This is a genomic window from Streptomyces sp. NPDC001568, assembly GCF_042893755.1.
Lineage (GTDB): Bacteria > Actinomycetota > Actinomycetes > Streptomycetales > Streptomycetaceae > Streptomyces.
Genome location: NZ_JBIAVF010000010.1, coordinates 227,067 through 284,737 on the forward strand (window position 1 = coordinate 227,067; position 57,671 = coordinate 284,737).

General features: G+C 72.9%; 44 protein-coding genes, 1 tRNA gene, 1 pseudogene and 1 riboswitch (2 of these 47 cut by a window edge). Of the genes and pseudogenes, 30 read left to right on the top strand and 16 right to left on the bottom strand.

Features of this window, described 5'->3' with window-relative positions; all coding sequences use genetic code 11:
- Both ACFY0I_RS20210 and ACFY0I_RS20215 read left to right on the top strand, forming a co-directional pair.
- Positions 1-1,646: the 3' portion of an SUKH-4 family immunity protein gene (locus tag ACFY0I_RS20210; RefSeq protein WP_388897397.1), read on the top strand. 808 nt of this gene lie to the left of the window's left edge; only the last 1,646 of its 2,454 coding nucleotides appear in the window; its start codon lies beyond the left edge, outside the window; it ends in the stop codon at positions 1,644-1,646.
- Between the two features lie 169 nt (positions 1,647-1,815).
- Positions 1,816-2,667: a cellulose-binding protein gene (locus tag ACFY0I_RS20215; protein ID WP_388897400.1), complete on the top strand. Its 852-nt coding sequence runs from the start codon at positions 1,816-1,818 to the stop codon at positions 2,665-2,667.
- Positions 2,668-2,940: 273 nt separating this feature from the next.
- Here the strand turns inward: ACFY0I_RS20215 and ACFY0I_RS20220 are convergent, their stop codons facing one another.
- Positions 2,941-3,798, bottom strand: coding sequence for an alpha/beta fold hydrolase (locus ACFY0I_RS20220; RefSeq protein WP_388897403.1), 858 nt, complete (start codon positions 3,796-3,798; stop codon positions 2,941-2,943).
- Between the two features lie 81 nt (positions 3,799-3,879).
- Here ACFY0I_RS20220 and ACFY0I_RS20225 point away from each other — a divergent pair, with 81 nt between their 5' ends.
- The gene (locus tag ACFY0I_RS20225) at positions 3,880-4,434 is read left to right on the top strand and encodes a CGNR zinc finger domain-containing protein (RefSeq protein WP_388897406.1); all 555 of its coding nucleotides are present in this window, start codon (positions 3,880-3,882) and stop codon (positions 4,432-4,434) included.
- Between the two features lie 18 nt (positions 4,435-4,452).
- Here ACFY0I_RS20225 and ACFY0I_RS20230 read toward each other — a convergent pair whose 3' ends face one another.
- Positions 4,453-6,273: an MFS transporter gene (locus tag ACFY0I_RS20230; RefSeq protein ID WP_388897409.1), complete on the bottom strand. Its 1,821-nt coding sequence runs from the start codon at positions 6,271-6,273 to the stop codon at positions 4,453-4,455.
- Positions 6,274-6,446: 173 nt separating this feature from the next.
- On the opposite strand from ACFY0I_RS20230, the gene ACFY0I_RS20235 reads away from it, so the two are divergent.
- Complete coding sequence (locus ACFY0I_RS20235) at positions 6,447-7,223, top strand: ABC transporter ATP-binding protein (protein WP_388897412.1); 777 nt, start codon at positions 6,447-6,449, stop codon at positions 7,221-7,223.
- A complete protein-coding gene (locus ACFY0I_RS20240; protein WP_388897414.1) occupies positions 7,220-9,796 on the top strand; it encodes an ABC transporter permease in 2,577 nt (858 codons plus the stop codon). The genes ACFY0I_RS20235 and ACFY0I_RS20240 overlap by 4 nt, the downstream gene beginning before the upstream one ends.
- Positions 9,797-9,959: 163 nt before the next feature.
- Here the strand turns inward: ACFY0I_RS20240 and ACFY0I_RS20245 are convergent, their stop codons facing one another.
- A complete protein-coding gene (locus tag ACFY0I_RS20245) occupies positions 9,960-11,426 on the bottom strand; it encodes a DUF2079 domain-containing protein (RefSeq protein WP_388897417.1) in 1,467 nt (488 codons plus the stop codon).
- A 310-nt stretch (positions 11,427-11,736) separates the two neighbouring features.
- Here ACFY0I_RS20245 and mfd point away from each other — a divergent pair, with 310 nt between their 5' ends.
- Positions 11,737-15,270, top strand: a complete 3,534-nt coding sequence (gene mfd / locus ACFY0I_RS20250; protein ID WP_388897420.1) for a transcription-repair coupling factor — start codon at positions 11,737-11,739, stop codon at positions 15,268-15,270.
- 106 nt (positions 15,271-15,376) lie between these two features.
- Here mfd and ACFY0I_RS20255 read toward each other — a convergent pair whose 3' ends face one another.
- Together ACFY0I_RS20255 and ACFY0I_RS20260 are read right to left on the bottom strand one after the other, a co-directional pair.
- Positions 15,377-15,550 carry an Rv0909 family putative TA system antitoxin gene (locus tag ACFY0I_RS20255; RefSeq protein WP_388897422.1) on the bottom strand — a complete coding sequence of 58 codons (174 nt, stop codon included), beginning with the start codon at positions 15,548-15,550 and terminating at the stop codon, positions 15,377-15,379.
- Between the two features lie 78 nt (positions 15,551-15,628).
- Positions 15,629-16,387 carry a hypothetical protein gene (locus tag ACFY0I_RS20260; protein ID WP_388897425.1) on the bottom strand — a complete coding sequence of 253 codons (759 nt, stop codon included), beginning with the start codon at positions 16,385-16,387 and terminating at the stop codon, positions 15,629-15,631.
- Between the two features lie 329 nt (positions 16,388-16,716).
- Between ACFY0I_RS20260 and ACFY0I_RS20265 the strand changes: the two genes are divergently transcribed.
- On the top strand, positions 16,717-17,376 hold the full coding sequence (locus ACFY0I_RS20265) for a hypothetical protein (RefSeq protein WP_388897428.1): 660 nt from the start codon (positions 16,717-16,719) through the stop codon (positions 17,374-17,376).
- Positions 17,373-18,887, top strand: coding sequence for a protein kinase (locus tag ACFY0I_RS20270; RefSeq protein WP_388897431.1), 1,515 nt, complete (start codon positions 17,373-17,375; stop codon positions 18,885-18,887). Before ACFY0I_RS20265 ends, ACFY0I_RS20270 begins: the two co-directional genes overlap by 4 nt.
- Here the strand turns inward: ACFY0I_RS20270 and ACFY0I_RS20275 are convergent.
- On the bottom strand, positions 18,830-21,331 hold the full coding sequence (locus tag ACFY0I_RS20275; RefSeq protein ID WP_388897434.1) for a YfhO family protein: 2,502 nt from the start codon (positions 21,329-21,331) through the stop codon (positions 18,830-18,832). The genes ACFY0I_RS20270 and ACFY0I_RS20275 overlap by 58 nt on opposite strands.
- Before the next feature lie 177 nt (positions 21,332-21,508).
- Here ACFY0I_RS20275 and ACFY0I_RS20280 point away from each other — a divergent pair, with 177 nt between their 5' ends.
- A complete protein-coding gene (locus tag ACFY0I_RS20280; protein WP_388897438.1) occupies positions 21,509-22,135 on the top strand; it encodes a SurA N-terminal domain-containing protein in 627 nt (208 codons plus the stop codon).
- Positions 22,136-22,163: 28 nt separating this feature from the next.
- Positions 22,164-23,240, top strand: a complete 1,077-nt coding sequence (locus ACFY0I_RS20285) for a MazG family protein (RefSeq protein ID WP_388897441.1) — start codon at positions 22,164-22,166, stop codon at positions 23,238-23,240.
- Between the two features lie 35 nt (positions 23,241-23,275).
- Here ACFY0I_RS20285 and ACFY0I_RS20290 read toward each other — a convergent pair whose 3' ends face one another.
- A complete protein-coding gene (locus tag ACFY0I_RS20290; RefSeq protein WP_388897444.1) occupies positions 23,276-24,478 on the bottom strand; it encodes a globin domain-containing protein in 1,203 nt (400 codons plus the stop codon).
- 121 nt (positions 24,479-24,599) lie between these two features.
- Here ACFY0I_RS20290 and ACFY0I_RS20295 point away from each other — a divergent pair, with 121 nt between their 5' ends.
- The 7 genes from ACFY0I_RS20295 (at position 24,600) to ACFY0I_RS20325 (ending at position 32,037) form a co-directional block, all read left to right on the top strand.
- Positions 24,600-25,874: a cytochrome P450 gene (locus ACFY0I_RS20295; RefSeq protein WP_388897447.1), complete on the top strand. Its 1,275-nt coding sequence runs from the start codon at positions 24,600-24,602 to the stop codon at positions 25,872-25,874.
- Between the two features lie 114 nt (positions 25,875-25,988).
- Positions 25,989-27,053 carry a transglycosylase family protein gene (locus ACFY0I_RS20300; RefSeq protein WP_388897450.1) on the top strand — a complete coding sequence of 355 codons (1,065 nt, stop codon included), beginning with the start codon at positions 25,989-25,991 and terminating at the stop codon, positions 27,051-27,053.
- Positions 27,054-27,327: 274 nt separating this feature from the next.
- Positions 27,328-27,498, top strand: a riboswitch (cyclic di-AMP (ydaO/yuaA leader).
- A 2-nt stretch (positions 27,499-27,500) separates the two neighbouring features.
- The gene (locus tag ACFY0I_RS20305; protein WP_388897453.1) at positions 27,501-28,253 is read left to right on the top strand and encodes a transglycosylase family protein; all 753 of its coding nucleotides are present in this window, start codon (positions 27,501-27,503) and stop codon (positions 28,251-28,253) included.
- A gap of 332 nt (positions 28,254-28,585) precedes the next feature.
- Positions 28,586-29,872, top strand: a complete 1,287-nt coding sequence (gene eno, locus ACFY0I_RS20310) for a phosphopyruvate hydratase (protein ID WP_326590032.1) — start codon at positions 28,586-28,588, stop codon at positions 29,870-29,872.
- Between the two features lie 106 nt (positions 29,873-29,978).
- Complete coding sequence (locus tag ACFY0I_RS20315; protein WP_388897456.1) at positions 29,979-30,467, top strand: septum formation initiator family protein; 489 nt, start codon at positions 29,979-29,981, stop codon at positions 30,465-30,467.
- 59 nt (positions 30,468-30,526) lie between these two features.
- Entirely contained in the window at positions 30,527-31,069 is a 543-nt protein-coding gene (locus ACFY0I_RS20320) for a DUF501 domain-containing protein (protein WP_388897459.1), read from the top strand.
- Positions 31,066-32,037 (top strand): exopolyphosphatase, encoded by a 972-nt coding sequence (locus ACFY0I_RS20325; protein WP_388897462.1) that lies wholly within the window; start codon positions 31,066-31,068, stop codon positions 32,035-32,037. Before ACFY0I_RS20320 ends, ACFY0I_RS20325 begins: the two co-directional genes overlap by 4 nt.
- A 68-nt stretch (positions 32,038-32,105) precedes the next feature.
- Here the strand turns inward: ACFY0I_RS20325 and ACFY0I_RS20330 are convergent.
- Positions 32,106-32,213: pseudogene (locus tag ACFY0I_RS20330) on the bottom strand (type II toxin-antitoxin system RelE/ParE family toxin); the annotation flags it as partial.
- Between the two features lie 559 nt (positions 32,214-32,772).
- Here ACFY0I_RS20330 and ACFY0I_RS20335 point away from each other — a divergent pair.
- Positions 32,773-34,158 (top strand): NAD(P)/FAD-dependent oxidoreductase, encoded by a 1,386-nt coding sequence (locus ACFY0I_RS20335; RefSeq protein ID WP_362877636.1) that lies wholly within the window; start codon positions 32,773-32,775, stop codon positions 34,156-34,158.
- A gap of 166 nt (positions 34,159-34,324) precedes the next feature.
- Positions 34,325-35,698: a class I SAM-dependent methyltransferase gene (locus ACFY0I_RS20340; protein WP_388897465.1), complete on the top strand. Its 1,374-nt coding sequence runs from the start codon at positions 34,325-34,327 to the stop codon at positions 35,696-35,698.
- Positions 35,699-35,780: 82 nt separating this feature from the next.
- On the opposite strand, the gene ACFY0I_RS20345 is transcribed toward ACFY0I_RS20340, so the two are convergent.
- Positions 35,781-38,327, bottom strand: a complete 2,547-nt coding sequence (locus tag ACFY0I_RS20345) for an ABC transporter permease (RefSeq protein ID WP_388897468.1) — start codon at positions 38,325-38,327, stop codon at positions 35,781-35,783.
- Between the two features lie 96 nt (positions 38,328-38,423).
- Complete coding sequence (locus tag ACFY0I_RS20350) at positions 38,424-39,197, bottom strand: ABC transporter ATP-binding protein (RefSeq protein WP_388897471.1); 774 nt, start codon at positions 39,195-39,197, stop codon at positions 38,424-38,426.
- Between the two features lie 421 nt (positions 39,198-39,618).
- Here ACFY0I_RS20350 and ACFY0I_RS20355 point away from each other — a divergent pair.
- Positions 39,619-39,700, top strand: a tRNA-Leu gene (locus tag ACFY0I_RS20355).
- A gap of 137 nt (positions 39,701-39,837) precedes the next feature.
- On the top strand, positions 39,838-40,692 hold the full coding sequence (locus ACFY0I_RS20360; RefSeq protein ID WP_388897474.1) for a Bax inhibitor-1/YccA family protein: 855 nt from the start codon (positions 39,838-39,840) through the stop codon (positions 40,690-40,692).
- Positions 40,693-40,852: 160 nt separating this feature from the next.
- On the opposite strand, the gene ACFY0I_RS20365 is transcribed toward ACFY0I_RS20360, so the two are convergent.
- Positions 40,853-41,083, bottom strand: a complete 231-nt coding sequence (locus ACFY0I_RS20365; protein WP_388897477.1) for a DUF4287 domain-containing protein — start codon at positions 41,081-41,083, stop codon at positions 40,853-40,855.
- 101 nt (positions 41,084-41,184) lie between these two features.
- On the opposite strand from ACFY0I_RS20365, the gene ACFY0I_RS20370 reads away from it, so the two are divergent.
- A complete protein-coding gene (locus ACFY0I_RS20370; protein WP_388897479.1) occupies positions 41,185-41,547 on the top strand; it encodes a hypothetical protein in 363 nt (120 codons plus the stop codon).
- Here ACFY0I_RS20370 and ACFY0I_RS20375 read toward each other — a convergent pair.
- From ACFY0I_RS20375 to ACFY0I_RS20385, 3 genes are all read right to left on the bottom strand, one after another.
- Positions 41,531-42,334: a hypothetical protein gene (locus tag ACFY0I_RS20375; RefSeq protein WP_388897640.1), complete on the bottom strand. Its 804-nt coding sequence runs from the start codon at positions 42,332-42,334 to the stop codon at positions 41,531-41,533. The two genes, ACFY0I_RS20370 and ACFY0I_RS20375, sit on opposite strands and share 17 nt — an antisense overlap.
- Positions 42,335-42,776: 442 nt before the next feature.
- Positions 42,777-43,997, bottom strand: a complete 1,221-nt coding sequence (locus tag ACFY0I_RS20380) for an acetyl-CoA C-acetyltransferase (protein ID WP_388897482.1) — start codon at positions 43,995-43,997, stop codon at positions 42,777-42,779.
- 166 nt (positions 43,998-44,163) lie between these two features.
- Positions 44,164-45,201 (bottom strand): SGNH/GDSL hydrolase family protein, encoded by a 1,038-nt coding sequence (locus tag ACFY0I_RS20385; RefSeq protein WP_388897484.1) that lies wholly within the window; start codon positions 45,199-45,201, stop codon positions 44,164-44,166.
- 134 nt (positions 45,202-45,335) lie between these two features.
- Here ACFY0I_RS20385 and ACFY0I_RS20390 point away from each other — a divergent pair, with 134 nt between their 5' ends.
- Positions 45,336-46,718 (top strand): cystathionine beta-synthase, encoded by a 1,383-nt coding sequence (locus ACFY0I_RS20390; RefSeq protein WP_388897643.1) that lies wholly within the window; start codon positions 45,336-45,338, stop codon positions 46,716-46,718.
- A gap of 457 nt (positions 46,719-47,175) precedes the next feature.
- Here ACFY0I_RS20390 and ACFY0I_RS20395 read toward each other — a convergent pair whose 3' ends face one another.
- Positions 47,176-47,571 (bottom strand): hypothetical protein, encoded by a 396-nt coding sequence (locus ACFY0I_RS20395; protein WP_388897486.1) that lies wholly within the window; start codon positions 47,569-47,571, stop codon positions 47,176-47,178.
- Between the two features lie 160 nt (positions 47,572-47,731).
- Here ACFY0I_RS20395 and ACFY0I_RS20400 point away from each other — a divergent pair, with 160 nt between their 5' ends.
- On the top strand, positions 47,732-48,574 hold the full coding sequence (locus tag ACFY0I_RS20400; RefSeq protein ID WP_388897487.1) for a MurR/RpiR family transcriptional regulator: 843 nt from the start codon (positions 47,732-47,734) through the stop codon (positions 48,572-48,574).
- A gap of 249 nt (positions 48,575-48,823) precedes the next feature.
- Here the strand turns inward: ACFY0I_RS20400 and ACFY0I_RS20405 are convergent, their stop codons facing one another.
- On the bottom strand, positions 48,824-50,197 hold the full coding sequence (locus tag ACFY0I_RS20405; RefSeq protein ID WP_388897646.1) for a diaminopimelate decarboxylase: 1,374 nt from the start codon (positions 50,195-50,197) through the stop codon (positions 48,824-48,826).
- Positions 50,198-50,302: 105 nt separating this feature from the next.
- Between ACFY0I_RS20405 and hutU the strand changes: the two genes are divergently transcribed.
- From hutU to ACFY0I_RS20435, 6 genes are all read left to right on the top strand, one after another.
- Positions 50,303-52,003: a urocanate hydratase gene (gene hutU, locus ACFY0I_RS20410; RefSeq protein ID WP_388897489.1), complete on the top strand. Its 1,701-nt coding sequence runs from the start codon at positions 50,303-50,305 to the stop codon at positions 52,001-52,003.
- Positions 52,004-52,068: 65 nt separating this feature from the next.
- Positions 52,069-53,259, top strand: a complete 1,191-nt coding sequence (locus ACFY0I_RS20415) for an allantoate amidohydrolase (RefSeq protein WP_388897649.1) — start codon at positions 52,069-52,071, stop codon at positions 53,257-53,259.
- Positions 53,256-54,599: a formimidoylglutamate deiminase gene (locus tag ACFY0I_RS20420; protein WP_388897491.1), complete on the top strand. Its 1,344-nt coding sequence runs from the start codon at positions 53,256-53,258 to the stop codon at positions 54,597-54,599. Before ACFY0I_RS20415 ends, ACFY0I_RS20420 begins: the two co-directional genes overlap by 4 nt.
- 119 nt (positions 54,600-54,718) lie before the next feature.
- Positions 54,719-55,897, top strand: coding sequence for an imidazolonepropionase (gene hutI, locus ACFY0I_RS20425; protein ID WP_388897493.1), 1,179 nt, complete (start codon positions 54,719-54,721; stop codon positions 55,895-55,897).
- Between the two features lie 280 nt (positions 55,898-56,177).
- Complete coding sequence (locus ACFY0I_RS20430; RefSeq protein ID WP_388897495.1) at positions 56,178-56,879, top strand: LPXTG cell wall anchor domain-containing protein; 702 nt, start codon at positions 56,178-56,180, stop codon at positions 56,877-56,879.
- Positions 56,880-56,896: 17 nt separating this feature from the next.
- Positions 56,897-57,671 carry the 5' portion of a hypothetical protein gene (locus tag ACFY0I_RS20435; protein WP_388897497.1) on the top strand. 311 nt of this gene lie beyond the right edge of the window, so the window shows 775 of its 1,086 coding nt (coding positions 1-775); it begins with the start codon at positions 56,897-56,899; its stop codon lies beyond the right edge, outside the window.

Sequence of the window (57,671 nt, forward strand, 5' to 3'; positions counted from 1 at the left end):
TGCGCCCGGAGGCGGCGGACATCGCCGACGCGCCGACCAGCAAGGCGCAGGTGTCCCGGCCGGGTGGCTCCGCGGGTGGCTCCGCCGGTGGTGCGGGTGCGGCCGGTGGGCCTCCGGAGCCGCCCGGCGCTCCGGGTGCTCCCGGGGGTGGGCAGCAGCCCGTGCCTCCCGGTCCGCCCGGTGTGCCCGGTGGGTCGGTCGGGCGGGGCGTCGACCATGCCGCGACGATGTTGGCGGGTCCGGCGGTGGGTCAGCCGCCGACGCCGCCCGGTCCGCCCGGTGCTCCCGGGGGTGGGCAGCAGCCCGTGCCTCCCGGTCCGCCCGGTGTGCCCGGTGGGTCGGTCGGGCAGGGGATCGACCATGCCGCGACGATGTTGGCGGGACCGGCCGTGGGCCGGACCCCGCAGCCGCCCGGTCCGCCCGGCGCCCCGGGCGGCGGGCAGCAGCCGACGCCTCCCGGTCCGCCCGGGGCTCCCGCCGGCGGCGCCCACCACGCGGCGACGATGCTCGCCGGTCCCGGTGTCCCGCAGCCTCCCGGTCCGCCCGGCGCGCCCGGTGGCGGGCTCGACCACGCGGCGACGATGTTGGCCGGTCCCGGTGTGCCGCAGCCTCCCGGTCCGCCCGGTCCGCCGCCCGGTGTCGCGGGTCGGCCGCCGGCCCCGACCGGTGCGCCCACCGTCGGTCCCGGGTACCAGGCCGTACTGCGCTACCGCGCGCCCGACGGCTCCGAGCAGCAGCTCATCCGTCGCTCGGCGCCCGGCACCCCGCACCCCGAGTGGCAGATCCTGTACGAACTCCGCGCGATGAACGTGCCGCCGCAGCAGGTGCTGGAGCTCCACACGGAGCTGGCCTCCTGCGAACTGCCGGGCGGCTACTGCGCCCGGATGATCCGGGAGACCTGGCCGCAGGTGCGGATCACCAGCGTGGCCCCGTACGGAACGGACCACGCGGGCCGTCAGCAGGGCGTGCAGCACCTGCTCACCCATCAGGGTGAGCTGCACCAGGTCGCGGACGGTCCGGCGCGACCCGCGCCGGTACGGGCGCCGCTGCCGCAGGTCCCGCTCCAGCCGGCCGTCCCGATGGAGGTCATCGGGCAGGAGCTGGCGGGCGCGTTCGGGCCGCAGGGCGTGTTCCGCTTCGACCAGCGGGCGGTGTCCCGGCAGGGCGTGCCGGACATCGTGGCGCAGACGCTGATGTGGGCGGGGCTGCCCGTCGATTTCGGGCCGTTCTTCTGGGCGCAGGCCGCCCCCGGGCAGCCGGTGCCGACGCTGGCCGAGCTGGCGGCGCAGCGGCAGGTGCAGCCGGCGTCGGACGCGGGCTCGTACCTCGTCGTCGGCAGCGACTTCGGCAAGGCGCTCTGCGTGCAGTACGGGACCGCGCACATAGTGGCGGTGCCGGTGGAGGCCGGTCCCGGCGGGGCGCCCGTGCCGCCGCAGTTCGTCAACTCCAGCCTGCCGCAGTTCGCGCGGTCGCTGGCGATGCTCGGTCACATGTGGCGGCTGCGTCAGCATCTGACGCCGGAGCAGGCGGGCCGCTGGACCGTCGATTTCCAGGCGAATCTCGCGGGACTCGACAGTGCGGCGCTGGCCTCGCCGGAGAACTGGTGGTCGGTGCTCCTGGAGCAGATGTGGGACGGACTGCTCTGATCGGATGATCGGATCGGTGGCCGGGCCGGAACCCCTCGAACGGGGTACCGGCCCGGCCATTCCGGCTTCTGCGAGCAAATGACGCATCCTTGACGGGAATCCCCGCGAGAGAGGCGCTTCCAGGATGAGTGCACCCATGTCACCTCACGGACCTCAGGGTTTGGCGACCGTGCGCGGCCGCGGGTACCGGGTCGAAGACGTCGACCGGTACCTCGCGCGGCTCGCGGGCAGCCGTGACGAGGCCTGGGAACGGGTGGCACGGCTGACGGTCCTCGCGAAGCAGATGGAAGCCGAGGCGGAGCGGCTGCGCGAGGCCGTGACCGCGCTGGCCCCCCAGACGTACGACGAGCTCAGCGAACGCGCCCGGCGGATCCTGCTGCTCGCGCAGGAGGAGGCGGACGTCCTGCGCCGGGACGCCCGCACCGACGCCGGCGAGGCGCTGGGCGCGGCGGAGGCGCACGCCGACCGGGTGGCGGAGCTGGCGCGCCACGACGGGGAGGCGGTGCGCGAGCAGACCGAGGTGCGGGCGCGGCAGGGGTTGCTGCGGGCCCAGCGGGAGGCGGACGAGGCGCGGGCGGAGGCGCGGGACGACGCGGCGGCGTGGCGGACGGAGGCCCAGGCCGGGCTGGTGGAGATGCGGCGGCGGTCGGAGGCGTTGCTCGCGGAGCGCGAGCAGGAGCAGGCGGAACGCCGAGACGCGGCGGAGCGGGAGCTGGCCGGGCGCCTGGCCGAGCTGGAGGCGCGGGGCGCGGAGCAGGAGCGGTACGCGCAGGCGCGGTTGGACGAGGCGCGGCGGGGGTTCGCGGAGGCGGAGGAGTCCGCGCGGCACGGGCAGGAGGACGCGGAGGCGCGGGCGGCGGAGTTGCTGGCGGAGGCGCGGGTGCGGGAGGAGCGGGTCGGGCGGGAGACGGAGCGGATCCTGCGGGAGCACGCGGAGGCGCAGGAGGAGATGCGGGCGCACATGAACCACGTCCGCTCCAGCCTGGCGGCGCTCACGGGGCGGGCTCCGGCGGAGGGCTGACGCTGCCCGGGCCTGGCCTGGCCTGGCCTGGCCGGGCCTGGCCTGGCCGGGCGGGGCTGCGGGTGGGGTCGGGGTCGGTGCCGGGGTGGGGTGTCGTCCGGGACGGGCATGATTTATGGCGCCCTGTCCCGGGCTGCGTCGGTGGGGCGGGAGTGGGCGCCAACAAATCACGTTTTAGTCCCTGACGACACCCCACCCCGTCCCCGTCCCCGACCTGTGGGTTCGTGCCCCGTGCTTCGTTCGACCGTTCCGTTGTGGTTCCGGCGGGGTGGGTCAGGGGGTGAGGTTGTTGAGGAAGGTGCTGATCAGGGGGGTTATTTCCTGGAGGTGGGTTTCCAGGGCGAAGTGGCCCGCTCCGTCGAAGAGGTGGAGTTCGGCTTCGGGGACGTCCTGGAGGTAGGCCTTGGCGCCCGCCGGGGTGAAGAAGGGGTCGCCCGTGCCCCAGAGGACCAGCAGCGGCGGGCGCGCGGTGCGCAGCCAGGACTGCCAGGCCGGGTAGTGGGCGAAGTTCGACGCGTAGTCGAAGGCGAGGTCGGCCTGGGCGTCGGCGCGGCCCGGCAGGCCGAGGTAGTGGAGGTCGAGCGTCCAGCCGTCGGGGGAGATCCGGGCGGGGTCGGCGACGCCGGTCTCGTACTGGAAGCGGGTGCCCTCCTCGGTGAAGAGGCCCCGGATCCGGTCCTCGTCGCCGGGGACGTCGCGGCGCAGGCCGGCGAACTCGCGGGCCGCGTCCGAGAGGCCCTCCTCGTACGCGTTGCCGTTCTGGACGATCAGGCCGGTCACCCGGTCCGGGCGGCGGGTGGCGAGCCGCAGGCCGACGGGGGCGCCGAAGTCGAAGACGTAGAGGGCGTAGCGGTCCAGGCCCAGGGCGTCGGTGAAGCCCTCCACGACGTCCGCGAGGCGGTCGAAGGCGTACGTGAAGTCGTCGGGGGTCCGGGTCCGGCCGAAGCCGGGGTAGTCGGGGGCGATCAGGCGGTGCGGCGTGCCGCCGAGGGCGTCCATCAGGCGGGCGAACTGGTGGGAGGAGGTGGGGAAGCCGTGCAGGAGGAGCAGGACCGGGGCGTCGGCGGGGCCGCTCTCGCGGTAGGCGACGCTCACGCCGTTCACGTCCACGGTGCGGTGCTGAACAGACATCTAATGCCTCCGGTTGGTTTGGTGACATTAGTTTTACCCAGGGTTGCTAATGGGTCAAGGGGGTTGAGTATCATTAGGTGCATGACCGTCTTCCCGCTCACGGGTGAGCACCTCGCCCTGGACCTGTTGAACACCCGGCCCACCGTCGGCGACCTGATCGCCGATCCCGCGGGGCTCGCCGCCTGGCTGGAGGAGGAGGCGGGGCGGTTGGGGCCCGTGGGTGTGGTGGGGGAGAGCGAGGTCGCGGCGGTGGCGGCGGTACGGGAGGCGGCAGGCCCGGCGCTGGCGGCCGTCCGGCGCGGGGAGCGGCCGCCGGACGAGGCGCTGCGCGCGCTCAACGCCGCCCTGGCGGCTGCCCCGGCCCACCGGGAGTTGGTGTGGGCGCAGGAGGGCGGGCTCCGGGCGGGCACGCTCCGGGACGCGGATCCGGCCCGGAGGCTGGCGGCCGAGCTCGCCGAGGCCGTGGCGGAGCTGCTGGCCGGGCCCCGGGTGGCCGAGGTGCGGGAGTGCGAGGCGCACGACTGCTCCCTGCTGTTCCTGCCGGCGCACCCGCGGCGGCGCTGGTGCGTGGCGTCGGCCTGCGGCAACCGGGCCCGGGTGGCCCGGCACTACGCCAAGCGCAAGGAGACCCCGTAGCGGTCGCCCGGGCCCGGATCAGTCCCCTTCCTTCAGGACCGGGAACTCGCGGGGTGCGAGCAGCAGGAGGACCAGCAGCGCGGCGAGGGCGGCGGCCGTCGCCCCGAGGAAGATGTGGTCGACGGCGGCGGCGACCGCCGAGCGCAGGTGGGCGGCGGTGGCCGCGGGGAGGGAGTCCGGGGCGGCCAGCGCCTTCGAGACGTCGTCCAGCCGCTGCGGCAGGCCCGGCAGCGGGGAGTCCGCCAGCCGGGCGGCGATCGTCGCGTTGGCCACGGCGCCCAGCAGCGCGGCGCCCACGCTCTGGCCGACGGTGCGGCAGAACAGCACCGAGGCCGTGGTGGTGCCCCGCTCCGCCCAGCCCACGGTGGACTGCACCCCGATCATCAGCGGCAGTTGGAAGAGGCCGAGGGCGAAGCCCAGCAGCAGCATGATCAGCGCGGGCTGCCAGGCCCGTGCGGGGTGGGGGAGCAGGGTGAAGGCGAAGAGGATCACCGCGGCCGCACCGATGCCGAGGACGGCGGTGTCGCGGAAGCCGATGCGCCGGTAGACGTGCTGGCAGAAGGCGGCCGAGATGGGCCAGCTCAGGGTCATCAGGGCCATCACGAATCCGGCGCCGACCGGCCCGAGGCCCAGTACGGTCTGCGCGTACGTCGGCATGAACACCATCGGGGCGACCATCAGCAGGCCCAGCGCGCCCAGGGCCAGGTTCACGGCGGCGATGGTGCGCCGGCGCCACACCCAACCGGGCAGGATCGGCTCCGGGGCCCGGCGTTCCACCCGGACCACCACCGCGGCCAGCACGGCGGCGGCGGCGAACAGGGCCAGCGAGGGCGCGGACAGCCAGGGCCAGGCGACACCGCCCTGCACCAGCGCGAAGAGCAGCACCCCGCCGCAGGCGAAGACGCCGAGTGCGCCCGCCCAGTCGACCGGGCCCCGGCGGCCGCGGGAGCGTACGGGCTCGACGAGGTGCCGGGCGGTGAGCCACAGGGCGAGGCCGGCGAGCGGGACGTTGATGAGGAAGGTCCAGCGCCAGCCCGCGTACGCCGCGAGCAGCCCGCCGAGCGCGGGCCCCAGCAGCGAGGACGAGGCCCAGACCGTGGTCATCCGGGCCTGGATCCGCGGTCGTTCCTTCAGCGGGTACAGGTCGGCGGCCAGGGTCTGCACGGTGCTCTGGAGCGCGCCGCCGCCCAGCCCCTGGACGATCCGGAAGGCGATGAGCGCGGCCATGTTCCAGGCGGACGCGCACAGGACGGAGCCGACGAGGAACAGGGCGGTGCCGAAGAGGAGGACGGGCTTGCGGCCGAAGGTGTCGCTCAGCTTCCCGTACACGGGGAGGGTGACGGTGACGGCGAGCAGGTAGCCGGAGAAGAGCCAGGAGAAGACGGAGAACCCGCCGAGGTCGCCGACGATCTGGGGGACCGCGGTGGAGACGATCGTGGTGTCCAGCGCGACCAGGGCCATGCTCAGCATCAGTGAGATCACGACGCGGGTCGGCGGACGCCCCTCGGGGCGCGCGGTCGCCGGCGGACGCCCGGCAGGCGTCGCGTCGCGGGGGTCCGCCCGATCGGCGGAAACGTTTCCTCCGGGGAGGTCCGTCCCGTCCCGCGCGGGGTCCTCCCCCTGCTTCCCCTCCGCCGCCACCGTGCTGCCTCCCCCTCTGTGCCCCCGGCACCCGGACGCGGAGAACACCTTCTCACCAGGGGTGTGTCCGGCGGTATCCCTCACCCCGGGCGGCCCGGGAGGCCCGGATCCCCTAGGGGTCGCTCCCCCCGACGGGCCAGGGATCGCTCGTTCCGCCGGATGAGGACGAACGTCCCGCGGCGTCCTTAACTGATTCATACGAGCGGGGACCGGCCTTCGTGGCGAGGTGGGGTTAACCCCCCGGTGGATACGGCGATGGGCACCAGCGCGCCGGACACCCCCCGCACCACAGACTTCACGACGGCGACGCACGCACGCACCAGCGCGCACCGGGCGCGCAGCGAACAGGGGAGAACACCGTGACAACCGCGATGACCGAAACCAGGCACGGGAGTACCGGAGGGCACGGCGCCGTCGCGGCCCGGGCGCGCCAGGTCGTCAAGGCCTACGGATCCGGCGAGACCCGCGTCGTCGCCCTCGACACGGTCGACGTGGACATCCACGCGGGGCAGTTCACCGCGATCATGGGCCCCTCCGGCTCCGGCAAGTCCACGCTCATGCACTGCCTCGCCGGCCTCGACACCGTGACCAGCGGGCAGATCTTCCTCGACGAGACCGAGATCACCGGCCTCAAGGACAAGAAGCTCACCCAGCTGCGCCGCGACCGGATCGGTTTCATCTTCCAGGCCTTCAACCTGCTGCCCACGCTCAACGCCCTGGAGAACATCACGCTCCCCATGGACATCGCGGGGCGCAAGCCGGACCCGCAGTGGCTGGACCGGGTCGTGGACACCGTCGGTCTCGCGGGCCGCCTCAAGCACCGCCCGACCGAACTCTCCGGCGGCCAGCAGCAGCGCGTGGCCGTGGCCCGCGCCCTCGCGGCCCGTCCGTCGATCATCTTCGGCGACGAGCCGACCGGAAACCTCGACTCCCGCGCCGGCGCCGAAGTCCTCGGCTTCCTGCGCCAGTCGGTGGACGAGCTCGGCCAGACCATCGTGATGGTCACGCACGACCCGGTCGCCGCCTCCTACGCGGACCGCGTCATCTTCCTCGCCGACGGCCGGATCGTCGACGAGATGTTCGGGCCCACCGCGGACCAGGTCCTGGACCGCATGAAGGACTTCGACGCACGCGGGCGGACCTCGTGACCGTCATGAAGACCGCGCGGCGCAACTTCGTCGCGCACAAGGGCCGGATGGCGCTGTCCGCCATCGCCGTACTGCTCTCCGTCGCCTTCGTGTGCGGCACGCTGGTGTTCACCGACACGATGAACACCACTTTCGACAAGCTCTTCGCCGTCACCAACTCCAACGTCACGGTCTCCCCCAAGGAGGCCGTCGCCGGGGAGGAGGCCCCGGCCACCGGCAAGCCCCGGATGCTGGACGCCTCGGTCGTCGACAAGGCCGCGAAGGCCGAGGGCGTCAAGGGCGCTCAGGGCGGCGTCCTGTCCATGGCCGTCACCGTGGTCAACGCAAAGAACGAGAACATGGGCTCGACCACCGGCGCCCCGACCATCGCGGGCAACTGGAACGACAACGAGCTCAAGTCCATGAAGATCACCTCCGGTCACGCCCCGCGCGGCCCGACCGAGATGATGATCGACAGCGACACCGCCAAGAAGCACCACCTCGCGCTCGGCGACGAACTGCGCACCATCGCCGTCACCGGCGACACCCGCGCGCGGATCAGCGGCATCGCCGCCTTCACCGTGACCAACCCGGGCGCCACGATCGTCTACTTCGACACCGCCACCGCCCAGCAGCAACTGCTCGGCGCCCCGGGCGCGTTCACGCACGTCAACATCACCGCCAAGGACGGCGTGAGCGACGCGCAGCTCAAGGCGAACGTCGCCAAGGTCCTCGGCGCGGACGCCTACACGCTCCAGACCGCCAAGGAAGCCGCGGACGCCAACCGCAAGGACGTCGGTTCCTTCCTCGACGTCATGAAGTACGTGATGCTCGGCTTCGCCGGGATCGCCTTCCTCGTCGGCATCTTCCTGATCTTCAACACCTTCTCCATGCTGGTCGCCCAGCGCACCCGCGAGATCGGCCTGATGCGGGCCATCGGCGCCGACCGCGGGCAGATCAACCGGTCCGTCCTCGTCGAGGCCTTCCTGCTCGGCATCGTCGGCTCCCTGCTCGGTGTCGCCGCGGGCATCGGCCTGGCCGTCGGTCTCATGAAGCTCATGGGCCAGATGGGCATGGAACTGTCCACCGACGACCTGACCGTCGCCTGGACCACCCCGGTCCTCGGCATCCTGCTCGGCGTCGTCGTCACCGTCGTCGCCGCCTACGTACCCGGCCGGCGGGCCGGCAAGGTCTCCCCGATGGCCGCCCTGCGCGACGCCGGGACCCCCGGTGACCGCAAGGCCGGCGTCGTCCGGGCCGTCCTCGGCCTCGTCCTGACCGGCATCGGCGGCGCGGGACTGTTCCTCGCCACGGCCGCCGAGAAGGCCTCGGCCGGCTCGCTGTGGCTCGGCCTCGGCGTGGTGTTCACGCTCATCGGCTTCATCGTGATCGGCCCGCTGCTCGCGGCGGGCGTGGTGCGGGTGCTGTCCGGAGCGGTCCTGCGACCCTTCGGCTCCGTCGGTCGGCTCGCCGAACGCAACGCCCTGCGCAACCCGCGCCGCACCGGCGCCACCGCCGCCGCCCTGATGATCGGGCTGGCGCTCGTCGCCTGCCTCTCCGTCGTCGGCTCCTCGATGGTGGCCTCGGCCACCGACGAACTCGACAAGTCGGTCGGCGCGGACTACATCGTCAGCTCCGAGACCGGACAGCCGGTCATGCCGCAGGCCGAGCAGGCCATGCGGGCCAACCCCCGCCTGGACCACGTCACCGCCTACCGGGAACTCCCGGCGAAGATCACCGCCCCGGACGGGACCACCGAGGAGGTGGGCCTCGGCGCCACCGACCCCACCTACGCCGAGGACATCCGGCGCAAGATGGTGGCCGGCGAGCACGCGGCGGCCTACGGCAAGGACGCGATCGGCATCGGCTCGATCTACGCCGACGCGCACCGCGTCAAGCTCGGTGACGAGCTGACGGTCGCCTTCGATGGCGGCCGGACGGTCAAGCTCAAGGTCGCGGCCATCACCAGCGACGAGGGCAACCTCGACAAGGGCATGAAGTACATCAGCACCGCGCTGGCCGAGGCCTCCGTCCCGGCCGACCGGATGCCGCGCCCGTTCATGCTGCTGGCCACCGCCAAGGACGGCCAGGCCACCACCGCGTACGCCGAGGTCAAGAAGGCCCTCGCGGAGTACCCGCAGTACACCGTGCGCAACCAGGCCGACTACAAGCAGGCGCTGAAGGACCAGGTCGGCCAGCTGCTGAACATGGTCTACGGCCTCCTCGGACTCGCCATCGTCGTCGCGATCCTCGGCGTGGTGAACACGCTGGCCCTCTCGGTCGTCGAGCGGACCCGCGAGATCGGCCTGATGCGCGCCATCGGCCTCTCCCGCCGCCAGCTGCGCCGCATGATCCGCCTGGAGTCGGTGGTCATCGCCCTCTTCGGCGCCCTGCTGGGCCTCGGACTGGGCATGGGCTGGGGCGCCGCCGCGCAGCAGCTGCTGGCGCTGGAGGGCCTGAAGGTCCTGGAGATCCCGTGGCCGACCATCCTCGGGGTGTTCGCCGCCTCGGCCCTGGTGGGCCTGTTCGCCGCACTGGTACCGGCCTTCCGGGCGGGGCGGATGAACGTACTGAACGCGATCGCCGGCGAGTAGCTCGCCGGGCGGTCGTACGGGGGAACGCCGCCCCGGGCAGCCCGCGAGGGCGGCCCGGGGCGGCGTCGTGCGCGGGCGGCGTCGTGCGCGGGCGGCGTCGTGCGTGGGCGGCGCGGTGCGTGGCGGCGCCGGCGGCGCGGGGCGCGCCGGGGGTGCGGGCCGCTCAGATCCGGCGCAGGACGACGATCCCCCGGGCGGTGCCGACCAGGGTGAAGCGGGCGTCCGGGTGCAGCTGCCGGGCGTAGCCGAGCGGGTCCTCGCCGGCCCAGCCGGAGTCGTTGTCGTAGGCGAGGTAGTCCGGCAGGACGCCCCGGGTGTCGCCGATCCAGAACACCCGGCAGCGCGAGGTCAGCCGGGTGATCGGCCCGATGTCGCTCTCCACGCTCGCGCCGTCCGGGATCCGGGCCAGGAGCCGCTCGACCGCCCCGACCCGCGCGGGCCGCTCGTACGTGGTCGCCTCCCCGAGCCGGGACAGGGGCAGGGTGGTCGCGCTCAGCGCGAGCCCGGCCGCGAGCAGGCCGGCGGGCAGCTGGAGGGAGTACGCGCGCAGCCACGGCCGGGGGGAGCGCCGGGCGGCGTCGAGGGCGTCGACCAGGGCGAGGGCGACGACCGGCATCAGGACCGCGCTGTAGTGCCAGTCGGTGGACCAGTAGTGCTCGTCCCCGGACAGGAACCGCCAGCCCAGCGTCGGCGCGGCGACCAGCAGCAACGGGGACCGCAGCGCGAGCAGCCCGGTCGTGGGCACCAGGACCCAGGCGAGCGTGGACAGCTTGGTCGCGAGCCCGTCGAGGGGGCCGGGGCCGTCCCCGTCGAGCTTGTCCCAGTAGGCGTAGCCGTCGGCGGCGAACGCCGGGATCACGACGGTGAACACCAAGGCGGCGCTCACCACCCCGACGACGGCCACGGCGAGGGCGCCCCGTGCGGCCCACCGGTCGTTTCGCCGGGCCCGCCAGGCGACCACCAGGGCCAGTGCCGCGAGGGTGACCCCGAGGTCCTCCTTGACCAGCAGCAGCGGCAGCCCCCAGCCCAGCGCGCACCACCAGCGGCGGGCGAGCAGCGCCTCCAGGGCGAAGGCCAGCAGCGGCACCGCGAAGCAGATCTCGTGGAAGTCGAACTCGACGGCCCGCTGGATCCCCCAGGACAGCCCGTACGCGGCCCCCAGCGCGAGCCCCCGGGCCGGCCCGAGGAACCGGGCAGCGGCCCGGGTGACGGGCACCGCGGACAGCGCGAACAGCGCCGCCTGCACGACGAGGAGGGTGACCGGGGTCGGGAACACCCGGTAGAAGGGGGCGATCAGGGCGATGACGGGGCTGAAGTGATCGCCGAGCACGAGGGCGCCCGGCCCCTTCAGGTCGACCACCGGCGGCTGGAGCCAGGCGTAGGCCCGTACGGCCTGCTCGAAGATGCCCAGGTCCCAGGACAGGGTCTCCATGCGCCGGTGGCGCGACACGGAGAGCACCGCGTACGCGAGGAACAGCGCGGCGGCCAGGAGCCAGGCGTTCCGGCTCGTCCGGAACGCGGTTTCCGGCCCCCGCGGGCTCCGGCGCGGCGCCGGGACGAGCGGGGCGGGGGGCGGGGCCGGGGACGTCGGGAGCGCCCCGGCAGCCTTCGGACTCCCGGATATGAACATGTGTTCAGGTTGTCATTCCGGCCGGCCGGTCCGGGCCGCGGCCCCCTGTTCCGGCCGTGTCCGGAAACATTCGGGCGGCGCCGGACGGGCGGGCCGGGCCCCGGTGGGGGACGGTGGTGGAGGGGCGGGCGGGCGTAGGGTGGGAACCCCCGGCCCGTTCACGTGTCGGGTCCTTCGCGTTGCCCCGACCTCGCCCCGCCCCCGCTCGGACTCCGCCCCGCCCCTGCCCGACCCCGCCCCGCACCTGCTCCGCCGCTCGCCCCGCCCCCTGCCCACGGACGCACTCGTCACCGGACGGAAAGCCCCCTTCATGAGCCTGCACGGACTGCTCGACGCCGTCACCCGGGATCCCGCCCTGACCGAGGCGGTCACCGCGGCCGGGGACGGCAACCGGATGCACGTGGACCTCGTCGGCCCGCCGGCCGCGCGGCCCTTCGCGATCGCCGCGCTCGCCGCGCGCACCGGCCGGACGGTGCTCGCCGTCACGGCCACCGGCCGCGAGGCGGAGGACCTGGCCGCCGCGCTGCGCTCGCTGCTGCCGGCCGACGGGGTGGTGGACTACCCGTCCTGGGAGACGCTGCCCCACGAACGGCTGAGTCCGCGCAGCGACACCGTCGGCCGTCGCATCGCCGTCCTGCGCCGGCTCGCCCACCCGAGCCCGGACGACCCCGCCGCCGGCCCCGTCTCGGTGGTCGTCGCGCCGATCCGCTCCGTGCTCCAGCCGCAGGTCAAGGGCCTGGGCGACCTGGTGCCCGTCAGCCTGCGGCAGGGCGAGAACGTCGACCTCGGCGAGATCACCGCCGCCCTCGCGGCGGCCGCGTACGCGCGGGTCGAGCTGGTCGAGAAGCGCGGCGAGTTCGCCGTGCGCGGCGGCATCCTGGACGTGTTCCCGCCCACCGAGGAGCACCCGCTGCGCGTGGAGTTCTGGGGCGACGACGTCGAGGAGATCCGCTACTTCAAGGTCGCCGACCAGCGGTCCCTGGAGATCGCCGAGCACGGGCTGTGGGCCCCGCCCTGCCGTGAGCTGCTGCTCACCGACGAGGTGCGCGGGCGGGCCGCGGCGCTGGCCGAGCTCCATCCCGAGCTGGGCGAGCTGCTCAACAAGATCGCCGAGGGGATCGCCGTCGAGGGCATGGAGTCCCTCGCCCCGGTCCTCGTCGACGACATGGAACTGCTGATCGACGTCCTGCCCGCCGGGGCGATGGCCGTGGTCTGCGACCCCGAGCGGGTCCGGACCCGGGCCTCCGACCTGGTGGCGACCTCGCAGGAGTTCCTGATGGCCTCCTGGGCGGCCACCGCCGGCGGCGGCGAGGCCCCCATCGACGTCGGCGCGGCCTCCCTGCGGGGCATCGCGGACGTCCGCGAGCACGCCCGCGAGCTCGGCATGATGTGGTGGTCGGTTTCGCCGTTCGCCGCCGACGAGGACACCGTCGGCGGGGACACCCTCAAGCTCGGCATGCACGCCCCCGAGGCCTACCGCGGCGACACCGCCCGCGCGCTCGCCGACACCAAGGGCTGGCTCGCCGACGGCTGGCGCACCGTCTTCCTCACCGAGGGCCACGGCCCGGCCGCCCGTACCGTCGAGGTCCTCGGCGGCGAGGGCATCGCCGCCCGGCTGGAGCCCGGCCTCGCGAAGCTCGAACCGTCCCTGGTGCACGTGGCCTGCGGCTCCCTCGACAACGGCTTCGTCGACCCGGCCCTGAAGCTGGCCGTCCTCACCGAGACCGACCTCACCGGCCAGCGGACCGCCACCAAGGACCTCGGCCGGATGCCGACCCGGCGCCGCAAGTCCGTCGACCCCCTCACCCTGGAGGTCGGCGACTACATCGTCCACGAGGCGCACGGCGTCGGCCGGTACGTCGAGATGGTGCAGCGCACCGTGCAGGGCGCCACCCGCGAGTACCTCCTCGTCGAGTACGCCCCCGCCAAGCGCGGCCAGCCCGGTGACCGCCTCTACATCCCCACCGACCAGCTGGAGCAGGTCACCAAGTACGTCGGCGGCGAGGCCCCCACCCTGCACCGGCTCGGCGGCGCGGACTGGACCAAGACCAAGGCGCGCGCGAAGAAGGCCGTCAAGGAGATCGCCGCCGACCTCATCAAGCTGTACAGCGCCCGCATGGCGGCCCCCGGCCACACCTTCGGCCCGGACACCCCCTGGCAGCGCGAACTGGAGGACGCCTTCCCGTACGCGGAGACGCCCGATCAGCTCACCACCATCGCCGAGGTCAAGGAGGACATGGAGAAGTCGGTCCCGATGGACCGGCTGATCTGTGGCGACGTCGGCTACGGAAAGACCGAGATCGCGGTCCGGGCCGCCTTCAAGGCCGTCCAGGACGGCAAGCAGGTCGCCGTGCTCGTCCCGACGACCCTGCTCGTGCAGCAGCACTTCGGCACCTTCTCCGAGCGGTACGCGCAGTTCCCCGTCATCGTGAAGGCGCTGTCCCGCTTCCAGGGCGAGACCGAGTCGAAGGCCACCCTGGAGGGACTCAAGGAGGGCTCGGTCGACATCGTCATCGGTACCCACCGACTGTTCTCGCAGGAGACGAAGTTCAAGGACCTGGGCCTGGTCATCGTCGACGAGGAACAGCGCTTCGGCGTCGAGCACAAGGAGCAGCTGAAGAAGCTCCGCGCCAACGTCGACGTGCTGACGATGTCCGCCACCCCGATCCCGCGCACCCTGGAGATGGCGGTGACCGGCATCCGCGAGATGTCGACGATCACCACCCCGCCGGAGGAGCGGCACCCGGTGCTGACCTTCGTCGGCCCGTACGAGGAGAAGCAGATCGGCGCGGCGATCCGTCGCGAGCTGCTCCGCGAGGGCCAGTGCTTCTACATCCACAACCGGGTCGAGTCCATCGACCGGGCGGCCGCGAAGCTGCGGGAGATCGTGCCCGAGGCGCGGATCGCGACCGCGCACGGCCAGATGTCCGAACAGGCCCTGGAGCAGGTCGTGGTGGACTTCTGGGAGAAGAAGTTCGACGTCCTGGTGTCGACGACGATCGTCGAGTCCGGCATCGACATCTCCAACGCCAACACCCTCATCGTGGAGCGCGGCGACAACTTCGGCCTCTCCCAGCTGCACCAGCTGCGCGGCCGGGTCGGCCGAGGCCGCGAGCGCGGGTACGCCTACTTCCTGTACCCGCCGGAGAAGCCGCTGACGGAGACCGCGCACGAGCGGCTCGCGACGATCGCCCAGCACACCGAGATGGGCGCCGGCATGTACGTCGCCATGAAGGACCTGGAGATCCGCGGCGCGGGCAACCTGCTGGGCGGGGAGCAGTCCGGGCACATCGCGGGCGTCGGCTTCGACCTGTACATCCGGATGGTCGGCGAGGCGGTCGCGGACTACCGGGCCGCCGTGGAGGGCGGGGCGGAGGAGGAGCCGCCGCTGGAGGTGAAGGTCGAGCTGCCGGTCGACGCGCACGTCCCGCACGACTACGCCCCCGGCGAGCGGCTGCGCCTCCAGGCCTACCGGTCCATCGCCGCGGCCAACTCGGAGGCGGACATCAAGGCCGTGCGGGAGGAACTCACGGACCGCTACGGCAAGTTGCCGGAGCCCGTGGAGAACCTGCTGCTGGTGGCGGGACTGCGGATGCTGGCCCGGGCCTGCGGGGTCGGCGACATCACCCTCCAGGGCCCCAACATCCGCTTCGGTCCGGTGGAGTTGCGCGAATCGCAGGAGCTGCGCCTGAAGCGGCTCTACCCCGGGACGGTCCTCAAGCCCGCCACCTCGCAGGTGCTGGTGCCGAGGCCGAAGACCGCGCGGGTCGGCGGGAAGCCGCTGGTCGGGCGGGAACTGCTGGGTTGGACCGGGGAGTTCCTCACCACGATCCTCGGCTCGTAGCCGCGTTCGTACGCGCGGGACCGGGTCCGTACGCGGGGGACCGGGTCCGCGCACGAGCGGAGGGCGCCGGCCGTGGCCGGCGCCCTCCGCGTTCCGTGTGCGGGCGTTACTTGGTGGGGTCGTCGTCGATGCCGAGGCGTTGCTCGGCCTGTTGCTGGGCCTTGTCGATCCGATCGGCGTACTTGTTGCCGGTCTTCTCGTTGGCCTCCTGCTCCAGGTTGTCCGAGATGTCCCTGCCCTTGGTTTTCGCCTGGTCCCTGAACTTGTCGAAAATCCCCATGCGTACGCTCCCTTTGCTGCCCCTTTTGCGACGTTACGCCGATTGCGGCGGGTCCGCGCGCCGGGACGGGGAGGACGGTCAGGCGGGCCGGGCGGGCGCGCTCGGGGAGCCGCTGGGCTTCCTGGAGAGGCCGGGGAGCTCCAGGTACTCGGTCCTGGCGAAGTCGGGCCCGCCGACGAGCCGCCTGACGAGGTACGGGGCGCCGTCCATCAGTACGTGGTCCGTGATCTCGGCGCCGCCCGGGGCGGTCGACTTGAACACCGCGACCCGCCACTGGTCGTAGGAGGTGTCGGCCTCGCGCCGGACGTTCTTCCGGTCGGCGAAGGTCTTGGCCGGTTGGGACTGTACGCAGAGGGGGAGCAGGTGCGCGACCGAGGGGGAGGAGGCCTCGAAGGAGATCCACCCCTCGGGGTCGGCCTCGGGCCGGGCCCCGCCCTCGGGGAGGTCCTTGAGGAAACCCTCGTCCGCGCGGAGGGAGAGGGTGCCGTCCTCGAAGTAGAGGTCGGCGGCGCCGGCCTTCATGACGGTGACCTTTCCGTGGCACACCCGCTCGCCCTCCGCGCTCAGGAGGGCGGTGATCTGGCGGCCGTTCGCCGTCTGCGTGATGACCAGGTCCTTGTTGGCGACCCGTTCCGTCTCCTCGTACGCGGTGCGCAGCACGGCGGCGGGGTCCTTGCCCGCGAACGGGTCGGGCTTCGCGGGCGCCGAGGCGCTGGAGGGCGGTGACGGCTTGCCCGTCGCGGCGTCGGAGGACGGTCCGCACGCGGTGAGGGTCAGCAGGGCCGCACAGGCGAACGCGGCGGTGACGGAAGTGGTGGCGGGCATGGTGGTGCGCAAGTCGGGTTCCCCCCTGGGAGCGTGCGAAGTCCCCAGAGGTTAGCCGGGGCGGCCCGGCCGGGAGGGGCGGGTTTCAGGACTTCTTCCGGGTCGCGCGGCCCGTGGTCCTGGCCCACACCTGGTCCCACACCTGGGCCGACGGCTCGGCCGAACCGCGGGCCACCACCTCGGCGAGGGCCTGTACGACGGCCTGTCGGACGGATCCGTCCCGCCGGCAGCGACCCCTGTGCGGCGACCCTGCAACGGTTGGGTCCATCCCCTCACGGACGGCCGGAAAGGCTGTATACGCTCATACCCGCAACCGTCCGCACGGCCCGTCAGGAGCACCGATGCACGCCCCCGGCATCCCGCCGCAGCAAGGCCCCCACGGCCACCGTCCCACTTCCTCCACCGTGGTGACGCTGCGCGTGCTGTTCGCGGTGCTCCCCGTGATCAGCTGCGGCTTCCTCGCCTGGGGCGCGATGCTGCGCCTGGCCCTGGTGACCCGCAAGTCGCGCGACTGGGTCCTGCTCGTCGTCAGCGGCCTGCTCGCCGTCGTCTGGATGACCTTCATCCAGCTCGACCCGACCGCCGAGACCAACGGCTGGCAGGGCAACCTCGGCGCCGGCGGCTCGATCCTCACCGGCTTCGCGACCTGCGTCTACTTCCTCATCGCCGACATCAAGCACCACGAGGCCCTCGCCTCCGCGCAGCCGGCCGCCGGCTGGTACCCGCAGCCCACCGCGCAGCCCACGTACATGCCGCCGCCGCAGCAGACCAACCCCGCCTACGGCTACCCGCCCGCGCACACTCCCGTGCCCGGCCCCGCGCCCCACGTCCCGCAGAACCCGCCGCACGCCACGCCGCCGCCGCGCATCGGACAGGTCCGCGCCGAACTCGACGAGCTCAGCGAACTCCTGCGCCGGCCGCAGCAGCCGCAGCAGCCGCCGCGGCCCGGGGGCCCGTACCAGGACCCGAACGACACGGCCCGCCAGGACCGTGACAAGTGACCGAGCGGGAACGCCTCATCGGTGAGCGCTACCAGCTCGCCACCATCCTCGGACAGGGCGGCATGGGCCAGGTCTGGACGGCCTACGACCGCCGCCTGGACCGCCGCGTCGCCGTCAAACTGCTGCGCCCCGACAAGGTGGCCGGCCCCGGCACCGTCGCCGAGGAACTGCGCCGCCGCTTCGTGCGCGAATGCCGCGTCACCGCGCAGGTCGACCACCCCGGGCTGGTCACCGTCCACGACGCGGGCAGTGACGGCGACGAGCTGTACCTCGTCATGGGCTACGTCGAGGGCTCCGACCTCGCCGACCACCTCGCCGCACACGACCCCTACCCCTGGCCGTGGGCCGTCTCCGTGGTGGCGCAGCTGTGCGCCGTCCTGTCGGCCGTGCACGCGGTGCCGATCGTCCACCGCGACCTGAAGCCGCGCAACGTGATGATCCGCCCCGACGGCACCGTCCTGGTCCTCGACCTCGGCGTCGCCTCCGTCATGGACACCGACACCACCCGCCTCACCAGCACCGGATCACCCATCGGCAGCCCCGCCTACATGGCGCCCGAGCAGGCCATGGGCGGCGCCGTCGGCCCGTACACCGACCTGTACGCCCTCGGCGTGCTGCTGTACGAACTCCTCAGCGGCAACGTCCCGTTCGCCGGCTCCACCGCCCTCGGCGTCCTCCACCGGCACCTGTACGAGCCGCCGCTGCCCGTGCGCGGCGCCCGCCCGGAGATCCCGCGCGAGCTGGAGGAGCTGCTGATGCGCCTCCTCGCCAAGGACCCCCAGGACCGGCCCGGTTCCGCACAGGAGGTCTACGAGGCCCTCGCCCCGCTGCTGCCCACCCGCGGCAGCCGACTGCCGGCCGGCCCGCTCGACCCGACCCGCCCGTTCCTGCGCCCGCAGGCCCCCTGGCCCGACCGCGCGGCCGTCGTCCCGCCCCGGCCGGCCGACCCGCCGGCGCCGCCCCGGCCCGACATCCCCGGCGCGGTCGACGAGGCCCGCAAGCTCCTCGACCAGGGCCGCCTCACCCAGGCCGTGGACATCCTCGGCGGCATCCTGCCGGCCGCCGCCGCCGAACACGGGGAACACTCACCAGTGGTCCGCTCCCTGCGCAAGCAGTACGCGGCCACCCTGATGGACGACGGCCAGTACCGCCGCGCCCTGCCCGAACTGCGCCGCCTCGCCGACGAGTTCCCCGCCGGCGACGCCCAGGCGCTGCGCTTCCGCTACGACGCGGCCCAGTGCCTGGAGCAACTCGGCGAACCGGCGGCGGCCCTCGCGGAGTACCGCTCGCTGCTCCCGCTCTTCGAGAACCACTACGCCAACCCGGACCCGGGCCTGCCCCTGGAGGTCCGGCGCCGGATAGCGCACCTGCTGCTCTCCCTCGGTGACCGGCAGGGCGCCCACGACACCCTGGTCCGCCTCCTGTTCGACGCGGACCGCGTCCACGGCCCGGGTCATCCCCTCCCGGTGGAGGTCCGCCGCACCCTCCAGTGGCTGGGCCAGGTCCGCTGACGGGGCGGCCCGGCCGCCGCGCCCCGCTGCCGGCGCCGGTACGCCGAGCCCAGTAGGGCGGTCGCCGCCAGCGCGGCCACCGCCACCCCGGGCAGCAGCCCCGGCGGTCGGAAGCCGCAGTCGAGGGTGGTGGTGCGGCCGTCCAGCGGGACGGCGACCAGACCCAGCCGCTCCCCGGCCGGGCGGCCGTTGCAGGTCCAGCCCGCGACGGCCGGCACCGACAGGACCGCCGTGCCCGTACTGCCCGGCGGCAGGGTCGCGCGCACGCCCGAGGAGGACACCCGTACGGAGCCGGCGGCCGAGGCGCGCAGCGCGCCCACCGCCGCGTCCAGTCGGGGCCGGTCCAGGCAGGACAGGGTCCAGGCCGCCGGTTCGGGCCGGTCGAAGACCAGCTTCGAGGCGGGGCCGTGCGAGACGCCCATCGGCTGGAGCGCGGCCCGGTTGCGGGGCGCCCAACCGTTCAGTCGGAACGCGGGGCCGTCCGCGAGGCGGGCCGTGGCGTTGTACTCCGGCGCCCACAGGAAGGCCTCCGTGCCCGCCCGGCAGACCCCGGGGGCGACCGGGTCCTCGTACACCCGCGACCCCAGCAGCAGTTCCTGGTTGGCGAAGGGGGAGTCCCCGTAGGCGGGCGGCGGGCCCGCGGGACGGACCGTCACCAGCGGCGGGACCTCGGCGCGGGCCACGCTCCCGTCGGGCCTCAGTCGGGCGCCCACCGCGAACACCGCGTCCGTGACCGGGCTGTCGAGGCTCTGGACGTTGCGGCCCCGCGAGGTCCAGCCCGCGCCCAGCGCCGCCATCGAGCGGGTGAACACGTCCGGGGTGTGGCTGCTGTAGTACGAACCGCCCTCGCCGCCGAGCAGCATCGGGTCGTTGCCCGACAGCGCGGGCCGCCCCGGGTCCGTCCGGTACGCGGGCCAGCCGTCGGCCTCCGCCAGTGCCGCGGCCCGGGCCGTGTGCCCGGCGCCCCAGGACGGGTAGTCGTCCAGCCCGCCCAGCTTCCCCTTGTGCCCGTAGGCCGTCGTCGCCGCGGCCTGCGCCCCCAGCACCGCGACCAGCAGGGCCGCCGCCGCCGGCACCGCCCGGCGCCTCCCGAGCGCCCACCACGCCCAGGCGGACGCCGCCAGACCGGCGCCGAACAGCGCGACGCCCCACGTCGTCGTCAGCCCGCTGCCGGCCGCCGCCACCGCGACGACCGTCACCAGGACGCCCGCGCCCGCCGCCAGCGCCCGTACCCCGGGCAGCCCGGCGGACAGCCCCGACCAGGCGGCGATCACCACGATCCCGGCGAGCACGAAGGTCTGCCGGTACGGGCTGCCGTTCGGCGTCGCGAAGACGTGCCAGGCCAGATGGGTCGGCGCCCACTGGAGGGACAGCAGCACGGCGGCCACCAGGCCCGCCCACCACCACCGGGTCCGGGCCGGCAGGGCCCGGTGGAACGGCAGCGCCGCCACGAGCAGCAGGGTCCCGGTGCCCACGAACAGGGCCGGGGAGGAGAACGAGTACGTCGCCGGCAGGAGCCGGGCGAACAGGTCCGGCCACGGCACGGGCCGGAACTCCTTGAACCAGCCCGGATAGGCCTGCTTCGAGCTCAGGAACAGCGGCGCCAGCAGCGGCGCCGCGAGGGCGATCCCCAGCAGCGTCGTCACCGCCCCCCGCACGCACACCCGGATCCGCTCGCGGACGTCGTCCCGGGTCAGCACCACCCGGACCAGCAGGACCAGCGCCGCGCCGAGGGTGGCCATGTACGCGGTGTAGAAGTTCGCCGTCCAGCACAGCGCCACCACCAGCGCCCCCGCCACCGGGCGGCGCGAGCGCAGTGCCCATTCCCCCGTCAGGCACAGCAGGGGGAAGGCGATCAGCCCGTCCAGCCACATCGGGTTGTAGGAGGCTTCGACCACCGACCAGCCGCACAGCGCGTACGAGCCGCCCAGCAGGCCCGCCGCCCACCACGGACCCCGCCGCTGGGTCCGCAGCAGCCAGGCCATCGCCGCGGCCGCGGCGGCCGTCTTGAGCACGGTGACCACGTACACCGCGAGGTCGATGTCGGCGCGCGGGAAGAACGCCACCAGGAGGGCGAAGGGACTGGACAGGTACGTGCCCAGGTCGGGCAGGAAGCTGGTGCCGTACCCGGAGCGCCAGTTGAGCAGGAGACCGCCCTCGGCCCGCCCGTGCAGCAGGTCCCACAGCTGCGCGTGGAAGGGGACGAACTGGTTCCCGAGGTCGTTGACGCTGCGGTGGCGCGGACCGTACGGGAAGACGCGCGCGGCGGCGTCCCCCGCGCAGACGGCGACCGTCGTGATCAGGGCGGCCGCCGCGCCCCCGGCGAGGGCGGCGCGGCGACCGGACCGGGGACGGGGACCGGCCGCGGGGCCCGTCGCGGGGTCCGGACCGGACGCCCCCGCGCGTGCGGCGGAGCGGTGCGGGGCGTGCTGCGATGTCGACATGATGGGCCGACCTTCCCAGGAACGGAGGGCGTGGTGGTGGCCGCGGAGTGAACTCGCACCCCAACACCCCCGGAATCGTTGGTCGAACCGGTGGCTCGGGCCACCCTGACTGCATACCATCGATCACCGCACGGCCCTTGTGCACCGACGCACAATCTCCCGGCCCTGGAGGCTCCTTTGCACCGTCGCACAGCGCTCTCCGTCTCCGCCGCCCTGCTCGTGGCGGCCCCCCTGCTGTCGGCCTGCTCGGGCGGGACCCGCCCCGGCACCGCGGCCGTCGTGGGCGGTGAACGGATCACCACCTCCGCGCTCCAGGCCCAGGTGAACGACGTCCGCACCGCGCAGAACCGTTCCGAGCAGGGCGCCCAGCTCATCGAGGCCACCGCCGGCCTGGAACGCACCAAACTCAACAAGATGATCCAGAGCGCCGTCCTGGAGCACGCCGCGCGGACCGCCGGGGTGTCGGTGACCACCAAGGAGATCGAGGGCGTCCACAAGGCCCAGCTCCAGCAGGCGGGCGACGAGAAGACCCTGCGGGCGGCCGCCCTCCAGCAGGCACAGTTGGCGCCCGGCCAGATGGAGGCGGACGCCCGCTTCAAGCTGCTGCGCGACAAGCTGTTCGCGCACTACGGCAGCCAGGAGAAGGCCCTGGCCCAGCTCGGCGCGGCGGCGAAGGAACTCGACATCGAGGTCAACCCGCGCTACGGCCGGTGGGACGCCCAGCAGATCCTGCTCGGCGACCAGGAGACCCCGTGGATCACCCAGCGCACCCGGCCCGAGCAGGCTCCCCCCGCCGGGGCCTGAGCCCGCGCGACGGAGGTAGGTTCGGAGGGTGACCGACCACACCGCCGAACCCGCCCCCGCCGCTCCCGTACCCGCCGACGGGCGGACCCCCGTCCCGGCCGGCCGCATCGTGCTGCTGACCGCGAGCCATCGGGTCGCCCCCGGGCTGCTGTCCTGGCCCGCCTGGCAGATCCTGCACGCCGCGGACCGGGTGCTGTGCGCCGACCCGGGGCACCCGCAGCTGCCGTACCTGCGCGAGGCGGGCGTCACCGTGGAGCGGGCGGCCCCCGACGCGCACGAGCTGGTCGAGGCCTGCGCCGGCGGCCGTACGGTCGTGGTGATCCCGGGCGGGGAGGGCGACGGCCGACTCACCGACGGGCTGGCCCGCCTCGCCGGATCCGGCCGCGTCTCGATGCCCGACCTGGAGCTGCTGCCCGGCTCGTACGACCTGCCCGGCGCCCGACTGCTCGACGTGGTCCAGGTGATGGACCGGGTCCGGCGCGAGTGCCCCTGGACCTCCCGGCAGACCCACGAGGGGCTGGTGAAGTACGCGCTGGAGGAGGCGTACGAGCTGGTCGAGGCGATCGAGGGCGGGGACCGCGCCGAACTGCGCGAGGAGCTCGGCGACGTGCTGCTCCAGGTCGTCCTGCACGCCCGGATCGCCCAGGACGGCGCCGCCTCCGTCGAGGGCGACGGAGGCGACGAAGGCGACGGGGACGACGACGGCGAAGTCGCCGTCGGGCCGTTCTCGATCGACGACGTGGCCGGCGACCTCGTCGACAAGCTGATCCGCCGGCACCCGCACATCTTCGGTGACGAGAAGGCGGACACCCCGGAGGAGGTCCGCGCGCACTGGCAGGCCACGAAGGCCGTCGAGAAGCGGCGCGCGTCGGTGACGGACGGTATCCCGCTCGCCCAGCCGGGTCTCGCGCTCGCCGCCAAGCTGGCGGGTCGGGTCCGCGCGGCGGGCCTTCCCGTGGAGCTGCCCCGGGGCGAGGGGATCGGATACGAACTGCTGGCGCTGGCGGCGCGCGCCGAGGAGGCGGGAACCGACCCCGAGACCGCGCTGCGCGTGGCGGCCCGCGCCTACCGGGACGCGATCCGGGCGGCCGAGGGCGTCGCGTAGCGCGGGCGGGGACCTCGGCCGGCGAGCCCCGCGGCTCAGTCCTCGCGCGGGGCGCGTCCCGACGGGTTGTGCCAGTGCGTGGCGGGCCGGTCCAGGAACCATTCGCCGAAGCCCGTCGGCCGGTTCGGGGCGGCGCCGACCGGCGGAACGGCGTCGTGGAAGAGGCGGTCGGGGAGCGCTCCGAGCCCTTCCAGCAGGTGAACGGTCTCGTCGACGAACTGCGGCGGCCCGCTGAGGTAGACGTCCTGCTCGCGCCACAGCCCCCGGTTGCTGAGCGCGGTCGCCAGCCGGTCGGTCGCCTGGTTGCGGTGCCGGCCGGGGGCGGGCGTGATGTAGGTGACGGCGAGCCAGCGCAGGTCGGCGGCGTACGCGTCGATGAGCGGCCGGTCGTAGAGGTGCGCGGCGTCCCGGGCGACCGCGAAGAGCCGTACGTCGTGATCGGGGGGGTGCTCCACGAGGTCCTCCAGCATGGCGCGGACGGGCGCCCAGCCGGTCCCGGCGGCGATGAGGGTGACCGGCCGGTCCGCGCGCCGCAGGGTCAGCGCCCCGCCGGGGGCGCCGAGCCGCAGCCGTTCGCCGGGCCGGACCTCGCGGACCAGGGTGGTGCTGAGCCGGCCGCCCTCGATGCGACTGACGTGGAGGTCGACGGTGCCGTCGGAGCGGGGCGCGTTGCCCAGCGAGTACGTCCGCCAGGTGGTCGGCACGCGCGCGCAGCTCACGCTCACGTACTGGCCGGGGAGATAGGGGAGGGGCGCGTGGGGTCGCAGGGTCAGTACCGCGATGTCCTCCCCGTACTGGAGGTGCCGCACGATCTCGGCGTCCCACCAGGGCGGTGAGTCGTCGGCGGCGGCGCCGGCCGTCATCATGTCGGCGATCACCTGGTAGGCCTCGGCCCAGGCCTTCTCGGTGGCCGGGGTCCAGGCCTCGCCGGAGGTCTCGGCGAGCGCGGCCAGCAGGCTCGCGCCGACGGCCGCGTAGTGCTCGGGGCCGACGAGGAACTTGCGGTGGTCGCGGCCGAGGTCACGGAGGTAGGGCAGGAGGGTCTCGTCCTCCAGCCGGGAGATCACATGCGTGAGGGCGGCGAAGAGCCGGTCCCGCTGCCGCTCCATGTCCCGCGGGTCGGGCGGGAAGAGCTCACGGATCCCGGGGTTGTGCCAGAACAGGTGGGAGTAGAAGTACTTGACCGCGTGCTCGGCCCTCCTCTCCACCACCGCGAAACTGCTCTTCAAGATCCTCACATCCACAAAACCGAAAGTAGGAACGGCGGGGAACGGGACGTCAAGGGATGGCCGATCTGCGGACAGCCGCGACGAACACCCCATATGGGATCGCCGGTACGGTCCGGGATACGGTCTGCGGGTGCATGAGCAGACCTCCGCGACCCCGGCCGACTCCGCCCCCGCCGAGGGGCCGACCCTCTTCGACTGGGAGTTCGCGACCGACCCCTACCCCGCCTACGCCTGGCTGCGCGAGCACTCCCCGGTGCACCGCACCAAGCTCCCCAGCGGGGTGGAGGCCTGGCTGGTCACCCGCTACGCCGACGCCCGGCAGGCCCTCGCCGACCAACGCCTCAGCAAGAACCCCGCGCACCACGCCGAACCCGCCCACGCCAAGGGCAGGACCGGTATCCCGGGAGAGCGCAAGGCGGAGCTGATGACGCACCTGCTGAACATCGACCCGCCGGACCACACCCGGCTGCGCCGACTGGTGTCGAAGGCGTTCACCCCGCGCCGCGTCGCCGAGTTCACCCCGCGCGTGCAGGAGCTCACCGACCAACTGATCGACGCCTTCGCCGCGAAGGGGGAGGCCGACCTCATCCACGAGTTCGCCTTCCCGCTCCCCATCTACGCCATCTGCGAGATGCTCGGCGTACCGCGCGAGGACCAGGACGACTTCCGCGACTGGGCCGGGATGATGATCCGGCACGGTGGCGGCCCGCGCGGCGGAGTCGCCCGCTCGGTCAAGCAGATGCGCACCTATCTCGGGGAACTCATCCACCGGAAACGGGACGACCTCGGCAATGACCTCATCTCCGACCTGATCCGGGCAAGTGACCACGGTGACCACCTCACCGAGGCCGAGGCCACGGCGATGGCGTTCATCCTGCTGTTCGCCGGCTTCGAGACGACCGTGAACCTCATCGGCAACGGCGTCCACTCCCTCTTCATGAACCCGGAACAGCGCGAGCGGCTCCAGGCCTCCCTCGCGGCGGGCGAGAGCGCCCTCCTGGAGACCGGGGTCGAGGAACTCCTGCGCTACGACGGCCCGGTGGAGCTGGCGACCTGGCGGTTCGCGACCGTCCCGCTGACCCTCGGCGGGCAGGAGGTCGCGGCCGGCGACCCGGTGCTGGTGGTCCTCGCTGCGGCCGACCGGGACCCCGAGCGGTTCGCCGATCCGGACACCCTGGACCTGTCCCGGAGTGACAACCAACACCTCGGCTACGGCCACGGGATCCACTACTGCCTCGGCGCTCCGCTCGCCCGGCTCGAAGGACAGACGGCGCTCGCGACTTTGCTGACGCGTCTGCCGGATCTGGAACTTGCCGTTCCCCCCACGGACCTGCGCTGGCGCGGCGGACTCATCATGCGTGGCCTACGCACCCTTCCGGTTCGCTTCACACCTCGAAACAACTGAGTCGCATTCCGACGCCGTCTGATCACACGTCAGTCACCTGCCGAACTTGTGACAATCGTTCGAAGGCCGCTAGGTTCTGCCGTTACCCCGCCGTTATGCGAAAGGTGCAGCCTCATGCGTTCCGGGAACGGCCGCCACAGACGCCCCCGCCAGGTACCCGCCCTGGTCGTCACCGCCGGAGTCACAGGCTCCGCACTCGCCCTGCCCCTGCTCGCCGCGACGAACGCGAGCGCGGCCGACACGACCACGTGGGACAAGGTGGCCGACTGCGAGAGCGGCGGCAGCTGGAGCGCCAACTACGGCAGCGGCGAGTACGGCGGGCTCCAGTTCACGCAGGAGCAGTGGAGGAACGCGGGCGGACTCGCCTACGCGGAGCGCCCCGACCTCGCCAGCCGCTCCCAGCAGATAGCCGTCGGCGAGAAGGTGCTGGCCTCGCAGGGCCCCCAGGCGTGGCCGCTGTGCGCCGCCTCGGCCGGTCTGACCCAGCAGGGTCCGGCCGCAGCGGTGGACCCGGGTGACCCCAGGCCCGCCGGGCCGGTCGCCCCCACCCCGGTCCGGCCCGACGGTTCGGTGCCCGTCGCCGGCTCCGAGCCCGCCGTCGACTTCGGGGCCCCGACCCCGCAGCCGGGGCAGGAGGGCCCGTCGACCGGCCCGACCGGCCTGCCGGACTACCCGCTGGGCCCGACCAGCGGACTGCCCGTCATGCCCGACCCCGACTCCCCGGCCCCGTCCACGGACCCGACGGTCCCGCCGACGACCGTGCCGCCCACCACGACCCCGCCCACCACGGCCCCCACCACCCCGGTGGACCCGACGGCCCCGACGGCCCCGACGGCCCCCGGGACCCCCGGCGTTCCGGGCACGCCCACCGTCCCGGTGGACCCGACGGCGCCCACGGCCCCGCTCACCCCGGGCGCCACGCCCTCGGCCGTGCCCGCCGGTGCGGTCGACGGAGCGGGCAAGCACCGCGGCCCGGCCGCCGTCGAGGTGCCCGGCACTTCTGACGCCGCGTCGACCCCCTCGTACACGGTGAAGGCCGGCGACAGCCTCGCCGCGATCGCCGACTCCCAGGGCCTCAAGGGCGGTTGGAACAAGCTCTACGCGGCCAACGAGCAGGTCATCGGTGGGGACGCGGACCTCATCAAGCCGGGTCAGAACCTGGATCTAACCAAGGAATAGGGGCAGTTCGCCCACCCGGAAAGAGCTGAATGTCCGTTATCGGCAAATGAGACATGCGTCTCTTCCGATCAACTGGCGTGTCTCGTTCCGGAACTTCCACAAACCCGCCCCTCACCTGCGTAAACGTACTTTTGAGGAACGCAAGTAGGCCGGTTTCTCCCTGATGTCGCGCGTTGAACATCAGGGGGAGACCTGTCTACCTTCTGAGTCGCTCGCCACCGCGGGCTCCTTCGACCGCATCGCCGAATCCTGCCGGCGGACGGGGGGAACAGTCGTCGCGCAAGCGCCGAAGGCAGGAGCGGGGGAACCAAGGTAGGCGCCGGGAACGGTCGTTGGAAGACGGCTGCGCACCGGCTTGGGGTTAAGCCACGTGCTCGACACGTGACCGGGCAACTCATCCGCCCGAACCCGACAGCTCACCTCGAAGGCGTCGGTGAGGAGAACTCCATGCTGCTTTCCGGCAAGGGCAAGCACCGTCGCGGCTCCAAGGCCGTCCGTATCGTCACGCTCGCCGGTGTCGCCGGTGTCGCCGTCGCGGCCCCGCTGATGACGGCCGGTACCGCGAGCGCCGCCACCGTTTCCGAGTGGGACAAGGTCGCGGCGTGCGAGTCCGGTGGCAACTGGGCCATCAACACCGGCAACGGCTACTACGGCGGCCTGCAGTTCTCGGCCTCCACCTGGGCCGGCTACGGCGGCAAGGCGTACGCCGCGCAGGCCAACCAGGCCAGCAAGTCCCAGCAGATAGCCATCGCCGAGAAGGTCCTCAAGGGCCAGGGCAAGGGCGCCTGGCCGCACTGCGGCAAGGGCCTGTCCAACGCCGCGTACAACGGCGGCGGCTCGACCACCACGCCCGCCAAGCCGAAGCCCGAGACGAAGCCGGCCAAGCCCGCCCCGGCGAAGCCCGCGAAGCCGGCCACGCCCGCCAAGCCGGCGACGCCGAAGGCCGAGCCGAAGCGCACCGAGGTCCCCGTCTCGCGCTCCGAGCGCGTCGAGACCCCGGCCGTCAAGCCGCAGGCCCCCAAGACCGAGGCCCCGGCCACCGGCAACGGCTCCTACGTGGTCAAGGCCGGCGACACCCTGGGCACCATCGCCCAGGCGAACGGCGTCAAGGGCGGCTGGGAGAAGCTCTTCCAGCTGAACAAGGACACCGTCAAGGACGCCGACCTGATCTTCCCGGGTCAGAAGCTGACGCTCAGCTGAACTCCTGCATGACACCGCATCACCCGCGGTCGCTCAGCATGCCCACCGCCCGGCGCGCATCACCTCGCGCGCCGGGCGGCGGCATGCTCGCAGGCATGTCCCGGGGCACGTTCCGGGGCGCGCTCCGGAACCGGTGCGGGCGGCCCTTCGCGGGCCGAAGCCCAATTTTTCCAGAGCCCTATGTCCTGGAAGAGGGGCATTCAGCCCCTATTTCGTCCCAGGACCCGGGCGGTCGGCGGGCCCAGTGCCCGGAGCCGGTTAGGCTCTAGGCGGCAAGGCCATCCCACGGCCTGACACGCCACCGCACACCCAGCGTCACATCCCAGAAGGAGATGCTCGTGCCGTCCATCGACGTCGTCGTAGCCCGGGAAATCCTGGACTCCCGAGGCAACCCCACGGTCGAGGTCGAGGTGGGCCTCGACGATGGCAGCACCGGCCGTGCTGCAGTTCCGTCCGGCGCCTCCACCGGTGCATTCGAGGCCATCGAGCTCCGTGACGGTGACCCCAACCGTTACTTCGGCAAGGGTGTCGAGAAGGCCGTCCTCGCCGTCATCGAGCAGATCGGCCCGGAGCTCGTCGGCTACGACGCCACCGAGCAGCGCCTGATCGACCAGGCCATGTTCGACCTGGACGCCACCGACAACAAGGGCTCCCTCGGCGCCAACGCGATCCTCGGCGTGTCCCTCGCCGTGGCGCACGCCGCCTCCGAGGCCTCGGACCTGCCGCTCTTCCGCTACCTCGGCGGCCCGAACGCGCACCTGCTGCCCGTTCCGATGATGAACATCCTCAACGGTGGGTCGCACGCCGACTCCAACGTGGACATCCAGGAGTTCATGATCGCCCCGATCGGCGCGGAGTCCTTCTCCGAGGCGCTGCGCTGGGGTGCCGAGGTCTACCACACCCTCAAGAAGGTCCTGCACACCAAGGGCCTCTCCACCGGTCTCGGTGACGAGGGCGGCTTCGCGCCGAACCTGGAGTCCAACCGCGCCGCGCTCGACCTCATCGTCGAGGCCATCAAGCAGGCCGGCTACGTCCCGGGCAAGGACATCGCGCTCGCGCTCGACGTCGCCGCGTCCGAGTTCTACAAGGACGGCAAGTACGAGTTCGAGGGCCAGTCCCGCTCGGCCGCCGAGATGACCGAGTACTACGAGGAGCTCGTCTCCGCGTACCCGATGGTCTCCATCGAGGACCCGCTGTACGAGGACGACTGGGCCGGCTGGAAGACCCTCACCGACAAGCTGGGCGCCAAGGTCCAGATCGTCGGCGACGACCTCTTCGTCACCAACCCGGAGCGCCTCGCCCGCGGCATCGAGGAGGGCTCCGCGAACGCCCTGCTCGTGAAGGTGAACCAGATCGGTTCGCTGACCGAGACCCTCGACGCCGTCGAGATGGCCCAGCGCAACGGCTTCAAGTGCATGATGTCGCACCGCTCCGGCGAGACCGAGGACGTCACCATCGCCGACCTCGCCGTCGCCGTGAACTGCGGCCAGATCAAGACCGGCGCCCCGGCCCGCTCGGACCGCGTCGCCAAGTACAACCAGCTGCTGCGCATCGAGGAGATCCTCGACGACGCCGCCGTGTACGCGGGCCGCTCCGCCTTCCCGCGCTTCAAGGGCTAAGGGCCAATCAGCGCCTCGCGGCGCCGGCCTCCGTACGTCCCCGCACTCGGTCCCGTACCGTGTGCGGGGACGTATTGCGTAGCGCGCATCCAGGGGAGGCGGGACCATGGCCGGGAACCGGGACCGGTTCTCCACCTTCTCGACGGCGACCAGGCTCAAGCAGCTCGGTGAGCGGACCGCCGCGCACGTCTACCGCTCGCAGTCGCGGCGTCAGGTCCGCCGCAGCCGGCTCACCGGCCGGGCCGCACTGCTTGTCCTCGTCCTCTGTACCCTGGTCGTCGCCCTCGCGTACCCGATGCGCCAGTACGTGTCCCAGCGCTCGGAGATCGCGGACCAGCAACGGGCCGCGGTCGACGCGTACAAGCGCCTCGAACAGCTCCGCGACGAGAAGGCCCGCTGGCAGGACCCCGCCTACGCGGAGCAGCAGGCGCGCAAGCACCTGCACTTCCTGCGCCCGGGCGAGACCGGCTACATCATGAACGACCCCGGGGCCGAGGCCTCGGAGCGCCGCCGCGGCGGGCAGGCCGGTTCCGACCGGCCCTGGTACTCCAACGTCTGGGACGGGGTCGACAAGGCCGACCGCCCCGGAGACTGAGCGCGTACCCGCCCGTCCCGCACCCACCACCCACGAGACCGAAGAGACTTCCTCCAGGCATGCAGACGCCCCCGCCCCAGACCGACCGGACCGAGCCGACCGACGCGGACATCGAGGCGTTCGAGCAGCAGCTCGGCCGCCCCCCGCGCGGACTGCGCGCCATCGCGCACCGCTGCCCCTGCGGGCAGCCGGACGTCGTCGAGACCGCGCCCCGGCTCCCCGACGGCACCCCCTTCCCCACGTTGTACTACTTGACGTGCCCGCGCGCGGCCTCCGCGATCGGCACGCTGGAGGCCAACGGCGTGATGAAGGAGATGCAGGCTCGGCTCGCCGAGGACCCGGAACTCGCCGCCGCCTATCAGGCCGCGCACGAGGACTACATCCGGCGCCGCGACGCCATCGACGTGCTCCAGGGCTTCCCGAGCGCCGGCGGCATGCCCGACCGGGTCAAGTGCCTGCACGTGCTCGTCGGCCACTCGTTGGCCGCGGGCCCGGGCGTGAACCCGTTCGGGGACGAGGCCCTGGCGATGCTGCCCGAGTGGTGGGCCAAGGGCGCCTGCGTCACCCCGTGCGGCGAGAAGAAGACCGAGGGCTCCCTGTGACCCGGGTCGCGGCCATCGACTGCGGCACCAACTCCATCCGCCTGCTCGTCGCGGACTGCGACCCCCTCACGGGTGCGATGACCGAGCTGGACCGCCGGATGACCATCGTCCGGCTGGGCCAGGGCGTGGACCGCACCGGCCGGCTCGCCCCGGAAGCGCTGGAGCGCACCTTCGCGGCCTGCCGCGAGTACGCCGCGGTGATCGAGGACCTCGGCGCCGAGCGGGTCCGCTTCGTGGCCACCTCGGCCTCGCGGGACGCCGAGAACCGGGACGAGTTCGTCCGCGGCGTCCTCGACATCCTGGGCGTCGAGCCCGAGGTGATCTCCGGGGACCAGGAGGCGGAGTTCTCCTTCACCGGCGCCACCAAGGACCTCACCGGCGCCGGGCCGCTGGAGCCGCCCTTCCTGGTGGTGGACATCGGCGGCGGCTCCACCGAGTTCGTCGTGGGCGAGGAACACGTACGGGCGGCCCGTTCCGTGGACGTCGGCTGCGTCCGGATGACCGAGCGTCACCTCGTGGTGGACGGCCGGATCATCGACCCGCCGTCCGAGGCGCGGATCGCCGCCGTGCGGGCCGACATCGAGGCGGCGCTCGACCTCGCGGCCGAGACCGTCCCGCTGGCCGAGGCGCGCACCCTGGTCGGCCTGGCCGGCTCGGTGACCACGGTCGCCGCCATCGCCCTCGACCTGAGCGCGTACGACTCCGCGGTGATCCACCACTCCCGGATCCCCTACGAGCGGGTCCGCGAGATCACCGAGCGCATGCTGACCTCCACCCACGCGCAGCGCGCGGCCATCCCCGTCATGCACGCCGGCCGGGTGGACGTCATCGGCGCCGGCGCCCTGGTCCTCCTCGCGATCATGGAACGCACCGGAGCCCGCGAGGTCGTCGTCTCGGAACACGACATCCTCGACGGCATCGCGATCAAGACCGCGGAAGAGGCCGAGGCCGACAAGCGACGGGTCTGACCCGCCGGCCGGCCGAACGACGGTGCTCCGGTCGGCCGACCGGAGCACCGTCGTCGTGTCCGGGCTCGGATGGTGCGGTGGAGGTCGCGCCGGTCGCCGACCTTGACGACGGGGATGACGAGCTCGCCGTCCAGGACCTGGTGGGCGATCCGGCAACCGCCCACCCGGAGCCGGTGGCGTGCGTGCTCCCGCCCGTCCGGCGCCGCATCGGCGCGGGTTCACCGGGGCGCCGGGCGGCGTCGCCCGATCCCGCCCGGTCGGGATTCAGTCGTGGCTCCGGCCGCCCTCCGCTGGCGCCGGAGGATCGTGGTCCGGGCGAGAACGGTCAGCGCGGCGGCAGTGCGGAGCACGCCCGGGAGGTCCCCAACGGCCCTTCCGGGGGCCGAAAGTCCCCCTGTCCACATGAACTTCGTGAAGTTCTTCACAAGGAATATGAGCCGGTGGACCCACATTGGGCCCGCTTCGGGGCCGGCGGGCGGGGTTCGAGGGTGTGTTCGTGCGAATCGTGGACATCCGAGGAGGTCGCCGGTAGGTATCCACCAACCCGGTGGTCTACTCCGTTCACAGGCCTGGAGGCCAGTTCAGGACGGGTGAACAACGATTCCCGCCACCCCTCGGTTCCCGCTCCACCCCATGATCTGGGTCACGTGGGCCGCGCAGTGTAGCAGAGGTGTCGTATCACCTTGTGAAGGGGCTCACGAGCGTCACCCCTGAGGGTGCTGGATACTCATTCTCATGAGCACCACGGAGCGTCCCAGGATCCTCGTTGTAGGAGGTGGGTACGTAGGCCTGTACGCAGCCAAGCGCATCATGAAGAAGATGCGCTACGGCGAGGCGACCGTCACGGTCGTCGACCCGCGCTCGTACATGACCTACCAGCCCTTCCTCCCCGAAGTGGCCGCAGGCAGCATCTCGCCTCGGCACGTCGTCGTCCCGCTGCGACGCGTGCTGCCCAAGGCAGAGGTTCTCACCGGCCGGGTCACGACCATCGACCAGGACCGCAAGGTCGCCGTCGTCACGCCGCTGGTCGGCGAGGCGTACGAGCTGCCTTTCGACTACCTGGTGATCGCGCTCGGCGCCGTTTCCCGCACCTTCCCGATCCCCGGCCTGGCCGAACAGGGCATCGGTATGAAGGGCGTGGAAGAGGGCATCGGCCTGCGCAACCACGTACTCGAGCAGCTCGACAAGGCCGAGTCCACGACGGACGAGAACGTCCGCCGCAAGGCCCTCACCTTCGTCTTCGTCGGCGGCGGCTTCGCCGGCGCGGAGACCATCGGTGAGGTCGAGGACATGGCCCGCGACGCCGCCAAGTACTACGCCACGATCAAGCGCGAGGACATGCGCTTCATCCTGGTCGACGCGGCGGACAAGATCCTTCCCGAGGTCGGGCCGAAGCTCGGCACCTGGGGCAAGGAGCACCTCGAGTCGCGCGGCATCGAGATCTACCTCAACACCTCCATGGACTCCTGCGTGGACGGCCACGTGGTGCTGAAGAACGGCCTCGAGGTCGACTCCAACACCATCGTGTGGACCGCCGGCGTCAAGCCGAACCCGGTGCTGGCCCGCTACGGCCTCCCGCTGGGTCCGCGCGGCCACGTCGACGCCGACCCGACCCTCCAGGTCAAGGGCACGGACTACATCTGGACCGCGGGCGACAACGCCCAGGTTCCGGACGTCGCCGCCCGCAAGGCCGGCGTGGAGAACGCCTGGTGCCCGCCGAACGCCCAGCACGCGCTGCGCCAGGCCAAGGTCCTCGGCGACAACGTCATCTCGGGCATGCGCGGCTTCCCGCAGAAGACGTACGAGCACTCCAACAAGGGTGCGGTGGCGGGCCTCGGCCTCCACAAGGGCGTCGCGATGATCGTCATGGGCAAGATGAAGATCAAGCTCAAGGGCCGGCTCGCCTGGTACATGCACCGTGGCTACCACGGCATGGCCATGCCGACCTGGAACCGCAAGATCCGCGTCTTCGCCGACTGGACCCTCGGCATGTTCCTCAAGCGCGAGGTGGTCTCCCTCGGAGCCCTCGAAACCCCGCGCGAGGAGTTCTACGAGGCCGCCAAGCCGGCGCCGGCCCCCGCGGCCGCCGCCGCCCCGGCCGAGAAGGCCAAGGCCTCCTGACCCGGCGCAGCCCCGCAGGAACCTGAGCACGACCCGTACGTCCCCGAAGGGGCCTCCCGCCATCCGTGGTGCGGGAGGCCCCTTCGGCGTACCCACGGGCGGCAGCTGATTGGCGCGGATCGGAAGTGGGTAGGCCGTTCGGTCGGAACTTCTGGAGGTGCCTGCGATGACCGACGCCGCGCCGCGGCTGGCCGCTCTTGCCGAAACACTGCTGGGCGCCCCCCTGCCCGTCCGCATACGGGCCTGGGACGGTACCGAAGCCGGCCCCGAGACGGGCCCCGTCCTGATCCTGGCGAACCGCCGCGCCCTGCGGCGCATGCTGTGGAAGCCGGGCGAGCTCGGGCTGGCCCGGGCCTGGGTCGCCGGCGACCTGACCGTCGAGGGCGACCTCTTCGAACTGCTGGACCGGGTGGGCGGCCTGCTCTGGGAACGGGAACCCGCCCCGGCTCCCACCACCCTGCCGGGCGGGCCGGCCAAACTCGCCGCGCTGCGCCCGTTCCTGCCCGCCCGGGCCGGTGGCGCCGCCGACGCGGCGGTGTTGCTCCGCGACCCGGACGTACGGGCCGCCGTGCGCGAGCTGGTGACCCTGGCGCGCCCGTGGGCGGCGCCCGCCCCGCCGCCCGAGGAGGCTCCCCGCCGCGGCGGGCCCGCGCACTCCAAGGGCCGCGACCGACAGGCGATCAGTCACCACTACGACGTGGGCAACGAGTTCTACGAGCACGTGCTGGGGTCCTCGATGGTCTACTCGTGCGCCTACTGGACCCCGGGCGGCACCCTGGAGGACGCCCAGCGGGACAAGCTCGACCTGGTCTGCCGCAAGCTCGGCCTGACCCCCGGCACCCGGCTCCTCGACGTGGGGTGCGGCTGGGGCTCCATGGCCCTGCACGCGGCCCGCGAGTACGGCGTCTCGGTCACCGGCATCACCCTCTCCCGGGAGCAGGCCGCGTACGCCCGCAAGCGGGTCGCGGACGAGGGCCTGACCGACCGGGTCGAGATCCGGATCCAGGACTACCGGGACGTCAAGGACGGCCCGTACGACGCCATTTCCTCGATCGGGATGGCCGAGCACGTCGGCGCCGACCGCTACCGCGAGTACGCCCGCACCCTGCACGCCCTGCTGGCCCCCGGCGGCCGGCTGCTGAACCACCAGATCGCCAGACCCCCGGAGCCCGACGAAGAGGCGCACCGGATCGACGAGTTCATAGACGCCTACGTCTTCCCCGACGGTGAGCTCTCCCCGCTGGGCACCACCGTCGGCGAGCTGGAGCGGGCCGGCTTCGAGGTCCGCGACGTGGAATCGCTGCGCGAGCACTACGCGCTCACCCTGCGCGCCTGGGTGACCCGGCTGGAGGACCACTGGGAGGAGGCCGTACGACTGACCTCGCCCGGCCGGGCCCGCGTCTGGCTGCTGTACATGGCGGCTTCCGCGCTCGGCTTCGAGCACGCCCGCCTCGGCGTGAACCAGGTCCTCGCGGTCCGGCCGCGCACCGGCGGCGCCGCGGACCTGCCGCTGCGCACGCGGACCTGGGGCGCCGCGTAGGCGCACGGCCCCGGGCGACGGAAGGGCCCCGCGGCGAACGCCGCGGGGCCCTTCCGTGTTCCTGCTACCGCCGGCCGGCGGGCTACTCGGTCTTGATGGCGGTCAGCATGTTCAGCCGGGCGGCGCTGCGGGCCGGCCACATGGCGGCGAGGACGCCGACGACCGCGGCCAGCAGGAGGAAGATGCCGATCCGGTCGTAGGGCATGACCAGTTCGTAGTTCGGTACGGACTTGGTGAGCGTGGTGCCCACCGCCCAGGCGAGGAAGACGCCGATGGCCACGCCGAGGACCGCGCCGAACAGGGAGATCACCACGGCCTCCAGGCGGATCATGTTCTTGACCCGGCTGCGGTCGAGGCCGATCGCCCGCAGCATGCCGATCTCCTGGGTCCGTTCGAAGACGGACATCGCCAGGGTGTTGACCACGCCCAGCACCGAGATGATCAGCGCCATGCCGAGCAGGCCGTACATGATGTTCAGCGCGGTGTTGACCATGCCGCCCATCTCGTTGCGCATGTCCTGCTGGGTGGCGACGCTCATCGCCGGGTTCTTGCCGAGGGCGTCGACGACGGCCTGGTGGTTGGCCTTGGTCTCGCCGCCCGTGGTGTTGACGTACACCTCGCGGATGTACTGGTCCTCGCTGTGCTGCGCCAGGATCTTGTTGTCGAGGACGTACGGGGACAGCAGGCCTTCGAGGTCCTTGTAGACCGCGCCGACCTTCAGGGTGCCCTTCTGCCCGTCGTCGAACGTGACGTTCAGGGTGGAGCCCGCCGTCAGCTTCTGCTCCTTCGCGGTGCTCTCGGCGACCGCCACCTCACCCTTGACCAGGCTGTCCAGCGAACCGCTGGTGACCTCGACGTTCAGCAGCCGGCCGATGGTGGCCGGGTTGACGCCCGAGGCCATCCGGAAGGACTCGCCGACCTTGAAGAAGCCGTCGGCCTGCGGGGAGACGGCCTCGACGCCGGGGGCCTTGGCCAGGGTCTCGGCCACCGTCTTGTCGAGGCTGCCGATGCCGCCGGACATGGTGACCTTGTAGTCCGCCTTGAGCTTGTCCGTGCTCATCCGGTCCACGGCCTTGCCCATGGTGACGCCGAGCACCGACATGGTGGTGACGAGGGTCAGGCCGATGGCCAGCGAGGCGGCGGTGACGGCGGTGCGGCGCGGGTTGCGCACCGCGTTCTGCGCGGCCAGCTTGCCGGGGACGCCGAACACCTTCTGCAGCGCGGGGCGGACGGCGGCGATGACCGGCTTGGAGAGCAGCGGGAGCAGCACGATCATGCCGAGCAGCATGAGGAACGCGCCGCCGCCGATGACCATGCGGCCGTCGCTCTTCATGGACACGCCGAGGAAGACGACGCCGATGCCGAGGGCGCTGATGACGCAGCCGAACACGTTGCGCAGCATCAGCGACTTGGCGTCGGCCGGCAGGTGGGCACTGCCCATGGCGGCGACGGGGGCGATCCGACCGGTGCGCCAGGCGGGCAGCAGCGCGGCGAGGGTGGTGACGAGGACGCCGATCACCAGCGCGGCGACGATGGTGACGGGGGCGATGACGAGCTCGCCGCCGGGGATCTTGGCGCCGATCGCGTCCATCAGGGAGCGCATGCCGGCCGCCAGGCCGATGCCGCTGACCAGACCTATGGCGGCCGAGAGGGCGCCGACGACCAGGGCCTCGGCGAGCACCGAGCGCATGACCTGGCCGCGGTTGGCGCCGACGGCGCGCAGCAGGGCCAGTTCCTTGGTGCGCTGGGTGACCAGCATGGTGAAGGTGTTGTAGATGAGGAAGACGCCGACGAACAGGGAGATGCCGGCGAAGGCGAGCAGCATGGTGCTCATGCCGCTCATCTGCTTCTTGATGTTCGCGGCCTCTTCGGCGGCGAGCGCGACGCCGGTCTGGGCCTTGGTGTTCTTGGCGAGGAGGGGCTTGACGTCGGCCAGCAGCTGGTCGGCGGAGGTGCCGGCCTTGGCGCTGATGGAGAGCTCGTCGTAGAAGCCGGGCTGGAGGTAGAGCTGCTGGGCGACCTGGGTGTCGAAGAGCACCAGGCTGCCGCCGGCGTTGACGGCGCCGTCCTCGGTGGTGAAGACGCCGGTCAGGGCGAACTCCCGGACCGGGCCGTTGGTGGCGACGCGGACCTTGTCGCCGATCTCGTACTTGCCCTTGGTGGCGGTGTCCTTGTCGAGGGCGATCTGGTCGTCCTTGGTGGGGCCGGTGCCGCCGGTGAAGGTGTAGCGGGGGTCCTTGCCGTCCTTGACGGGGGCGTAGTTGGACCCCTTGTTGGCCCAGCCCGAACCGATCAGCTTGCCGTCCTCGTCGCCGACGCCGGCGAAGCCGGAGACCCGGCCGGAGACGGTGTCGACGCCCTTGACGGCCTTGACCTTGTCGAGGGTCTGCCGGCTGATGCCCGGCTCGCCCTCCTTCTGGCCCTCCTCGTTGCGACCCTGGCCGTAGGAGGTGACGGAGACGGCGACGCCGTCGTAGCTCTTGGCCGACTGGCCGGACAGGGCCTTGCTGAGGGTGTCGGTGAAGATGAGGGTGCCGGAGACGAAGGCGACGCCGAGGGTGACGGCGAGCACCGTCATCAGCAGCCTGGCCTTGTGCGCGAGGACGTTGCGCAGGGCGGTACGGAACATGGGGATATCAGTCCTGGTGGGCTGGAAGTCTGGAGGAGGTCTTCGGGGGCCGCGGGGTGCGCGGAGTACGCCGGGGGGCGTGGGGCGTCCCCGGGGTCAGCTGGTGCGGCCCTTGGCGTCGAAGGCCTTCATCCGGTCGAGCACGCCGTCGGCGGTGGGGTGGGCCATCTCGTCGACGATCCGGCCGTCGGCGAGGAAGATGACGCGGTCCGCATAGGAGGCGGCCACCGGGTCGTGGGTGACCATGACGACGGTCTGGCCGAGCTCGCGGACCGAGTTGCGCAGGAAGCCGAGGACCTCGGCGCCGGAGCGGGAGTCGAGGTTTCCGGTCGGCTCGTCACCGAAGATGATCTCGGGACGGGAGGCCAGGGCACGGGCCACGGCCACGCGCTGCTGCTGGCCGCCGGAGAGCTGGGTCGGCCGGTGCGAAAGCCGCTCGGAGAGGCCGACCATGGCGATCACGGTGTCCAGCCACTGCTTGTCGGGCTTGCGGCCCGCGATGTCCATCGGCAGCGTGATGTTCTCCAGGGCCGTCAGGGTCGGCAGCAGGTTGAAGGCCTGGAAGATGAAGCCGATCTTGTCCCGCCGCAGCTGGGTCAGCTGCTTGTCCTTGAGGGAGCCGAGCTCGGTGTCGCCGATGCGGACCGAGCCGGAGGAGAAGGTGTCCAGTCCGGCGACGCAGTGCATCAGCGTGGACTTGCCGGAGCCCGACGGGCCCATGATCGCGGTGAACTGGCCCTGTGCGAACTCGACGGAGACGTTGTCCAGCGCGACGACCTGGGTCTCGCCCTGGCCGTACACCTTCGACAACTGCGTCGCACGGGCGGCCGAGGCCTGGAGGGTGTGCGGGGCGTAGTTCGTGGCGGTCAAGGGGGGACTCCTGTCGGGCGGACTGCGGAACGGCGGGACGGTTCCATCCTCACGGCCGGCCGAGGGGTTCCGGATCAGCCGAGGTGCCCGTTCGCAGGCCCACTGGAGTCTGACCGGGCGTCGGCCGGACTCCTCCTTTGGTATGACAGTGACCCTGAGGATGTCCATGTCAGCACCCGACGGGCGCGGGGCGGCCGGGGGGTGGCGGAGGGGGTGGCGGGAGGCAGCGAAATCACGTCAATCCCGCCCCGGCGACAGGCGTCGCCCGGAACGGTGCCGACCGTGACTTATCGGCCCTGACGCCCCCTCAATCACCAATAAAATCAGACAACATCGGATAGACGGCCGTCTGGGGCGGAGGGTGTTCCGGATAGGCTCGCGTCAGCGTTCAAGGCTTTTCCACGGGGGCCCGCTGCGCCTTGCCCGGATGGTGGAATGCAGACACGGCGAGCTTAAACCTCGCTGGCCCTCGGGCCGTGCCGGTTCAAGTCCGGCTCCGGGCACTTCAGCAGCCGTTCCGTTTATCCTCTGCGCCCGACCGCGCCTTCTCCTAAGATCCTCCTCCAGCGGTAGGGTGCTTTTTTTGCGAGCGCATTACTCTTGAGAACAAGGCTGCACACGGTGGCCATGGAGGAGTGAGATGAGGAGCAGTAACCCGGTCTTCTCGCGACGGGGGTTCAGCCGCGACAACGGCGGCTACGCGGGCTTCGAGGCGCAGCACGCGCAGGCCGGGACCGCGACCAACCCGTACGCGACGAATCCGTACGCCACCGACCCCACCACGGGGATGCCGGCGGCGCCGGCCAACCACAACGCGATGACCATCGACGACGTCGTGAGCCGTACGGCCATGACGCTCGGCACCCTGGTCGTCACCGCGGCCCTCGCCTGGATCTTCCTTCCGGTCGACGCGGCCAACCTGAACGTCTCGTACGGCATCGCCATCGGCGCGATGCTCGTGGCGTTCGTCTTCGCGATGATCCAGTCGTTCAAGGCGAAGGCCTCGCCGGCGCTCATCCTGGCCTACGCCGCCTTCGAGGGCGTCTTCCTCGGCGTCATCAGCTCGGCCACCAGCACGTACTTCGGCGCCGGCGTGGTCATCCAGGCCGTCATGGGCACGATGTGCGTCTTCGCGGGCGTGCTCTTCGCCTACAAGATGCGCTGGATCCGCGTCACCCGCCGCTTCACCGGCTTCGTGATGGCCGCGGCCGTGGGCTTCATGCTCCTGATGCTGACCAACCTGCTGATCTCGCTCATCGTGGGCGGCGACGGCCTCGGACTCCGCAGCGGCCCCCTGGGCATCCTGTTCGGCGTCATCGGCATCATCCTCGGCGCCTGCTTCCTCGCCCTCGACTTCAAGCAGGTCGAGGACGGCGTCGCCTACGGCGCCCCGCGCGAAGAGGCCTGGCTGGCCGCCTTCGGGCTCACCACCACCCTCGTGTGGATCTACATCGAGATGCTCCGCATCTTCCAGATCCTCTCGGGCAACGACTAGCCGGACCGCCTCACGGCGCGCACGGCACAGCAGCACGGGGAAGGCCCCGCGAGCAACCGCTCGCGGGGCCTTCCCGCGTTCAGGAGGGACGTCGGAGGTCGGACGGGGATCGGCGGTCGGATGACGGGCTCAGGGGGGCCGGGAGGCCGTGGCGGCGGCCTCAGCCGAACCGGCGGGCGGCTCTGCGCAGGTCGTACTCGTGAATGATCGCCTTGGCCTGGCCGTGCGACAGTTCGTGCGCGCCGCGCAGCCAGCTGACCTTCTCCTCGAACCGGAGGAGGGACGGGCCCTCATCAACGGCACGGAGCCAGTCGGAGATCTCACGACCGGTGCTCTGCGGGATTCTGTCGATCATGTTGCGGTGGGTCTGTTCGGAGAACTCTACGGACATGGGCGCCTCCGGAGGTATCGCCGTGCTGTTCTCTTCACGCCACCGTGCCGGAGAGTTCGCCCGTTGGCAATGGCGCGGTAGCGGCGCGTAAGGTCGGCCGGGTGCTCGATACCTCACCCCTGACCGTCGCCGTCGAGCGATTCGCCGACCGCCTGAGGGCGGCTCCGCAGAGCCGGCTGCAACGCGGCGCCGCGGCCGAGGCGCTGGCCCTGGCCCGGGAGCTCGCCGTCCGGGCGCAGCGGCTGGAGGAGGCGGCGCCGCGGGCCGCGCGGGGGGCGGCTCCGGCGCCCGTGCGCGAGGTGCCGGACGCGGGGATCTTCGTCGTGGGGGACCAGCTGTCGGTGACCGGCCTCGACCTCGCGGAGGCCCTGCGCGCCGACCCGGACACCACGACGGCCCCGTCCGTACTGCTGGACGAGGCCGTGGAACTGGTGGAGCGGGCGGAAGTCAGAGCGATGCGATGACGCGGTCCGCGAGGATGTAGACGTTGCTGTCGGGGTCCTCGGAGTCACCGCAGGAGAACGTCAGCGCGTACGCGCCGGAGATGCCGGAGCCACCCAGCAGGATCGGCGCCGTGCCCGCCCGCAGGGCCTCGGAGAGGCGCTCGGCCGTCTCCCGGTGCCCCGGGGTCATGCAGAGCGTGGTGCCGTCGGTGAAGACGTACACGTCCAGGGTGCCCAGCGGGCCGGGACGGACGTCCGCGAGGGCCGTACGGGCCTCCGCGAGCTCCTCCAGGCGGTTCACCGTGCGCTCGTGGTCCGCGCCGTGGTGGGCCTGCACCGGTACGAAGTCGGGGTGCGAGGGGTGGCGCCGGCGGGCGGCGGCCAGTTCGGCCGAATCCTCCGGGTACTCGTCGGCGAATTCCTCGCCGAGCACCGGCTCCAGCCCGACCAGGTCCGCCTGCCGGGGCAGGAAGACCGGGCTGTCCTCGCCGAGCCCGGGCAGGCCGCCCAGCAGCGAGGGGGCGTCGGCGGCGTCACGGGCCTCCTGCGCGGCCCAGAAGGCCCGCGCCTCGGCCAGCTCCCGCTCCCGCTCCTCGGCGAGGGCTTCGGCCACGGCGGCTCGTATCTCGGCGGCGGGGGACTCCACGGCGCTGCGGGCGTGCGGGACGGCTGCGGTGCGCGGACGGGCCGGCAGGGCCAGCTCACCGCGCAGGGCGGTGACCTGCTTGCGCAGCCCGTGTACGGCGTGCAGCGCAGCAGCGCCCACGGCCGTGGCAGCGGCCGTGGTCAGCAGCAGGGCAAGAGACATGGCGCTCACTGACTAACTCCCGATTGATTCGATCCCCCGACTTCCTACATCAGCTTGTCCTCTGCTGGGAATGGCGTGCAGTGCATTACGTCATGAATTGGACAGGTCTTTCGTCCCCGGGGCACCGGGGGGAGGGTGCCTGAGCTGGGCAAATACCGATCCCCCAGGACAAAGGTCACATCCTGGGGGAGATTCGGTCACAGGTCGGCCGCGACCGGGTTAGATCCGACGTCAGTAGAGCTCACTCATCTGGAGTATCCCTTGCGGCGTCAGGGGTTCCGCCTTGATCCGCCGGCGCGGAGCAGGAAATCGTAACGAAACCCCCACCCTCCGCTACGGCTCAGCTCAGCCGCTCGGTTTCTTGGTCGCGTTCCGCTTCGCCGCCGCTGCGGGCGGGTGCCGTCCCTCGTTCCTCGGGGCGGCCCCCACCCTCCGCTCCGGCTCAGCTCAGCCGCTCGATGACCATTGCCATGCCCTGGCCGCCGCCCACGCACATGGTCTCCAGGCCGAACTGCTTGTCGTGGAACTGGAGGCTGTTGATCAGGGTTCCGGTGATGCGGGCGCCGGTCATCCCGAACGGGTGACCGACGGCGATGGCCCCGCCGTTGACGTTCAGCTTGTCCAGCGGGATCTCCAGGTCCCGGTAGGACGGGATGACCTGGGCCGCGAAGGCCTCGTTGATCTCGAACAGGTCGATGTCGTCGACGGTCAGGCCGGCCCGCTTCAGGGCCTGCTTGGACGCCTCGACCGGGCCCAGGCCCATGATCTCGGGGGAGAGGCCGGTGACGCCGGTGGAGACGATCCGGGCCAGCGGGGTCAGGCCCAGGTCCCGGGCCTTGGTGTCGCTCATGATGACGAGCGCGGCGGCGCCGTCGTTCAGCGGGCAGCAGTTGGCGGCGGTGATCAGGCCGTCGGGACGGAACACCGGCTTCAGGCCCTGCACGCCCTCCATGGTGACCCCGGCGCGCGGGCCGTCGTCCAAGGAGACGACCGTGCCGTCGGGGGTGGTGACCGGGGTGATCTCGCGGGCCCAGAAGCCGTTCTTGATGGCTTCCTCGGCCAGGTTCTGGGAGCGGACGCCGAACTCGTCCATGTCCTGACGGGTCACGCCCTTCAGGCGGGCCAGGTTCTCGGCGGTCTGGCCCATCGAGATGTACGCGTCCGGCACCAGACCGTTCTCGCGCGGGTCCTGCCAGGAGGCGCCCGTGCTCTGCGCGACCTCGGCCGTACGGGCCTCCGCGTCGGCGAAGAACGGGTTGTGGGTGCCCGCCATGCCGTCCGAGGAACCGTTCGCGAACCGCGAGACGGTCTCGACGCCGGCGGAGATGAAGACGTCACCCTCGCCCGCCTTGATGGCGTGCAGGGCCATCCGGGAGGTCTGGAGGGACGAGGAACAGTAGCGGGTGACGGTGAGGCCCGGCAGGTGGTCCATGCCCATCTGCACGGCCACGATGCGGCCCAGGTTGTGGCCCTGCTCGCCGCCCGGGAGGCCGCAGCCCAGCATCAGGTCGTCGATCTCGCGCGGGTCCAGCCCGGGCACCTTGGCGAGCGCGGCCTGGATGATCTGCGCGGTCAGGTCGTCCGGGCGGACGTCCTTGAGCGATCCCTTGCCGGCGCGCCCGATGGGGGAACGGGCGGTGGAAACGATGACGGCTTCGGGCATCGGGACTCCAAGGGGTGCGTCGTTGCGGGACCGCATGCGAAGTTACCGCCCCGTACGGTCGAGGTCACGGGCCTCGGCGTGTGATGCGGGTCGCTCCGCGGGGCGTCGGGGCCGAGGATGCCGCTGTCGACCTTCCGCCGGCCCCCCGGCCGGCCCCCCGGCCGGCCTACCGGGGTTCCGCGACCGGGGTCGTGGGCGCCTTGGGGGTCGTGGCCGGCCTCGGGGCGAGGTCCTCGCCCGCGACCCGCCGCCTGCGGCGGTGCTTGAGCAGGGCCCAGGGCCCCCGCGCGCCGGTGACCTCGGTGCCGGCCTCGCCCGCCGCCGCGGACGCCGCCTTGGCGACGGGCAGCATGTCCTCGTCGCGCGAGACGTCCAGCCGGTCGGACTCCGGCCACAGGCCCAGCGCCGCGCACATGGTGGGCAGCACGGCCATGGCGGCCGTCGCGTACCCCTCCGCCGACGGGTGGTAGGAGTCCGGCCCGAACATCTCCCGGGGGTTCGCGGCGAACTCCGGCCCCAGCAGGTCGCCCATCGAGATCGTCCGGGCCCCCAGGGCCAGCACGCCGATCGTCTGGGCGGCCGCCAGTTGCCGCGAGACCCGGCGGGCCATCCAGCGCAGCGGCTGGTAGACCGGCTCGATGGTGCCCAGGTCCGGGCAGGTGCCCACCACGACCTCGGAGCCCGCCAGCCGCAGCCGCCGGACCGCCGAGGTCAACAGCCGGACGGACTGGGTCGGCGGCATCCGCCGCGTCACGTCATTGGCGCCGATCATGATCACGCACACGTCCGGCGGCGGCGCGTCCCCGTCGAGCAGGAGACCCACCTGCCGGTCGAGGTCGTCGGACATCGCCCCGGACAGCGCGACGTTGCGCAGCTCCACGGGCCGTTCGGCCACCGCGGCCAACCCCGAGGCGAGCAGCGCGCCCGGTGTCTGGCGGGCCCGGCGCACCCCGAGCCCGGCCGCCGTGGAGTCGCCCAGCATGCCGAGCCGCAGGGGGCCCGGGCTCAGCTCGGGGCCGCCGAACTCGCTCCCGTACAGGCCGTCGGCCCGCGGCGGATCCGGCAGACCGGTGCCCACCGTCCGCTTCGCGAACTGGACCTCGGCCAGCACCAGACCCACCGCGGCGACCCCGACGAGCCCCAGCCCGCCGCCGCCGTACGCCGCGCCCGCCGCGATCCGGCGGGCCGTCCTCGCCCTGGACACCCTTCAAGCCACCTCGATCCGCGCTCTGATCCCGATGACCTACCTGCCCCGTAGTGCGGGTCGGCCAATCCCTTTCCGCTTACTCTGGCCGGACCTCCCGGAGAACCCGTGGAGTCCCCTCCTTGGAGAACATGGTGCAATTCCACGACTCGATGATCAGCCTCGTCGGCAACACCCCGCTGGTGAAGCTCAACCGTGTGACCGAAGGCCTGCAGGCCACCGTCCTTGCGAAGGTCGAGTACTTCAACCCCGGTGGGTCCGTGAAGGACCGGATCGCCGTCCGGATGATCGAGGCCGCCGAGCAGAGCGGTGCCCTCAAGCCCGGTGGCACCATCGTGGAGCCCACCAGCGGCAACACCGGTGTAGGACTCGCCATCGTGGCCCAGCAGAAGGGCTACAAGTGCATCTTCGTCTGCCCTGACAAGGTGTCCACGGACAAGATCAACGTCATGCGCGCGTACGGCGCCGAGGTCGTGGTCTGCCCGACCGCCGTCGACCCCGAGCACCCGGACTCGTACTACAACGTCTCCGACCGCCTCGCGCGCGAGCCCGGCGCCTGGAAGCCCGACCAGTACAGCAACCCGAACAACCCCCGTTCGCACTACGAGACCACCGGTCCCGAGCTGTGGGAGCAGACGGACGGGAAGATCACCCACTTCGTCACGGGCGTCGGCACCGGCGGCACCATCTCCGGCACCGGCAACTACCTCAAGGAGGTGTCCGGCGGCAAGGTCAAGGTCATCGGCGCCGACCCCGAGGGTTCGGTCTACTCCGGCGGCAGCGGCCGTCCGTACCTGGTCGAGGGCGTCGGTGAGGACTTCTGGCCCACCGCCTACGACCCCAACGTCACGGACGAGATCATCGCGGTGTCCGACAAGGACTCCTTCCAGATGACCCGCCGCCTCGCCAAGGAGGAGGGCCTCCTCGTCGGCGGCTCCTGCGGCATGGCCGTCGTCGCCGCGCTGCGCGCCGCCGAGGGCCTCGGCCCCGACGACGTCGTGGTGGTCCTGCTGCCGGACAGCGGCCGCGGCTACCTCAGCAAGATCTTCAGCGACGAGTGGATGGCCGGTCACGGCTTCCTGGAGGAAGCGGGCCCGTCGGCGCGCATCGGCAACGTCCTCGCGGACAAGGAGGGCGGCATCCCGTCCCTGGTGCACATGCACCCGGAGGAGACCGTCGGCCAGGCCATCGAGGTGCTGCGCGAGTACGGCGTCTCCCAGATGCCGATCGTCAAGCCGGGCGCCGGCCACCCCGACGTCATGGCCGCCGAGGTCATCGGCTCCGTCGTCGAGAAGGAGCTGCTCGCGGCGCTCTTCGCGCAGCGTGCCTCCCTCGGCGACCCGCTGGAGAAGCACATGAGCGCGCCGCTGCCGCAGGTCGGCTCCGGTGAGCCCGTCTCCGAGCTGATGTCGGTGCTCGGCGAGGCCGACGCGGCGATCGTGCTCGTCGAGGGCAAGCCCACCGGCGTCGTCAGTCGCCAGGACCTGCTCGCGTTCCTGGCCAAGGGCTCCAAGTAGCCGACGCGGTCCCCGACCGGAGCGATTCCGGCCGGGGGCCGATCCGTCGGTCCCGGGACCGGGCCGTTCGCGCCGGGGACCCGCTGTTTCCGGCCGGTCGCGCAAACGGTACGGGCCCGACACGTCACGGCAGCACCGGCTTAACACGGGTTCGGCACAGTAGGGGACGTCGGCAGGGAGGACCGGGGAACCGGAAGGCCCCGCCGGCGTCACGAACGGCGTCCGTGCGCCTCCGGAGCGGCTCCCGGACCACGCGGACGCCAAAGGACGCGGACGGCCCTGACCCGGCCCGTGTCCCACGCGGGGACCGCCGTCGTCCCGCCCCCCGGGAGACCGGGGGTGCGGCGGTCCCCGCGCAAGCTTCCCCACGGACCCGCGGGAGCGGCCCGCCGGTCAGCCGGTACGGGCCCTCCCGCCGGGCGGTGGGACGATCCGCCGGCCGGAGCGGGGCCGCCCGTCAGTCGGTGGGGCCCTTCCCGCGGCTGCCGAAGCCCTTCTTGGACGCGTGGATGAAGTTCACGCCCAGGATCCCCGCCCAGGCGACGAGCAGTCCGCTGAGGTGGGCCTGCGTCGCGGCGATCGCCGACAACGGGATGGCCAGCACCAGGGTGATCACGGCGAAGCCGAAGCGTTCCCCGAAGTTGCCGACGGCCGTCACGGCCGGGTCGCTGGAGCCGCCGCGGGCCGAGAGCAGGCGTTCCTCCGCGAGTCGGCGCCGCACCTGGGTGTCGACCTTCTCCACGAACGATTCGACCAGCGCCGCCTCGTACTCCGGCCCGAGCTCCCGCCGGGCGTCGAGGGTGGCGCCGAGTTCCTTCTTCAGGTCTTCGACCTGGGGGGAATGGGCTGTCATGCCCCCAGCGTAGGAACCGGAACGGGCCGCGGCACTGGGGCTAGCCCCCGTATCCGCGGGTCCGGATCGCGGGCGCGGCTTGCCGAGCTGCATAACCACATGCAGAGTGCACCGTGACTGAATATCTCACCGGTGACGGGACGGAACGGAGGGGACGGCGATGAGCGACGGCCCGGCCGCACGGCTGCAGAAGCTGTTCGAGGGACACCGGCTGACGCCGACCCAGCGGCGGATCGCCCACTGCATGGTGCGCGGGGCGGCCGACGTGCCGTTCCTGTCCAGTGTGGAACTCGCCGAGCTGGCCGGGGTGAGCCAGCCGTCCGTGACCCGGTTCGCGGTGGCACTCGGCTTCGACGGCTACCCGGCGCTGCGCCGCCACCTGCGCGAGGTGGCCCCCGCCGGGCAGGAGCCGCAGCCGCGGGAGGACTCGTACAACGAGTACCAGCAGGCCGTCCAGGGCGAGATCGAGAACCTGCGCCGGCTCGCCGCGATGCTCGCCGACCCCGCGCCCGTCGAGGAGGCCGGCCGGCTGCTCGCCGGGTCCGCGCCGCTGCCGGTGCTGGGCTTGCGGGCGGCGTCCTCGCAGGCGCGCGGGTTCGCGTACTTCGCCGCCAAGGTGCACCCCGACGTACGGCTCCTCGACGAGGCCGGCTCGATGCTCGCCGACCGCATCGACGCGGCCGCCACGGCCGGGGCCACGGCCCTGCTGTGCTTCGCGCTGCCCCGTCACCCCCGGGAGGTCGTCGAGGCCCTGGACCACGCGCGGGCCGCCGGGCTGACCGTCGTGACCGTCGCGGACTCGGCGTTCGCCCCCGTCGCCCGGCACTCGGACCTGCTGATCCCGGCGCCCGTCGGCACCGGGCTCGCCTTCGACACCGCCTGCGCGCCGATGCTGCTGGGCCGGGTGCTGTTGGAAGCCATGGCCGACGCGCTGCCCGACGCCCAGGCGCGGCTGGAGGCCTTCGACGCGAGGGCCGTCGCCCGCGGACTCTTCGTCGAGTAGCCCGCCGGGCCGTCCTCCGGGTGATGACGGGAGTTCGGCGGCGGGACCCAGGCCCTGTCGTCGAACTCCCGTCCGCCCCGCGGCGTCCGGGACCTGGGCCGTTCCTTTCGGATCTTGCCTGACCCGCGTCGTCCGGTACTGCGGCTCGGGGCGCGGGCGACCGGGGTGCGGGCGACCGGGGCGGAGCCGGCCCCGGCGGCCTGACCTGCGGCGACGGCGACAGGCGGGTGGCACCGGCCGGGCGGGGCCCTACAGCAGGGCGTCGCGCAGGTCGCCGCCCGCCTCCGCGACGACGTCCGCGAGGGACTGCGCGGCGCGCAGCGGGGTGAAGCGCACCGTGCCCGCCGGCGGGATCGTGAACCCGTGGACGGCCGGCCGGGGCAGGCTGTTGTACCCGTAGTGGGCGGTGAAGAAGTACGCCCCCGTGTCCGGTACGGCGATCAGGTCACCCGGCTCCAGCCGCGGCAGCTCCCGGGCGGTGGCCAGCAGGTCCCCCGCGAAGCAGGCCGGCCCCGCGACGTCCTGGGCGACGGGCGGCCCCGACTTCGGGGCGCCCTCGGCGTCGTACGGCAGGATCCGCAGCGGCCAGACCTCCGGGGCGTACACGGTCCGGGTCGCCAGCTGGACGCCCGCGTGGGTCAGCGCGACGGGTCGCCCGCCCGCCGTCTTCGTGTACTCGACGCGGGCCAGCACGAGCCCGTGCTTCGCGAGCAGGGACCGGCCGAACTCCGTCACCAGCCCGTACGAGCCGTCGAAGAGGGCGGGGACGGCCCCGCGCAGGGCCGCCACGTACTGCCCGTAGGTCGGGGTCGGCTCGTCCGAGGCGAAGTTCACCGGCAGGCCGCCGCCGATGTCGAGGGTGTCGACCTGCCGCCGCCCGGCCGCCGCGTTGATCTCCTCCGCGAGCGCGTGCAGTTCCCGTACGCCCCGCGCGATCCGCGCCGGCGGCACGCCCTGCGAACCCGAGTGGACGTGCAGCCGGGTCAGCCAGGGCCGGTCCAGGAAGGCCCGTACGAGCCACGCGCGCGCTCCCGGGTCGCGCAGCGGCACCCCGAACTTGGAGCGGGCGGTCGCCGTGGACAGGGCGTCGATGGTGCCCGCGCCGGTCTGCGGGTTGATCCGGATCCCCAGCGCGGACCGGGTCGGGGCCGCCGGCACGAGGGCGTCGAGCCGTGCCAGCTCCTGCCGGTTGTCGGCGTTCACCGCGATTCCGAGGTCCAGCGCCTCCCGCAGCTCGGCCGGCGTCTTGGCGGGGGAGTCCAGGACGACGCGGTCCGCGGGGAGCCCCGCCGCCCGGGCCAGGGCCAGCTCGCCCGGCCCGGCCACCTCGCAGCCGATCCCCTCGGCGGCCAGTAGGCGCAGCACCGGGACGAGCGGGGTCGCCTTCACCGCGAAGGTGTGCAGGACGGGCGTACCGGGAGCCACGGCGGCCGCGAACGCGCCGGTCAGCGCGGCGGCGGAGGCCCGGATCCCGTCGGCGTCGAGCAGGCACACCAGCGGCGCCGCGACCCGGCCGTACGGATCGCCGCCGATCAGGCCCTGCGCGACGGCGGCCCGTACGGCCAGGTCGCGGCGGGCGGCGGGGTCCTGCGCGAAGGGCGGTGTGCGCGTCTCGGCGGCCATGTCCGCCATCCCACCACCCGGCGGCTCCACCCGCAGCTGTTGACTGGATCTATTCATACCGCGAGGATGTGAATGGATTGACCAACACCGGAGGAGGCACCCGCCATGTCAGGACCCCGCCCCGTACGGGCCGCGCGAGGCACCGAGCTCAGCACCCTGGGATGGCAGCAGGAGGCCGCCCTGCGGATGCTCCAGAACAACCTCGACCCCGAGGTCGCCGAGCACCCCGACAAGCTCGTCGTCTACGGCGGCACCGGCAAGGCCGCCCGCGACTGGCGCTCGTACGACGCCATGGTCCGCACCCTGCGGACCCTCAAGCAGGACGAGACGATGCTCGTCCAGTCCGGCCGCCCGGTCGGCGTCATGCAGACGCACGAATGGGCGCCGCGCGTCCTGCTCGCCAACTCCAACCTGGTCGGCGACTGGGCCAACTGGGAGGAGTTCCGCCGCCTGGAGCACCTGGGCCTCACCATGTACGGCCAGATGACGGCCGGCTCGTGGATCTACATCGGTACCCAGGGCATCCTCCAGGGCACCTACGAGACCTTCGCCGCCGTCGCCGCCAAGCTGCACTCGACCGGTAGGGGAGGGGTCGGCGGCACCCTGGCCGGCACGATCACCCTCACCGCCGGCCTCGGCGGCATGGGCGGCGCCCAGCCGCTCGCCGTCACCATGAACGACGGCGTCGCGATCTGCATCGACGTCGACCCGCGCGCCATCGACCGCCGCATCGAGCACCGCTACCTCGACGTCAAGGCCGACAACCTGCGCCACGCCCTCCAGCTGGCCGTCGAGGCCCGCGACGCCCGCAAGCCGCTGTCCATCGGCCTCCTCGGCAACGCCGCCGAGCTGCTCCCGCAGATGCTCGCCGAGGGCGCGCCGATCGACATCGTCACCGACCAGACGAGCGCCCACGACCCGCTCGCCTACCTGCCCGTCGGCGTCGCCTTCGACGACATGGCCGACCTGGCCGCCAAGGACCCGGCAGGCTTCACCACCCGCGCCCGCGAGTCCATGGCCAAGCACGTCGAGGCCATGGTCGGCTTCATGGACGCGGGCGCCGAGGTCTTCGACTACGGCAACTCCATCCGCGGCGAGGCCCAGCTGGCCGGCTACGACCGCGCGTTCGCCTTCCCCGGCTTCGTCCCCGCCTACATCCGACCGCTGTTCTGCGAGGGCAAGGGCCCCTTCCGCTGGGCCGCGCTGTCCGGCGAGGCCTCGGACATCCACAAGACCGACAAGGCGATGCTGGAGCTGTTCCCGGAGGCCGATTCTCCTCAGAACGCGTCCCTGCACCGCTGGATCAAGATGGCGGGCGAGCGGGTCCACTTCCAGGGCCTGCCCGCGCGCATCTGCTGGCTCGGCTACGGCGAGCGCGACAAGGCCGGTGAGCGCTTCAACGAGATGGTCGCCGACGGCACCCTCGCCGCGCCCCTGGTGATCGGCCGCGACCACCTCGACTGCGGCTCGGTCGCCTCCCCGTACCGCGAGACCGAGGCCATGCTCGACGGCTCCGACGCCATCGCCGACTGGCCGCTGCTCAACGCCATGGTCAACGTCGCCTCCGGCGCCTCCTGGGTCTCCATCCACCACGGCGGCGGCGTCGGCATGGGCCGCTCGATCCACGCCGGTCAGGTCACCGTCGCCGACGGCACGCCGCTCGCCGGCGAGAAGATCCGCCGCGTCCTGACCAACGACCCCGGCATGGGCGTCATCCGGCACGTCGACGCGGGCTACGACATCGCCGAGGCCGTCGCCGACGAGCGCGACGTCCGCGTCCCGATGCGGGAGGGTGACTCCGCGTGAGCCACGGTTCCTTCCCCGGCCCCCGGGGCGAGACCCCGGGGGCCGGGGGGGCCGGTTTCCACACCATGTGGGCCGACCTCGCCCCCATCGGCCGCCACCCGGACTCCGGCGGCTACCGCCGCTACGCCTGGACCGGCGCCGACGCCGACTGCCGCACCTGGTTCCAGGAGCAGGCCCAGGCGCGCGGCCTGACGTACGAGACCGACCGCAACGGCAACCAGTGGGCCTGGCTCGGCGACCCCCTCGCGGGCGACGCCGTCGTCACCGGCTCCCACCTGGACTCCGTCCCCGACGGCGGGGCCTTCGACGGCCCGCTCGGCGTGGTGTCCTCCTTCGCCGCCCTCGACGAGCTCCGCGCCCGCGGCGCGCGCCCCACCCGGCCGCTGGCCATCACCAACTTCGGTGACGAGGAGGGCGCCCGCTTCGGCCTCGCCTGCGTCGGCTCCCGGCTCGCCGCCGGACAGCTGACCAAGGAGAAGGCGTACGAACTCCGCGACGCGGACGGCATCAGCCTGCCCCAGGCCATGGAACAGGCCGGCTACGACCCGGAGACGATCGGCGCCGACCCCGAACGCCTCGCCCGGATCGGCGCCTTCGTCGAACTCCACGTCGAACAGGGCCGCGCCCTCGACCTCTCCGGCGACCGCGTCGGCATCGCCTCCGCGATCTGGCCCCACGGCCGCTGGCGCTACGACTTCCACGGCGAGGCCAACCACGCGGGCACCACCCGCCTGGTGGACCGCCGCGACCCGATGCTCACGTACGCGGCGACCGTCCTGGCCGCCCGCCAGGAGGCGACCCTCGCGGGCGCCGTCGCCACCTTCGGGAAGATCTCCGTCGAACCCAACGGGGTCAACGCCATCCCGTCCCTGGTCCGCGGCTGGCTCGACTCCCGGGCCGCCGACCAGGCCACCCTCGACACGGTCGTCACCGCCATCGAGAAGGCGGCCCGCGAACGCGCCGACCAGGACGGCATCGACCTCGCCGTCGTCCGCGAGTCCTTCACCCCGGTCGTCGAGTTCGAGCACGCCCTGCGCGACGAGATGAACCGGATCCTCGGCGGAGCGGTCCCCGTCCTCGGCACCGGCGCGGGACACGACGCCGGAATCCTCTCCGCCACCGTCCCCACCGCCATGCTGTTCGTACGCAACCCCACCGGCGTCTCCCACTCCCCGAAGGAGTTCGCCGCCGAGGACGACTGCGAGGCCGGCGTCATGGCCCTCGCCGACGTACTGGAAGGACTGGCGTGCAGGTGACCGCGCCCACGACGTACTGGCTCGAACACGCCTGGCTCGGCACCCACGTCGAGCCGGGCGTCACCCTGGCCGTCTCCGCCGACGGCCGGATCACCGGCCTGCTCACCGGCGCCGACACCCCGCCCCCCGGGGCGGAGGTACTGCGCGGGCTGACCATCCCGGGCCTGGCCAACGCGCACTCCCACGCCTTCCACCGGGCCCTGCGCTCCACCGTCCAGGTCGGCTCCGGCACCTTCTGGACCTGGCGCGACTTCATGTACAAGGTCGCCCAGAACCTCACCCCGGACAGCTACTACGCGCTCGCCCGCGCCACCTACGCGGAGATGGCCCTCGCCGGCATCACCAACGTCGGCGAGTTCCACTACGTCCACCACGCCCCCGGCGGCGCCCCCTACGCCGACCCCAACGCCATGGGCGAGGCCCTCATCGCGGCGGCGGACGCGGCGGGCATCCGCATCACCCTCCTCGACACCGCCTACCTGGCGGCCGGCTTCGGCCAGGCCCCCAACGCCCACCAGCTGCGGTTCTCCGACGGCACCGCCGACGCCTGGGCGGAGCGCGCCTCCGCCCTCAAGGGCGGCGGCCACGCCCGCATCGGCGCCGCGATCCACTCGGTGCGCGCGGTCCCCGCCGACCACCTGGCCACCGTCGCCCGCTGGGCCGAGGAACGGCAGGCACCCCTGCACGTCCACCTCTCCGAGCAGACCGCGGAGAACGACGCCTGCCGGGCCGCCCACGGCCGCACCCCGACCCAACTCCTCGCCGACCACGGCGTCCTGGGCGCCCGCACCACAGGCGTCCACAACACGCACCTCACCGACGCCGACATCTCCCTGCTCGGCGCCACCGCCACCGGCACCTGCATGTGCCCCACCACCGAACGCGACCTCGCGGACGGCATCGGGCCGGCCTCCCGCCTCCAGCAGGCGGGCAGCCCGCTGTCCCTCGGCAGCGACAGCCACGCGGTGATCGACCTGCTGGAAGAGGCCCGCGCGATGGAACTGAACGAGCGCCTGCGCAGCCGCACCCGCGGTCACTGGACGGCCAACGCCCTGCTGACCGCCGCCACCGCCGACGGCCACGCCTCCCTCGGCCTGCCCGACGCGGGTCGCCTGGAGGTCGGGGCGCTCGCCGACTTCACCACGATCGCCCTGGACTCCGTCCGGACGGCCGGGGCGCTCCCGCGCCTGGGCGCCGAGACGGCGGTGTTCGCGGCGACGGCGTCGGACGTCCGGCACACCGTGGTCGCGGGCCGCCACATCGTCCGCGACGGCGCCCACGCCCTCGTCCCGGACGTCCCGTCCGCCCTGTCCGAGTCCATCGCGGCGCTGCGCGCCTGACTCGCCGTCCCGGCCCCGACTCCTGTCCAGCCACGCCCACGCCCCCTTCCCCGGCACCACGGGGGCTCCGCCCGGGGAACGGTGAAGGGTCGGGGTGGGGAACCCCCCGAGAGGAACGCATGACCACCACCGTCATCACCAACATCGGCAGCCTCGTCACCAACGATCCCTCCGTGGGCGACGGCTCCGCCCTCGGCCTGATCGAGAACGCGGCCGTCGTCATCGAGGGCGACAGGATCGCCTGGACCGGCCCCGCCGCGGACGCCCCCGCCGCGGACACCGCCTTCGACGCGACGGGTCGCGCCGTCATCCCCGGCTTCGTGGACTCCCACTCGCACCTCGTCTTCGCCGGCGACCGCACCGCCGAGTTCAACGCCCGCATGTCCGGCCGCGCGTACTCCGCCGGAGGCATCCGCACGACCGTCGCCGCCACCCGCGCCGCCACCGACGCCGCACTCGAAGCCAACCTGCTGCGCCACCTCCACGAGGCCCGCCGCCAGGGCACCACCACCTTCGAGACCAAGTCCGGCTACGGGCTCACCGTCGCCGACGAGGCCCGCGCCCTGCGCATCGCCGCCGCGCACACCGAGGAGGTCACCTACCTCGGCGCGCACATCGTCTCCCCGGACTACGCCGACGATCCGGCGGCGTACGTCGACCTCGTCACCGGCGAGATGCTGGAGGCCTGCGCCCCGTACGCCCGCTGGGTGGACGTCTTCTGCGAGAAGGGCGCCTTCGACGGCGACCAGGCCCGCGCCATCCTCACCGCGGGCGCCGCCGCCGGGCTGATCCCGCGCATCCACGCCAACCAGCTCTCCCACGGGCCCGGCGTCCAACTCGCCGTGGAGCTCGAAGCGGCCTCCGCCGACCACTGCACCCACCTCACCGACGCGGACGTCGACGCCCTCGCCCAGGCGGCCGCGACCACGGTGGCCACGCTGCTGCCCGGCGCCGAGTTCTCCACCCGCGCGCAGTGGCCCGACGCCCGGCGGCTGCTCGACGCGGGCGCCACCGTGGCCCTGTCCACGGACTGCAACCCCGGCTCGTCCTACACCAGCTCCATGCCGTTCTGCATCGCCCTCGCCGTACGGGACATGGGCATGACCCCCGACGAGGCCCTGTGGTCCGCCACCGCCGGCGGCGCCCGCGCCCTGCGCCGCGGCGACCTCGGCACGCTCACCCCCGGCGCCCGCGCCGACCTGGCCCTCCTCGAGGCCCCGAGCCACGTCCACCTCGCCTACCGCCCGGGCGTCCCGCTCGTCTCCGCGGTGTGGCAGCGCGGGGTCCGCGCGGCCTGAGGCGCGCGCCGACGCGCCGTTCGCGACGGCCCGGACGGGGCTTCGGACGGCCCCCGACCGGGCCGTCACCGCCTGCCGACCGGGCCGTCCCGGCCCCCCGACCGGGCCGCGACGGCGCTCTGACCAGGCCGTCACGGCGCCCCGAACGGCCGGAAACAGTACGGCCGAAAGGGCGCCGATCCGGGCCGTCCTGTGTCTTCCCTCCGTAAGGCCCCGGGCGTACCTTGAGCCACCAATCTGATGTGTCGTCAGTAACTTGTGGCCCGAGGGGAAGACGAAGGTGTCCGACCGGAAACGTTCCACCGCGCTCGCGCTGGCCTCCGCGGCGGCCGCATCGGCGGTCCTGCTCACCGCCCCCGCCGCCCACGCCGCCGTGATCGACGTCGAGTACAACTGCCAGACCCCGATCGGGGACAAGTCGGCGGTCTCGCCGATCGACATCAAGGCCGTCAAGGAGGGCGACGGCTACAAGCTGACGATGTCCTTCCAACGGGGCGTCTCCTCCAGCCCCATCGAGCTGGGCAAGGGCGCCATGAGCCCCAGCGCGGTCATCCTGGCCGACGGGGCGGAGAAGGTCTCGGTGCCCGTCTCCGGCGCGCCCAACTCCGAGGCCGTGCCCGCCAACACCCCCATCAGGATCACCGACCTCTCGGGCACCTACACCCCGAAGAAGAGCGGCAAGGTCACCTTCACCGCCGGGGTCCTCACCATCAAGGCCATGGGGACCACCACCACCTGCACCCCCGGCAACAGTCCCAAGCCGTCCCTCGAACTGGAGGTCACGGCGGCCGGCGGAGCCAAGGACCCCGCCCCGCAGCCCGGCAACGGGCAGAGCTCCGCCCCGAGCACCCTCCCGCAGACCGGCCCCGCCGAGTCCGCCATCGCGCTCGGCACCCTCGGTGCCACCGTCGTGCTCTCGGGCGCCGCCGGCGTGCTCTGGCTGACCCGACGCGGCCGGCAGGCCCAGCGGACCCGGCCCTGAACGGAGCAGCCCCGGCCATGCCCCTGCTCCCCGTCCCCCCACGGCCCGGCACCCTCCGGCGGCTCGACGCCGCCGGGCGGCCCGGCGTCCTGCGACGGCCCGGTGTCCTCGCGCGGCCCGGCGTCCTTCGACGGTCCGGTGTCCTCGCGCGGCTCGGCGTCGTGCTGCTCGCCGCGTCCGCGCTCCTGGGCGGCGCGCCGGCCGCGGTCGCCGACGAGCCCGGTTGGACCGCCGAACCGGCGTCCGGCCGGCCTGCCGCCGCCCGTCCCTACTTCTACCTCGCGGGCACCCCCGGAGCCGTTCTGGAGGACCGCCTCGCGCTGACGAACACCTCCGACCGGGAGCGCACCGTCACCCTGCGCGGGGCCGACGCCTACAACACGGCGGACGGCGCCTTCGCCGTGCGCCCCGCCCGGGAGTCCGCAGGCGCGGGCTCCTGGATCAGCTTCGGCGGCTCCGCCGCGGTGCGGATCCCGCCCCGCACCCGCGCCGTCGTCCCGTTCACCGTCACCGTGCCGCCCGCCTCCGCGCCCGGCGACCATCCGGCCGCCGTCGTCGCCGCCGAGGACGGCCGCGAGGTGGGCGTACGGGTGCACCTGCGGGTCAGCGGCCCGGCGGTGGCGGCCCTCACCGTCGAGGACGTGTCCGTGCTCGGCAAGGGCGCGTCCGCCGCTGTCGCGTACACCCTGGTCAACCGGGGCAACGTCGCCCTCGCCCCCGAGCTCGCGATCCGCGCCGACGGCCGTTTCGGCGAGGTCCCCGGCCGCGCCGCGCGCGCCCTGCCGGTGGAAC

Coding starts and splice junctions, on each gene's coding strand:
- ACFY0I_RS20220 (WP_388897403.1), bottom strand. CDS start 3,798: ATGTCTGTTCAGCACCGCACCGTGGACGTGAACGGCGTGAGCGTCGCC.
- ACFY0I_RS20225 (WP_388897406.1), top strand. CDS start 3,880: ATGACCGTCTTCCCGCTCACGGGTGAGCACCTCGCCCTGGACCTGTTG.
- ACFY0I_RS20230 (WP_388897409.1), bottom strand. CDS start 6,273: ATGAATCAGTTAAGGACGCCGCGGGACGTTCGTCCTCATCCGGCGGAA.
- ACFY0I_RS20235 (WP_388897412.1), top strand. CDS start 6,447: ATGACCGAAACCAGGCACGGGAGTACCGGAGGGCACGGCGCCGTCGCG.
- ACFY0I_RS20245 (WP_388897417.1), bottom strand. CDS start 11,426: ATGTTCATATCCGGGAGTCCGAAGGCTGCCGGGGCGCTCCCGACGTCC.
- mfd (WP_388897420.1), top strand. CDS start 11,737: ATGAGCCTGCACGGACTGCTCGACGCCGTCACCCGGGATCCCGCCCTG.
- ACFY0I_RS20255 (WP_388897422.1), bottom strand. CDS start 15,550: ATGGGGATTTTCGACAAGTTCAGGGACCAGGCGAAAACCAAGGGCAGG.
- ACFY0I_RS20265 (WP_388897428.1), top strand. CDS start 16,717: ATGCACGCCCCCGGCATCCCGCCGCAGCAAGGCCCCCACGGCCACCGT.
- ACFY0I_RS20275 (WP_388897434.1), bottom strand. CDS start 21,331: ATGTCGACATCGCAGCACGCCCCGCACCGCTCCGCCGCACGCGCGGGG.
- ACFY0I_RS20300 (WP_388897450.1), top strand. CDS start 25,989: ATGCGTTCCGGGAACGGCCGCCACAGACGCCCCCGCCAGGTACCCGCC.
- ACFY0I_RS20305 (WP_388897453.1), top strand. CDS start 27,501: ATGCTGCTTTCCGGCAAGGGCAAGCACCGTCGCGGCTCCAAGGCCGTC.
- eno (WP_326590032.1), top strand. CDS start 28,586: ATGCTCGTGCCGTCCATCGACGTCGTCGTAGCCCGGGAAATCCTGGAC.
- ACFY0I_RS20315 (WP_388897456.1), top strand. CDS start 29,979: ATGGCCGGGAACCGGGACCGGTTCTCCACCTTCTCGACGGCGACCAGG.
- ACFY0I_RS20320 (WP_388897459.1), top strand. CDS start 30,527: ATGCAGACGCCCCCGCCCCAGACCGACCGGACCGAGCCGACCGACGCG.
- ACFY0I_RS20335 (WP_362877636.1), top strand. CDS start 32,773: ATGAGCACCACGGAGCGTCCCAGGATCCTCGTTGTAGGAGGTGGGTAC.
- ACFY0I_RS20340 (WP_388897465.1), top strand. CDS start 34,325: ATGACCGACGCCGCGCCGCGGCTGGCCGCTCTTGCCGAAACACTGCTG.
- ACFY0I_RS20345 (WP_388897468.1), bottom strand. CDS start 38,327: ATGTTCCGTACCGCCCTGCGCAACGTCCTCGCGCACAAGGCCAGGCTG.
- ACFY0I_RS20360 (WP_388897474.1), top strand. CDS start 39,838: ATGAGGAGCAGTAACCCGGTCTTCTCGCGACGGGGGTTCAGCCGCGAC.
- ACFY0I_RS20365 (WP_388897477.1), bottom strand. CDS start 41,083: ATGTCCGTAGAGTTCTCCGAACAGACCCACCGCAACATGATCGACAGA.
- ACFY0I_RS20375 (WP_388897640.1), bottom strand. CDS start 42,334: ATGTCTCTTGCCCTGCTGCTGACCACGGCCGCTGCCACGGCCGTGGGC.
- ACFY0I_RS20380 (WP_388897482.1), bottom strand. CDS start 43,997: ATGCCCGAAGCCGTCATCGTTTCCACCGCCCGTTCCCCCATCGGGCGC.
- ACFY0I_RS20395 (WP_388897486.1), bottom strand. CDS start 47,571: ATGACAGCCCATTCCCCCCAGGTCGAAGACCTGAAGAAGGAACTCGGC.
- ACFY0I_RS20400 (WP_388897487.1), top strand. CDS start 47,732: ATGAGCGACGGCCCGGCCGCACGGCTGCAGAAGCTGTTCGAGGGACAC.
- ACFY0I_RS20405 (WP_388897646.1), bottom strand. CDS start 50,197: ATGGCCGCCGAGACGCGCACACCGCCCTTCGCGCAGGACCCCGCCGCC.
- hutU (WP_388897489.1), top strand. CDS start 50,303: ATGTCAGGACCCCGCCCCGTACGGGCCGCGCGAGGCACCGAGCTCAGC.
- ACFY0I_RS20415 (WP_388897649.1), top strand. CDS start 52,069: ATGTGGGCCGACCTCGCCCCCATCGGCCGCCACCCGGACTCCGGCGGC.
- hutI (WP_388897493.1), top strand. CDS start 54,719: ATGACCACCACCGTCATCACCAACATCGGCAGCCTCGTCACCAACGAT.